Genomic DNA, 57,671 nt, shown 5'->3' with positions numbered 1-57,671 from the left:
ATCTGCACCCCGAGTCCCACGCAGCGTTTGATCACGTCGCAGACCGCGGCGATCACATCGAAGTCCAGCCCCGTTTTTTTGTTCCCCGCGAGCGCCTCGCCGCTGATCTTGAGCAGCACCCGCTTGTAAACCGGCGTATCCATCAGACACCACCTCCCGGCGCGCCGCAGCCCTCCAACGAAGCCGGGCCCGCCGTCTTTTTGTTTTTGTGGGCCGCTCCGCCGTCCGACGCGCCCCATCGCGTGGGCGCCTCCGTCGCCAGATGCGGCGCGTGTCGCTCGGAGGCGCTCTTTGTATATTGTAATACATTTGAAGGCCGAAAGGAAGAGGGAGAAGGCCGGAATTTTCTCAGAGGAAGATCTCCGCCTCGTATGTAAACGCCGCGCCCGCCGCGCGGCCGGGTCGGGGCCGGTCGAAGGTCCATGTCATTTTGTTCGGAGAAACACCGATTTCACTGGCGACCTCCATCTGTGTCTTGCCGTCGAAGAAGCGGAGCGCCAAGATGTGGCGTTCCCGTTCGCTCAGCCGGCCGACGGCCTCCCGGAGGGCGATGCGGTCAAGCCAGTGCTCATCCGTGTTTTTCTTGTCGCGGACCTGGTCCATGACGCAGATGGTGTCGCCGCCGTCCGAGTAGACGGGCTCAAACAGGGAGATGGGCTCCATGATGGCCTCCAGCGCGAACACCACATCCTCCCGCGGCAGGCCGAGGTCCTTGGCGATCTCTTCAACAGTGGGCTCCCGCTGGCCGGCGCCGGTCAGCCGTTCTTTGGCCTGGAGCACCTTGTAGGCCGTGTCGCGCGTGGAGCGGCTGACCCGTACGGAGCTGCTGTCCCGCAGGTAGCGGCGGATCTCGCCGATGATCATCGGCACAGCATAAGTGGAAAATTTTACCATATGAGAGAGGTCGAAGTTGTCGATGGCCTTGATGAGTCCGATGCAGCCCACCTGAAACAGGTCGTCAAGCATCTCCCCGCGGCCGGCGAAGCGCTGGATGACACTGAGCACAAGACGCAAATTCCCGGAAATCAGCGTCTCGCGCGCCGCCCGGTCTCCTTCTTTGGTCCTGGCCAGCAGGGCGTTCATCTCCTGATTGGGCAGCACCTTGAGCTTGGCGGTGTTCACACCGCAGATCTCTACTTTGCCGTACATAGTATGTTCCCTCCCTGTCCACATCTCTTCTTCCACAGTATGCCTCGACCGAGAAAAGAACATACCACAATATCGGCGGCGCCCAATCGAACATCGCATCATGGGTAGCATGTGGACAGGGGTTTTTGGCATATCCTGTAAAGACACCGCTGTTATATAACGTGGGTTGCACCTGCAACCCACAACCCAAATTCTTGTTTTTTGTTGCCGCTTCGCGGCAACAAGGTACTAATGGCCGTTTGGAGGATGTTAAGATGGAGATTCTTCGCATGGAGGAACTGCGCTGCAAGGAGGTGATCAACATCTGCGACGGCGCCCGGCTGGGATTTCCCGGCGATATGGAATTTGACCGAGCCACCGGGCGGGTGACTGCGCTCGTGGTACCGGGACCGGCGCGGTTTTTCGGTCTGTTCGGGCATGGAGACGACGTGGTGGTTCCCTGGGAGCACATCCGCCGTATCGGCGACGACGTCGTCCTGATCGAGTCTGAAATCCGTGCCCCCGAAAAGGGATTCAAACGCTACCGCTTCTGGTGCGGGTGAACGGCGGAATGAATCACAGGCCCCGTGGTCCATTCGCCGCCGCCGGCGCGGCAGGCGGGGTTTGGGTAACCCAGCGCAAACAGATCGGTCACACGGACCTCCTGGGCAAAGCAGCGCACCGCGCCGGGGTCGAGTGTCCGCGCGGAGGCCGGCTTTACCAGAATGGGCTGCGAAGCGGTCTGCTTCATGCGGCGCAGCAGGGCGAGACCACGCGGGCCGGCGGCCAATACGCGCAGATAGGGCGGGATGTCCGACCCCGGCGTGAGACCTAGGAAGGCGCACAGCGCGACGCGGCGCACGCGCGCCAGCGTGTAACGCCGCGTCGCCACCAGCCGATAAAACGCTTCCATCGTGGCGGCCCGCCGGGCCGCCGACGCCAGACGGAACTCAAGACCTTCCGTGACGTCGGGCAGCCGTGCGAAGTCCGCGGCGTCCAACCGGCGCAGGTGCGACAGACACATGTCCGCCCAGGCCGCCTCCCGCATGGGCGCGCGTCCCGCCGCGCACTCCGCCTCCCAGACGGCCTGCGCACTGGGCGGGAACAGACCCGCGGCCGACAGCCCGCCGGACAGCCGGTTGCGCAGGAGCGAGGCGGACGCAAACGGTGCCCGGGGCCGGGGGTCGTCGTGGTCCGCTCCCAGGCGGGGTACGGTCAGAGGGATGAACGGATCGCCGAGGGCGTGCAGCGCTTTTAAATATTCGAGCCCCAGGATGTTGTTCGGGGCGCGCAAAAAGGGCGCAGGCCGGCCGATGTGCGCCTCGTACGCCTGCTGACAGGCCGCGGCGTGGGACAAGCCGCGGCGCAGCTGCGCCTTGACCTGTGTCAGGAAATCCGGGTCCGCCATTGCACGCGCCGCCTCGCGCAGCGGCGCCAGCGTGCCGGCCTCGCTGCCGAAGGAGAGATGGGTTACGACCCCGGTGGCCGCGAGCAGCGCCACACCGGCGCGCGCGAAGCGCTCCGCCGACGCGCAGGCGCAGACAGCGGGGAGTTCCAACACGAGGTCGGCGCCGCCGGCGACGGCCATGCGCGCGCGCGCATGTTTTTCACACAGGGCGAATTGCCCCCGCTGGGTGACGTGTCCGCTCATCGCGCAGACGACCGCCGCGCCGGGAAGCGCCTCGCGCGTACGCGCGAGGTGGTGCGCGTGTCCGCAATGAAACGGGTTGTATTCGGCGACGACGCCGGCGACCGGTTCCATCTGATCGCTCCTTTGAACCCTCGCGGCGCACGGGGCGCCGGACGCAATTTTCCCCATTATCTCACATCACAGTTGTTTTTTCCACCGGTTTTTAGTATAGTGAAAGGGAACCCCGCGCGCTTTGCAGGGGCGGCAAACATAAGAAAACAGCCCGCGCCGCGCCCGGCTGGGGCCGCGGCGGCGGAGCAGAGGAGGACGCGGACCATGAAAAACATCCTTGTCATCAATGCCGGCAGTTCGTCACTCAAATACCAGCTGTTCGACATGGACCGGCGTGCCGTGCGCGCGCGCGGACAGTGCGAGCGGATTGGACTGGACGGCCGGATCAAACATACGGTGGAGGGCCGTGCGCCCTATGTGGCCGACCGGCCCCTGCCGGATCACGCCGCCGCGATCCGGGCGGTCACGGCGGTCCTCACCGGCCCGGAGACGGGCGTCATGGCCGGTATGGAGGAGATCTTTGCCGTGGGGCACCGCGTGGTGCACGGCGGGGAATTCTTCTCCGGTTCGGTGCGCGTGACGGACGAAGTGATCGCCGCGCTTGAGGCTTGCGTGCCGCTGGCGCCGCTGCACAACCCGCCGAATCTGGTGGGCATCCGCGCCTGCTTTGAGGTCATGCCGGGTGTGCCGCAGGCGGCGGTGTTTGACACCGCGTTCCACCAGACGATGCCGCCGGTCGCCTATCTGTACGCCATCCCGTACGAATATTACGAGAAATATAAGATCCGCCGCTATGGTTTCCACGGCACCTCGCACCGCTATGTGGCGCAACGCGCGGCCGAGATCATCGGAAAGCCGCTCGAAAGCCTGCGGATCATCACGTGCCACCTGGGCAACGGTTCGTCGATCACCGCCGTACAAAACGGGTGTTCAGTGGACACCTCCATGGGCTTTACGCCGCTGGAGGGTGTTCCGATGGGCACGCGCTCCGGGACGATCGACCCGGCGATACTGGGTTTCTTGGGCGAGCGGGAGGGGCGCGCCGCCGCCGAACTCGTCACGATGCTAAACCAGAAGTCCGGGATGCTCGGCCTCTCCGGCGTTTCGTCCGACTTCCGCGATCTGGCCGAGGCCGCGGGGCAGGGCAACCGGCGGGCCGCGCTGGCGTTGGACATTTTTATCTACACGGTAAAAAAATACATTGGGTCCTACGCCGCCGCCATGGGTGGGGTGGACGCGTTGGTCTTCACGGCCGGCATCGGGGAAAACAACGCTGAGATGCGCGAGAAGATCTCGTCCGGTCTCTCATTCATGGGGCTCACGATCGACAGGGCGAAGAACGAGGGGCCGGACGGCGAGGGGATCATCTCGGCCGCCGGCGCGCCCGGGTACATCCTGCGCGTGCCCACGAACGAGGAACTCGTCATCGCGTTGGACACGCAGTCCTTGGTGGACTGATCAGTGAGCGCCCAAAGGCCGTCGTGTGCAGAGGAGGGGGGTGCCTGGCCGTGAGCCGGTATTGCGTCATCGACTTTGAGACGACCGGGCTGGACCCGGCCGCCGGTGAGGTGATTGAATACGCCGCCGTGCAGGTGCACGACGGAGAGATCGGGCTGCATCTTGCCGCGCTGTGTCGCCCGGAGTCGCCCATCCCGTACGAGGCCACGCGCGTCCACGGGATCACCGACCGCATGGTGCGTTTTGCCGAGCCATTTTCGGAGCACCTGCCGGGGCTCGTCGACTTCATCGGGTCGGACACGGTGGTGGCGCACAACGTGCCCTTTGATATGGGATTTTTATCCTGGTACTGTGCCCGCGCGGAGATCGAATGCAAGCCCCGGACGCTCTGCACGCTCCAGATGGCGCGCCGGTTGTTCCCGAAGCTCCCCAGCCGGGCGCTGACCGACCTGGCCCGTCACCTGGGCGTAACCGGCGGCGGCGCCGCCCACCGTGCACTGGGCGACGCCATGGTCACCGCCCGCGTGCTCCTCAAAATGCTGGCCCTATCGCCCGAAACGGCTGAGAGCTGCGAAGACGCCCCTTCGGAGGCGTAACACATAGTACCTTGTTGCCGCGAAGCGGCAACAAAAAACAAGAATTTGGGTTGTGGGTTGCAGGTGCAACCCACGTTAGTTCAGGCGTCATGGCGAAACTGCTGCGCCGGACTTGGGATTTTAACCGTGTCGAATTCGACACGGTTAAAATTTTGGATTGAGTGGCACAGGCCCCATGTGCGCCGCATAAATGGCCCGCCGGACTGCCATACTGGCTGTGGAGACGGAGGGATTTGGATGTCCGAAATACGCCTGGGGGCGCAGACCATCCGGTTCGACAGGCCGCCGCGTGTGTTGGGCTGCGCCAGTGTCGTCGGGAAGAAGGAAGGCGCGGGACCGCTCGGCGGCAGTTTTGATGTCGTCGAGACGGACGCTTTTTGCGGGGAGAAGACATGGGAAAAGGCCGAGAGCCGCCTGCTGCGGACGGCGCTGGCCCGCGCGGCGGAAAAGGCCGGCCAGCCGCTGGAAGAACTCGATATCTTGTTTGCCGGGGACCTGTTGGATCAGTGCATCGGTACCTCCTTCGGGCTGCGCGGCACAAAGCGGCCGCTGCTCGGCCTGTACGCCGCCTGCGCGACGATGGCCGAGGGGCTGATATTGGCGGCGGCGGCGGTGTCGGCGGGGTATGCCCGCACGGCGGCGGCCATGAGTTCCTCCCACTTCTGCGCCGCCGAGCGGCAGTACCGCCTGCCGCTGGAGTACGGCGGCCAGCGCACGCCCACCGCCCAGTGGACGGTGACGGGGGCGGGTGCCCTGGTGCTGGGGACGGACTCGTCAGGGCCGAGTCTCACACATGCGGCCGTGGGCCGGATTGTGGACGCCGGTGTCAAAGACCCGGCTCACATGGGCGCGGCCATGGCTCCGGCGGCCTACGACACGCTCCGCGCTTTCTTTGCGGAGAGCGGCACGGCGCCCGAGGCGTACGACCTGATTGCCACGGGAGACTTGGGCGCGCCAGGATCGGAGCTGCTGCTTGACCTGTTTGCGCGGGACGGCGTGGCGCTCGCCGGCCGCCATGTGGACTGTGGGACGCTCATCTATGACGCGAACCAAGATACCCACGCGGGCGGGTCCGGCGCCGGCTGCGGCGCCGTCGTGCTCTGCGGACATCTGATGCGGGGGCTGCAAGAGAGGAGATGGCGCCGACTCCTCTTCTGCGGCACCGGCGCCCTCCTTTCCCCAGTCTCCGCCGCACAGGGGGAGTCTATCCCGGCCATCTGCCATGTGGCGGCGTTTTCGGGCTGAACTATAAAACAAATGACGGTTGAATGCAAATGACATTCAACCGCCGCACAGGGGGAGTCTATCCCAGCCATCAGCCATGTGGCGGCGTTTTTGGGCAATTCAAAGCTTCCATAATTTGTAAAATCATGGAAGCTTGTGCAACGGGTGAATATATGGAATATGTAAAGGCATTTTTGGTGGGCGGCGCGTTTTGTGCCGTGGGGCAGGTGCTCATCGACAGGACGCGGCTGACGCCGGCACGGGTATTGGTGGCCTTTGTCACAGCCGGTGTGGTGCTGACCGCCGTCGGCCTGTATGAGCCGCTGCTCCGATGGGCCGGCGCCGGCGCCCAGGTCCCGCTCACGGGGTTCGGCTGCACACTGGCGCGCGGCGTGCGTGCGGCGGTGGCGGAGAAGGGGCTGCTCGGCGCCCTCACCGGCGGTCTCACGGCCGCCGCCGCCGGGCTCGCGGCGGCCATCTTCTTTGGGTTTCTGGTCGCGTTGCTCTGTCGGCCGAAGGCCAAAGAATGAGCCTATGGCGTCGGCGTGGCGGCGTCGGGATTTTCAGGGATCTCACTGAAGCGCTTTAAGTGCTCCGGGCGGAAGATATCGCCCTCCGAGGTGGTGAGACCCGCGACGGAGGGAGCGGGGTACCAGGGCGAGAGCTGCGGGTCGTCCGGATTTTTCAAGATCTGAATGTCCTGGGCCGGAATCTTGGCTCCGGCCAAGATGCACACGATTTCCCCGGTGCCCGCGCGCTGCGCCATATCCACCACCATCACGCCGCCGAACTCGGTGGAGATGAACACATCGCCGATGCGCATCTCGTCGGCGGTGGACAGCTCCGCCGCCAGCGAGCGCGTGTTGGCGTACACAAACAGCGTGTTCAAGTAGCGGCGGAAGATCTCGTAATCCTGCGAGGGATCGGCCTTTTTCTCCCAGGTCACATTCCTCCCGCTCACGCTGACCCGATACCCCTCGGCCCAGCGGATAAAGGGGAATAGAAAGCCGGAGAGAAAATGGTAGGAGATCCGGTCGTAGTCGCCTTGCGCGTAAAGGTACTCGGCCCGCAGGCGGATCAGTGCGTCGGACCCCTGCTGGACGTCTGTCGAACCGATGTCCATGTCGATCACCGCCTCGTGCGTCCGCGTCAGCTTCTCTTTGCCGTCGAAGAGCAACGCCGGCGCGCCGTCCTCCTTGAGCGGGAGCGCCCGCAGATACGCGGCAAAACTGTCGTCCTCGGCGGGCACGCGGGTGTAGCCGGTCGGCGCGCGAAATCGGGTGGACAGCGTCGGTCCCTCCGGCGCCTTGATGGGCGGCGGAGACGGGGTGGGCGGCGGCGTGGCGCTTTCGGGCGGCGGGGATGAGATATCCTCGCCGCCGTCCCCACAGGCGGACAGTCCCCCCAGACATAGCAGCAGTGCCAGAAGCAGACAGAGAGATTTCCTCACAGCAAGCACCTCTCTCCGGCGGCGGACCGCCGTAGCGTTGACGCGCCGAGTATGAAATTGTCGGAGGCGTCCGGTTGGCGCGGGTCAGGGCAAAGGCGGCGGACCGCCGGCCGCCGCGTCCTCGGCGAACTGGAGGGTATACAGGTCGAAATAGCGGCCGCCGGCGCGCATCAGCGCGTCGTGCGTGCCCTGTTCGACCACACGCCCGTCCGCGATCACGAGGATCAGATCCGCCTCCCGAACGGTGGACAGGCGGTGCGCGATGACAAAGGAAGTGCGCCCCCGCAGCAGGCGGCGCGTCGCCTGTTGGATGAGCGCCTCCGTCTCGGCGTCGACGCTGGAAGTGGCCTCGTCCAATACAAAAATGCGCGGGTCGGCGAGCACGGCGCGGGCCAGGGCGATGAGCTGTTTTTCTCCGGTGCTCAGTTGGTCGCCGCCCTCCCCGACCTCCGCGTCCAGCCCGCCGGGGCGCCGTGCGATCATCGGGGCGGCGTACGCGACACGCGCGGCCTCCTCGATCTCCGCATCCTTGGCGTCCGGCCGGCCGTAACGGATGTTTTCCCGGATGGTGCCGGAAAATAGGTGCGGATCCTGCAGGACATAGCCGAGACGGCTGTGCAGCCAGAGCTGGCTGCGGTCCCGCGCGTCCCGCCCGTCGATCAGGATCCGGCCCTGTGTGGGTTCGAAGAAGCGGGAGGCGAGGTTCACCAGCGTGGATTTTCCGGCGCCCGTCTCCCCCACCAGCGCGACGAAGCTGCCGGCGGGGATCTTGAGGCGGAAGTGTTCCAGTATGTTCTCCGTGCCGTCCGGATAACGGAATGTGACGTCGTCAAATTCGATGTCCCCGTGCAGCGGTTCCCAATTGTCCCGCTTGGGGTGAAGGGCGTCCCCGTACCGCTCGATCACGTCCGGCCGGTCGGTGATATCCGGCCGCAGGGAAAGCAGCTTGTCCACGCGCTCGATGTTCACCTGGGCGGAGACATAGCCGGAGAGCGAACGGGCGATCTGTTGGATCGGTTCAAAGATGCCGATCGTGTAGTTTACGAAAGCCGCCAGCGTCCCCACCGGAATGGACAGCGCCATCACCATGTGCCCGCCGCGCGCCAGCACCCACGCGGTGACGGCCGAACCGACGGCCACCACGAGCGGCAGAAATACGGCGTTGTAAGCGGCCAGCCGGGTGGCGCGCTGTTTCATCCGGCCCGTGAGGGCGGAAAACGCGGCCAGGTTTTGATCCTCGATGGCGAGGGTTTTTGTCGTGCGGGCGCCGGTGATGCCTTCGTTCATGGCGCCGGTGATCGTGGCGTTGACACGCCGTACCTGCCGGCTGAGCCGCAGGATGCGGGACTGGAACCACGCGGTGATGCACGCGAGGACCGGCACGGCGGCCAGTACAATGAGCGCCAAACGCCAGCTCAGAAAAAACAAGGTGACGAGCACGCCAAGAATGTAAGTGAGCGCCCAGGAGAGATCCACGACGAGACCCCAGGCCACCACGTCGCCGATCAGCGCCGTGTCGCTCATCAGACGAGCCATCAGGTAGCCCACCGGCGTGCGGTTGAAAAACGAGAAAGAGAGGGTCTGCAGGTGTTTGAACGTGGCGGCGCGCAAGCCGCGGCCGATGCCCACCTCGACGCGGTAGGCCACGCGAATGAAAAAGACGACCGCGACGCCCGAAGCCGACACCAGCAGGAAGGAGAGCGCCGCGAACAGTGGAAGACCCTGGGTGGTGCGCTGCCCGATGAAGTGGTCAATGGCGTAGCGCAGCAACAGCGGGATGGCGACGTCGACGGCGGACGCGAACGTCATCAGCAGCGCGGTGATGAGCAGCTCCCGCCGAAAGGGGCGGATAAAAGGCCACATCCGAGCCCATGTTTTGAGCGAAAAGGAGCCGTTTGTGTCAAATTCCTCGTGTTCGTGCATCAGATCCTCCGCGTATGCTGTTCTTCTGTTTCGTTTTCTGTTTCAACGGCGTTCCGCCGCCTGATTTTGCAGGTCATATAAACGGCGGTAGACGCCGCGCCGCGCCAGCAGCTCGTCGTGGGTGCCCAGTTCCTCCACGCGCCCGTCTCGCAGCACCAGGATTTCATCCGCCTGCTGCAGCGTGCTGAGCCGGTGGGAGATGAGGATCGCAGCGGCGTGCGCCGTGTGCGCGCGCAGCGCGCGGCGGATGCGGTCGTCCGTCTCGGTGTCCACCGCGGAGAGACTGTCGTCGAAGATCATGATAGGGGGATCTTGCATCAGCATCCGGGCGATGGCCACGCGCTGGCGCTGTCCGCCCGACAATGTGACGCCGCGTTCGCCGACGACGGTGTCGTACCCCGCGCCGAAACGCTCGATCGCGTCGTGCACGGCGGCGATGCGGGCCTTGCCGCGCACGGTTTCGAGGTCGGCGTCCGGGCGGGCGGCGCTGATGTTCTCACGGAGCGTCCGAGAGAACAAAAACGGCTCCTGCAGCACGAGACCGACATGGCGGCGCAGCCACTTCCGCCGGATCGTACGAATGTCGCGCCCGTCGATGGTGACGCGCCCGCCGCCGTCCGGCAGGTCGTACAGACGGCACAGCAGGTGGACGAGAGAGGACTTGCCGCTGCCCGTACCGCCCAAAATCGCCAGCGTCCGGCCCGGCCTCAGCGTGAATGAGATGTCACGGAGCACCGGCGGCCGATCCCCGTATGAGAAGGTCACATGGTCAAAGGCGATAGCGCCGCGGATCTCCGGCGTTTCATCGTCCGGTCCGTCCGTCTCCGGCGCCTCGGCGAGGATAGCCCGCAGACGGCCCAGGGACACGCCGGTCTTGCTCAGTTCGGTGAGCAGCCGGGCCAGGTTTCGCACCGGCCAGATCAGCATGTTGACATAGGCATAAAAGGTGATGAACGTGCCGACGCTGAGCTGCCCCTCCAGGCAGCGCAGCACGCCGGTCAGCGTCACGAGGGCGATCTGGATCCCCGTGATGCCGTCGCCAACCCCCCAAAAATTTCCTTGTGCGTTGCCAAGCCGCGTCATGAGCCGGGCCCAGGTCTGATTTTTCTCTTCAAAGCGGTCGATCTCGAAGCGCTCGCGCCCGAAGGCGCGCACCACCCGCACACCGGTCAGATTCTCCTGCGCAACGGCCTGCAGCGCGCCCTCCGCCTCATCGCAGGCGAGAAACTGCTTCGACATGCGCAGAGAGAAGCGCCAGGAGAACAGAAAGATCACCGGCAGCAGACTCACCGAGACGAGGGTCATAAAAGGATCCATCGAGAGCATCAGAGCGACCGCGGCCACGGACAGAAACACCGTGCGCACCATCTCGCCCATCTGATTGGACAAGAAGGTCTTCACCATGTCCACGTCCGAGGTGCAGCGCTGGATGATATCGCCGGTTTGGATCTGCACATGCCATGCGTACGGGAGCGCCTGGATGTGCCCGTAAAGGGTGTCACGCAGCCGCTTGGCGACGTATTCGGCGTGCTCTTGCGTGCAATAGCGCCGGATCCAGTTGGCGACAGCGCCGGCCAGCGCCAGCACGGCGGCGGCCAAAGCCAGGACCCAGAGTCGGGTGCGCAACGCCGCCGGCCCGCCCAGCCACAGCAGAAACCGCGCGGCGAGAGGCGGCGCCGGGTCCGCGCCGATGACGGAGTCCACCGTCACGCGGATCACCTGCGGAAACAAAAACCCAAACAGTACGGTTGCCGCGGACGCCAGCAGCATAAGAGTCAGACGCAGATAGCGCCCGCGGGACAGCGCCGCCAGCAGGGTCCACTGGCCCCGCGTCCAGGGAAGCGTCATACGGTACCTCCAAAGACCCGTCCGGTCCGTCAAAGTCTGTCATAAACGGTATCAAACAGGTGTATTATACCGCCAAAGCGCCGTTTTGGCAATGGAAATCGCAGAAGAGAGCAGAAGAAAAGGGAAAAGAGCAAAAATTCTGTCGACTCTGTGGGCGCGCGGAACCCGCCGGGGGAGATGACAGAAGTGCCCGGGCATGATATAATAACACAGAATACACAAAATATACGGATGACCTTGGCGCGAAAAGCCGGCGGACAGGGGGTTTGACGGGCGCATATGGTGTCGATCGAAGAGGCGGGCACGATGCTCGATGAGATTGCCGAGACGCTGCCGGAGATGTTTTACCGGGAACTGAACGGTGGTGTCTGTCTGCTGCCGGAGATCAAACGGGAGGCGGCGGACGATCTGTACATTTTGGGGGAATACCACGTCCATCCGGCCATGGGGCGTTACATCGTCATCTATTACGGCTCGTTCGCGGCACTGTACGCCCATCTCTCCCCGGCGGCGTGGCGGGAGGAGCTGAAACGGACGTTGGTGCACGAGTTCACGCACCACGTGGAGTCTCTGGCCGGCGCGCGGGATCTGGAGATCAAAGACGAGCAGGATCGGGCGCGCTACCGCCGGACACGGCGCCGGCCAGATGTGCCCGAATCGCCGCCGTAAAGGCCGCCGTATAGCGCGCTGCCTTGGCCTGGCCGACGCCTGAGATCTGCAAAAACGCCTCCGGGGTCGTGGGCAGGCTGCGGCACATGTCCCGCAGCGTCGCGTTGGAGAAGATGAGAAAGGCCGGCACCTTCTCCGCGCGTGCGAGGTCCGCCCGCACGGCCTTCAGCGCTTCGAACAGTGCTGTCTGTTCCGCTTCTGGGGCCGTCGGCTTTTTCTCCGACTGTTTTCCTTTCGGTCGCTTCAGAGGCAGCGGGTTCGGGACTGTCAGCGACGCGGCGGGTCCGACCGGCGCGACGACGGGGTATTCGTCGTCCGTGACCGCGAGCAGCCCGATGTCGATCAGGAGATCCACCGTGCGGCGGATGTCGGCGGCGGAGGTGTCCGCGAGCAGGCCGTGGTCCGGCGACCGATCCAGTCCCAGCCGGAGGAGTTTCTCGCTTCGGCCGCCGTGCAGCGTCTCGGTCAGCAAAATCCGTCCGATCCGCCGGCCCTGCCCGGCCAGCCGCTCTACGGCGGCGAGGATATGCATCGCCTGTGCGCGGACGTCGACGGTCTCAAAATGGGTACGACAATTGCCGCAGTGGCCGCAGAAGTCCCGCGTCCGCTCGCCGAAGTAGCGCAGTATGTAGGCGCGCAGGCAGTCCGTTGTGGTGCAGTACCAGGTCATCTGTTTGAGTCTTTCCCGGTCCTTGTCCCGGACTTCCTCCCGCACCTCGGCGGGGAGCTTTTCGTTGGCCTCCGCGCCGTTGTCGATCAAAAACTGGTTGGTGCGTACGTCCTGGCCACTGTAAAACAGCAGGCAGTCGGCCGGTTCTCCGTCGCGGCCGGCGCGTCCCGCCTCCTGGTAGTAGCTCTCGATGTTTTTCGGCATGTTGTAGTGGACGACAAAGGAGACGTTGGACTTGTCGATGCCCATGCCGAAGGCGTTCGTCGCCACCATGATGGGTTTGCGGTCGTAGAGAAAGTCGTCCTGGTTGCGCCGCCGCTCCGCCTCGTCGAGCCCCGCGTGGTAGCGCGTGGCCTGAAAGCCGCCCGCGGTCAGCGTCTCACACACCGACTCCACCGTCTTGCGGGTGAGACAGTAGATGATCCCGCTCCGGCCGCCGTTTGTGTGCAAGTAGGCGATCAGTTCCCGCGATTTCTCCCGGGGCCGGCGCACCTCGAAGTACAGATTCTGACGGTCAAACCCGGTTGTGATTGAGTATGGGTCGCGCAGGCGCAGCAGCCGCACGATGTCGGTTTTCACCTCGTTTGTGGCTGTTGCGGTGAACGCGCCGACGACGGGCCGCGCCGGCAGGCCCTCCAAAAAGTCGGGGATGTTCAGGTAGCTGGGGCGAAAGTCTTGCCCCCACTGGGACACGCAGTGCGCCTCGTCCACCGTGACCATCGAGATCCGTGCCGAGGAGGCGAACGCAAAAAACGCGCCGGTGAGCAGACGCTCGGGTGCTACGTAGATGATCTTATACAGCCCGCGGGCCGCGCGCCGCAGCGCCTCGGCGTTCTGGGCGCTTGTGAGAGAGCTGTTGATATAGGCCGCCCGGACGCCCGAGCGGATCAACGCCCCCACCTGGTCCTTCATCAGCGAGATGAGCGGGGAGACCACCAGCGTGATCCCGTCCGTCACCAGGGCGGGTACCTGGTAGCAGATCGACTTCCCGGCGCCCGTCGGCATGATCCCCAAAACGTCCCGGCCCGCGAGGAGCTGGGAGATCAACACCTCCTGCCCCTCGCGAAAGCTTCGGTGTCCGAAGTACTGCCGCAAAACATCGTGTGGTTCCATCATATGTTCCCAGACGCCCCCTCTTTGGTGTAGATTTTTGTCCGCGCGCGGTGCGCGGATGGAGGTGATTGGAAATGAGGAAGAACGCCGCCGTGGCGCTGCCGGTGGTTTTGGTGGTGATCATCGCCGCCGTCCTGCCGAGCTTGCAGGGGGGCGCGCCGTCTCTGAGCGAGGTGGAGAGCATCTCGGTCCTGGCAGGCGAGACAGAGGTCACGATCTCCGACCCGCAGGATATCCGCGCGCTGACGGCTGTCTTCAGCAAAATCCCCACCGCGGATACGCCCGCCTGCCCCTTCGGGGCGGTGGACATCCTGCTACGGGCGAAGGGCGGGGACGTCCATGTCTTCCCCGCTACGGACGGCTGCCATATCTTTAAGCTAAATAGCAAGTACATCCTCGCGTCGGCGGAGGAGTGGGCGCAGGTGATGGACAAATTAGAAAAGTATTGTCCAAAAATGAACCCGCAAAGCATGGCTTTGCGGGTTCGCGGCGTATAGTGGCATGGTCAGCGCTTGGAGAACTGAGGCGCGCGGCGGGCGGCTTTGAGGCCGTACTTTTTACGCTCTTTCATGCGCGGGTCGCGCGTCAGGAAGCCCGCCTGCTTGAGGATGGGACGGTATTCGTCATTTACCAGCAGCAACGCCCGGGCGATGCCGTGGCGGATGGCGCCGGCCTGACCGGTACAGCCACCGCCTACGACGGTGGCCTCGATGTCCACTTTGCCGATCGTATTGGTGGAGACGAGCGGCTGGCGGATGATCAGCTTTAGGGTCTCAAGCCCAAAGTAGCTGTCGATGTCGCGGTGGTTGACTGTGATCTGGCCGCTGCCGCCGGGGAAGAGATGCACGCGGGCCACGGAAGATTTCCGGCGGCCTGTGCCATAGAAATAAGTTTTTTTGCTTTTATACATCACGCATTACTCCCTTCCCTGTGCCCACAATGAGGGCTTTTGGGCCGCGTGCGGGTGCTCGGCGCCCCGGTATACTTTGAGCCGCTTCAGAGCGCCGCGGCCCAGGGTGTTCTTGGGGAGCATACCCCGAACGGCCAGTTCCACGGCGAACTCGGGCCTCTGCTGCATCAGCAGGCGGTATTTTGTCTCCTTGAGCCCGCCGATGTAGCGGGAGTGCGTGCGGTAGACTTTCTGCTCGAGTTTCCGGCCCGTCAGCACCGCTTTCTCGGCGTTGATGACGACGACAAAATCGCCGGTGTCCACATGGGGGGTAAATTCCGGCTTGTGTTTCCCGCGCAGCAACACGGCGGCCTGCGTCGCGGTCTGCCCCAGCGGGTGCCCCGCCGCGTCGAGGACAAACCATGCGCGCGTCACGGTCTCCGGTCTTGCCATAAATGTTTTCACACGGGCGCCTCCTTCATGTTCAGTCGCATAACTCTACATGGGCGCCGAACGCCCAAACCATTTATAACACATTTGTCACGGGCCTGTCAAGCGCAAAAGGCCAATATGTGTTTTCTTTTTTTTCAATCTCTCGATTTCGGCCCCATACGGGCAAAAGCTCACAGTATCTTGTGGTCGTACGCAAAATGTGCGAAGCGCCCGCTTGTCAAGGCGGCAAAAAAGGGATAGAATGGTGGTGAATTTGTGTGAAAATGCGGGGGAAATGAGAAAAGAGGGACTATGTATGGCAAAAAATGCGAAAGGTGGGGGACGAAACACAGCGCTCCGGCGGGGGATTGCCGCCGGAGCGCTGTGGCTGACCGCCGCCGTGGAGCTGCTTTGGGCGCGAAACGACCCGGTGGGTGTGGCGCGGGTGTTTGTTCCCTGGTCCCGTCTGGCCCAGCGGGCGCTGTCTCACATCGCAGCCGCGCCGTTTCCGCTCACTGAGTGTCTGGCATACGCGCTGGCCGCCGCCGCGCTGGCGGCGCTGGCGGTTGGTTCGGTGCACACCGTGCGCCGCCGCTCCGGCCGACCGGTGCTGCACCTTCTCTCTCACGCCGCCTTGCTCACCGGTGTGCTCGCGTGTCTGTTTCTCTCGCTGTGGGGGCTCGGCGCCTTTGCGCCGCCGCTGGCAGGGGAGCTCGCCCTGGACACGGCGCCCGCCTCTGCCCAGACCCTCTACGACACGGCCGTGTGGCTGCGCGACGAGATGAACGCGCTGGCCGGCCGAGTGCCCCGGGGGGCGGATGGCGCCTGCACGGGCGGCTTCGGCGCGTTGGCCGGCCGGGCCGCCGACGGATACAGTCGCCTGGCCGCGCGGGTGCCCGGCGCCTTTGAGGGCGCTCCCGCCGCGCCCAAACGGGTCGTCGGCGCGGGACTGCTGTCCCGACTTGGGCTCTCCGGTATCTACAGCCCCTTTCTCGGCGAGGCCATGGTGAATCCGAATACGATTCCGGCGCACCTGCCATTTACGATGTGTCACGAGATGGCCCACGGTATGGGGTACGTCTCGGAGGACGAGGCGAACTACATCGCCTTTTTGGCCTGTACGGCCAATCCGGATCCGCTGTTCGCCTACTCCGGCTACCACCTGGCCTTCATCTACTGTTCCAACGCCCTCGGCGCGGCCGACGCCGCGCTGAGCGAACGTTTATGGAAGGGGGTTGACCCTCTGGTGTACGCGGATTTCGAGGCCCAGCGGGCCTACGTCAAACGCTACGAGGGCCCGGCGCGGGCAGTGGGAGAGGCGGTGAACGACGCCTATCTACGGACCATGAACCAACCGGAGGGCACCCAAAGCTACGGCCGTGTGGTGGACCTACTCATCGCCGACTACCGCGCGCGTACGCGGGAGTAGGGAGATGATTTTGTCATCAGCATCTATCAGCGTGCCCTTGTTGCCGTAAAATTTTGTATATAAAACATAAGTGCAAATGAAGAGATGTTCATGGTCTGCGTTTAGGGTGGCGCGCCCCTAAACTTTTCCGCCCCATCGTACGAAACATAATATGGACCCGCGCGGGCGTGTCCGGGGCGCCGCACGGCGTGAGAGACGGGGCGCAGACAGTTGCGCCGGGGCGCTGTCAGGCGGAGCACACAATGGGGCGGTGGAAGCATGAGCATGGATTCCATGCTGGAGATGTTCATCTTTGAGAACATGCAGCTCACGGAACGGCTGGAGGAAATCCTGATCGAAGGGGAACAGCTCGGCGGGCTGACGGGGGAGCATATCAACGAGATCTTCCGTGTCATGCACACCATCAAGGGCTCGGCCGCCATGATGGAGTACACCCATATCTCCACGCTGGCGCACGCGGTCGAGGACATGTTTTTCTTCATCCGGGAACACGGCGACGCGAACCCGGACTGGCCCGTCATCGCGGATCTGTGCCTCGAGTCGGCTGACTTCTTCAAGGCGGAGGTGGCGAAGATCCAAAACGGCCTCCCGTCGGACGGAGACGAGGGGCCTCTGCTCACGCGCATCCGGGCGTATATGGCGGTGCTGACCGCCGCGCCGTCGGACAGCGCAGACGGGGCGGAGACGCCGGCAAAGGCGCCTGCGCAGCAGGAAACGCCCGCGCCGGCAAAGGCGGAGACGGCGGAAACCGCCGATGGGACCGGCGACGCGCCGGCTCCCCCCCTGCCGGCGGGCGGAAAGCGATACCGCGTCCACGTCTTCTTCCAAGAGGGCTGCAAGATGGAGAACATCCGGGCCTACCAGCTTGTCAACGCCCTGCAGGACATGGCCCGGCACATCGAGACCGTGCCGGAGGAGCTGCTGGAAGACTGCAGCGACTGCATCATTGCAAACGGTGCGACTTTGTATGTGGAGACAGAGCAGCCGGCCGACGCCATCCGGAGTGTCATATCGGCTGCCCTGTTTGTCCGGAGTTTCGAGGTAACGGAGGAGGCGCCGAGCGCCGTGCCCGAGACCGTCGCGCCGGCGGACGAACCGCGTGCGCCGGGAGACGCCGCGCCGGCTCCGGTCTTGGAGGCGGCGCCAAAGCCGCCGTCCGAGACGGAGAAACCGGCGCCGGCCGAGGCGACCGCCGCGCCACCGCCGGCGCCGGCAAAGGTGTCGTCGGCGCCCGTGACTGAGGCCAAGCAGAGTTTCATCAGCGTCAATGTGAACAAACTGGACCGCCTGATGGATCTCGTCGGCGAATTGGTGATCTCGGTCTCTATGGTGGTGAGCAGCCCGGATTTAGAGGGTCTGCAGCTCGACAACTTCGAGAAGGCCGCTGCGCTGCTCACGAAGAACACCGGAGAGTTGCAGGACGTCATCATGTCCGTACGCATGATCCCGGTGTCGTCCACCTTCCACAAGATGCACCGTATCATCCGCGACCTCTCGCGCAAGCTGGGCAAGGAGGTTGAGCTCACCATACTCGGTGAAGAGACGGAAGTGGACAAAAACATCATAGACAATTTGTCCGATCCGCTGATGCACATCATTCGAAACTCGATGGATCACGGGCTTGAGGACACCCGCGAGGACCGCGCCGCGGCCGGCAAGCCGCCGGTGGGGCGGATTGTTCTGGAGGCCCGCAACTCGGGGTCGGATGTCATCATCTCCTGCACCGACGACGGGCGCGGACTCGATCGCGATAAGATTTTCGCCAAGGCGCACCGTCAGGGCCTGATCGCAAAGCCGGATTGGGAGTACACGGACAAGGAGATCTACAACTTCATCATGCTGCCTGGGTTTTCTACCAACGAGCAGGTCACGGAGCTCTCCGGCCGCGGCGTGGGCATGGATGTGGTGAAGAAAAACATAGAAAAAGTGGGCGGCAACGTGCTGCTCGACTCCGTGCCGGGTCAGGGCATGACGGTTACAATCCGCATTCCGCTCACACTGGCCATTTTGGCGGGGATCGAGATTCAGGTTGGACGGAATTTTTACATCGTGCCGACGCTCAACATCCGGGAGTCCTTCAAGCCGTGGAGCAAGGATATCATCATCGACCCGGACGGCAACGAGATGATTCTATTCCGCGGCGAGTGCTACTCCATCGTGCGTCTGCACCGGCTGTTCCAGGTGAAGACGGATGCGGCGCGTTTTGAGGACGGGGTCATCATTATGGTGGAAGATGAGGGGCACATGGTGGGCCTGTTTGCGGACAAACTGGTGGGCGAACAGCAGATTGTCGTGAAGCCCATCCCCTCCTTCATCCTGCGGCGTATCGGAAAGATCCGCGGTGTATCCGGCTGCACAATCCTCGGAGACGGCAGCATCAGCCTCATCATCGACGTCAAGGCGCTGACCCAGGCCCAATAGCCGGACACCACCCAAATCCCCCGGGAGAGTGAGAAAATGGATCAGGACAATTTGACTTTAATAGACGAAGAGGACGGTACCAGAGACAGGTACCTGACTTTTGCCGTCGGCGATGAGGACTACGGCGTAGAGATCGCCTATGTGACGGAGATCATCAATGTACAGACCATCACCGAACTGCCGGAACTGCCGCCGTATATCCGGGGCATCATCAACCTGCGCGGCAAGATTGTGCCCGTCATGGACGTGCGCATCCGGTTCAATAAGGAGCCGAAAGAGTACACCGACCGCACCTGCATCATCGTCGTGGACATCGGCGATTCCGGAATCGGCCTGATCGTCGACCAGGTGCGCGAGGTGCTGGAGATCTCTGCCGAACAGATCGTGCCGCCGTCCGAATCGAGGAGTTCCGGCGGCAACCGCTACATCTCCGGCATCGCCAAGACCGGCGAGGACATCAAGCTATTGATCGACATCGAGCGCCTGGTCTCAGACGAACTAGCGCCCGGGACGGAAAACTGATGGAACAGAAAGAAAAACCCCTGTTCAGCCAAGTGATCAAATCAGAAACACTCCGCAATTAATTGCTGCAAGTTAAACGTATGTTGAAATCTGGGTGGAGATTGAGCAATATACGCTGAAATAACGGTTCGGTACGCAGGCGTGCCGAACCGTTATTTGCGTTTTTTAGAGGATTTTTACGCACTGCCCCATTGATTTTCAACATAATAGGTAGTATAATATTGAGCGGCTAGAGTCCGTTTCTTGAAATCGCTAGCAAAATCCGCTGCAATATGGTATACAATGTGCCGAAAGCTGTTGGGGTGAAAGTATGAAAAAATTATCCGAGATATCCCATTATTTGGTATACGTTTGTGTTGCAATCATCTTATCTTTTTTGACAATAATTAACACGATATTTTCTTTTGAAATGAGTTTGTATAAATATATATGCGTAACGGTACTCTTGATAGTTATTCTGATTTATATATTCAGATATATAAAAATATCAGAAAAACTTTTTATTTTTGGTTTCGCCGCTATTGCTATCGTAAGTAAGGTTGCAATAGCCCTCATTATTAACGCCAATCCGGTTTCCGATTTTCTGTTAATGTTCAATGCGGCAAAACAAGTTACGGCGGGGGATTTTACGTTTCAAAACAGTCCGTACTTCTTCTATTGGGCATATCAAACAGGGTTTGTCTTATATGAGGCGCTCATTGTTAAACTATTTGGCGATAGTACAACAGCCTTGCTAATCATAAATGGATTGGTTATGGCCGCCATTAACATCTTGATGTATTTTTTTATTAAACAAATGACCAAAGACGTTCGCAGTGCAATGTTTGGTGCGGTTCTCTATTTTATCTATCCAGCTCCCTATTTTTTGATCTCGGTATTGACCAATCAACATCTGTCATTGCTCTTGATTTTATTTGGATTATATATGATTATAAAGTCTGAGAAAAATCGCGATTTTTCTCAGACTGGAACAAGGATACTGCGCAGGAGAAACGAATCCGCCTGCGTGGCGAGTGGATTTACAAGGGCTTTTAAAGACACCTTTGTTGCGGAAAATTCAGACTACAGGAGTTCAATTGTCGGCGGAATTCTCATTGCTTTTGGTAACATTTTTCGCCCCATTGGCATAGTCCCTGTCGTCTCGATCGTTAGTTACTATATTGTTCTATCGCTCGAAGTGGCGGATCGCAAAGAATGTTTCAAAAAATTTGGCCATTTGATGAGTTTTATAATTTCATATGCTCTCATTGGGATGATTGCGTCAAGTGTTGTTGCCGCGACAGGTATCAATATGCATGGCCTGAAGAACAATGACCCGTACTGGAAATTTATGGTCGGCTTGAATGTAGATTCTTATGGCGGTTATTCGGAGGAGTTGATTTCAGCAGTTTCTCAGGCGAAAACACTTGAAGAAAGATATCAAATAGAAAACATTTTAATTTCCGAGTCTCTTTCGAAAATCAAAATGAATCCCATATCATTCTTTGGTGAAAAGTCTTACAGAATGTGGGCGATGTATGAGAGCCGTAGTTTGTCTTTTGGTAAAGAGGCATCAAAAGGCAGAAGTGAAAGAGAAAATGCATGGTGGCAAAACACAGTCGACAGAGTTGTAAAACTTGACAAATGTTACTATTTATTTTTATTTCTAATTGCCTTGATAGTTGTCGTGTTTACGATGGTTCAGAAAAATATAAACCCGCATTTTTTGCTCTGCGCGTTGATTTTTCTCTTGTATTATGGCATTCACCTTATTATCGAGACACAACCGCGCTATCGTGATTTTGCCATGCCCTTTGTTTGCATACTTGCGTCTGGTGTTGTCTCTGTCTTGCCAAACTTAGGGTCTGTCGAAAAATAAAATTTACAAGATGCGGCGCAGATGAAAAGATGATTCGTAAGCGACATCTCAAATCAAATGGTTGCGGGTGTGGATGTCCTCCAACAGCTTGAGGCAGCCGCGGTAGCCGGCGTAGCCTTTGTCGAAGATCAGTTTCTCCGAACAGGGGAAGGTGTGGTTCACATATTTACACCGCAGTTCCAGGGCGATTTCGCGCTCCAAGGCGCTTCCGTAAATCTGGGTGATCTCGTCCCGGTGCGCCCGAAGGATCTCTTTGATGCGCCACTGGTCGCTTTCGAAGAAAACAGCCGGTTTACGGGGAAACTCCAGTGTGCCCAAAGCGGCCTCGACGGCCGCCCGCGCGTCCGCGTCCTCGATCTGGTCCGTCACCACGGCCAGCACCGGGATCTGGCCGAAGTCGTTCACAAGGAACCGAAGGCTTGCGGTCACGGTGCCGGCGTCGCCGACCAGCGCGATGCGGTGCTGCTCCATGTAGCCTGCCAGCGTGGAAAAGAAGCTGTAGACATACGACTCCTCCGCCGCGACGACCGCCTCCACGCGCGCCGGGTCGAGCCCGAGCGCCGCCCCCACGGTGCGGACAAATGAGGTGGTTTCGGTGGGGCCCATCGGGCAGCAGTCGAAGCGCAGACTTTCGATCCCGTGCCGGTCGCGGAAGAGCTGCTCGGTCCCCCGCGCAAGCCAGGGCGAGAAGATCAAATTATAGGAGGCCTCGGCTGCGTGCCGGAAGGCGTCGATGGTCTCCTCCACGCCAAAGAAGGTGTTTGCCCTGACACCGAGCCGGCCCAGAATACGCCGGATCTCGTTCAGATTCCCCTGCCAGTAGAGGTCCTGGTACGGTACAATGCCGAAGAGGTTCACCGTGCGGCGGTCCGGTTCGCCGACGCGCGGGCGGACAAGGGACTCGCTCAGCACGCTCAGCACCGTCTCGTAGCCCGCGTAGGTGTCGCCTTTGAACCCCGCCGTGTCCGCAAACACGAGCGGGACGTTCGGAAACTCCGCGATCACGCTGCTCACGTCGTCGCCGATGATCCCGGCGGTACAGCCCGTCAGGACACAGTACAGATCGCCGTCAAAGACTTCCAAGGTCCCTTCGATCGTCTCGCGCAGCCGGTCAAGCCCCCCAAAGACAATCTCTTTCTCCAGCATGACCGTGCAGGGCGGCGTCACCATGTAGGATTCGGCCTTCAGGCCGCCCTGGTGGATCTGTCCCAGGTGGGTCATTTGGCTGCAGCCGGGTCCCGTGTGCAAAATTGGCACCACGCGGGGGATCGCGAGCAATGTGCCGAGCGCGCCGCCCAGCATGCAGGAGGCGCGCGGGTTTTCCAAAATCTCAGGCATGGTCGTCCCTCTCTCCGCTGCTGGTTTGTGCTGACACCTAAACCATGTATTTGAAAGCGTTTTCGGCGTACCAGGCGTCCCGATAAGGGAGCTTTTTGTGCGCCGCCAGCTTTTTGACAAAATTTGGATTTTCCAGCGCGTCGGCCAGTTTGACGGCCAGTGACGCGAGGCCCCGGTAGCCGAAGGTCACGCTTTTGCGGTCCACCTGAAACACGGCGGGGACCCCTTGACGGCGCGCCTGATCGACGCCCATGCCGAGGAAGAGGTCCGCATCCAGCTTTTGGATGAGATTGGCCTGCTCATAGGCCTGCGCGCCGTTCAGCGTGAGCAGGGCCCCGGCGCCGAGGGTGTCCGACAGTTTGGCGAGCTCGTCGCTCAAAAAATCATCGTAGAGGGCCGTTTGCACCGCGGCCACCTCAAACCCGAAGTCGCGGGCCAGCGCCATGTTGGAGAGGCTGCGCATCAGATTGGTCGTGATCACGACCCGTTTCCCTTGGATGCGCTGACGGATCTCCCGGACCTTCGGCATATACCGGGCTCGCTCCCGCGCGAGGTACGCCTCGGCCTCAGTCTCCCGGCCCACCTCCCGGGCGATGCCACGCAGCCACTCGTCCGTCTCCTCTGAGCCGATGGGCAGCACGAAACGGGTGTAGGGGATGTCGTAGGTCTGCCACAGGTAGGCGAGCAGGTCGTCCGCGAACGCCGAGCAGACGGAAGTGGAGACCCGGGCGGACGTCATACGCCGAAAGTCCGCCAGCGAGCCGGCAAAGGGCAGAAAATTCGCCTCCAGCCCCAAAGCTGCCAACATCTCGGTCAGGTAGGCCCGGTCCAGGGCGCCGCAGGTGGGCAGGATGAACACATTGACCAGATTGTCCTGCCGCGCCGGATGGATGTCCCGGAAGAGATATTTTTGGATGCCGTGGAAGGCCACATCGCTGCCCGTGATCGGGATCTTGGAACGGAATCCCTCGCAAAAGACCGGGACCAGCACGGCCTTTAGGTCCGGTTGCATCTCTTCGATCACCGCCTCCACATCGTCCCCAATGATGCCGGAGGCACAGGACATCATGATTGAGATGACCTCCGGGTCGTAGCGCCGGACCGCCTCTTCGACGGCTCGCCGGAGTTTATTTTCCCCACCCATGATGACGTCGCGCTCGTCCAGGTTGGTCGAGAGGACCCGGCTGTTTTCGTACGGCGCCCCCGTCATTGTGCGGTAAAGTTTGACGTTGCTGTTCTCCATCGCCATGCCGCCGGAACAGCCGAGCGGCGAGTGGGCGATGATCACGGAGTTGCTGATGGACTGCATGACGCGCACGGCCGTCACGAGCGGACACTGCTGCGCCTGCATGAACGTGCGGTTGACGTTTTGCATACACCCGGCCCGAAATTTGCTGTCCATCTCACAAAAAACGCCGGCGTCCCCGTAGTATGTGTTGCGCCGGCCCTCCCGATTGAGACCTCGACCCGCCATATACGAAAACCTCCTCTTGGGTACTTTTCGCCGCCTCGTGCCCGGTACGGCATCCGGCAGCAGGGGCGGCATGCCGCCGCCCGAAGAGACAAATTGCATAGTAAGCATATATGTTTAAATTATCATGTTCTTCCAGCATAACGCAAACCGGGCCGTTTGTCAAGTAGAGAGATTCGCTCGTTAAATTTGGCTAAAAAATATTTCATTTATCGCTTGACTTTGTACAGTACATGCAGTACAATAAGAATGTCTACGTTTATACTACGCTTTTGAAAAATATACCTTTTTGTGTGGCTCTACTGGCGCAGTTCCGGTGCGTTTGTGCAGGGTAGGACGTGCCGTAAAGGAGATATGGGGAGAACGCAGACGTGCAAATTTGTGTGCAGGAGGAGGGGAATAGGGCGGACAGAGGGCCTTTGTGGACGCATTTCCGTATGGCATCCCGGCGTCTCACGCCGAGATGTCACGAAGTATGATTGGGAGGATTGAGGATCAATATGAAAAAAATCATAGCGCGCGCGCTGATGGTTATCGCGACCAAAAAGAAGTACATATCGCTTTGTATGAGCGCCGTTCTTCTTCTGTCATGCCTGCCGGTGTGGGAAACGGCCTTTGCCGCTCCGGAACCGGGTGAATTGTATGTGTCCGGCCAGATGACAATGAAGACGGGGACGGTCAATCTCACAGAAGAAGGCTCTCTTGACTGGGTGCAGTTCAACAGCGGCAGTGTGAGCAGTTACGCGAGAAAAAATATATCCAAACGGGTTATACAGGATATTAAAGCGAACAAAACGACAAGCGGCCCGGTTACCGATTGTCCGTTCTTGTTCAGCTTCTCGGACGCCGCGCCGGGTTCGAACCCGACAAGCAGAACCGGTGTCGAAATACGGGGCCTTGACAGCGAGTACTCGTTCACGATCCCTTACCTCAGCAATAAACCGCAGAACCTAAAGGTTTACTCATCCGTATGGGCCGGGGACATCACGCTGGAATTCATTGTGAACGGAACAGTGATGTACACCGGCACGTACGGCAAGGACACATCCTCGGGACAGACCGGCCAATGCTTTGACATCGACTTTCAGTTGTCCGGCCCGTCTGACGAGGTCAGCGTCAGGATCTACTGCTCGCTAAACCGTGACACCCAATGGGGTGGGGCGAGCCATTGTCTACAGGCAATAACCCTGTCCGGTGAGATTACGGAGTCTCCGACTTTTATGGATTACCCATTCTTTCTGACGGCGGCTTCCGCCTGTACGGAAGAGACCGTAAACGAGTCCGCACCCGCGTCGAACGTCGTTGACGGGGAGACAAATACATTCTGGCACACCTCGTGGCGGACCGGCGCCAACGACAACACGCTGCACGCGAACGGAACCGGAACGTCCCATGGGAAAGAGAACGTCGAGAACGGCCACTGGCTCCAGATCGATCTCGGAGCCGTCACAAAAGTCGCCGGCCTTCGCTACCTCCCCAGGCAAAACGGCGCCAATGGGCGCGTAACCACCGCCAGAGTGTACGTGAGCACTGACGGCTCCAGTTTTACGCAAACGGCCGGACCGCTGACGTGGACGACTACCACTGACGAGAAGAGGGTAATATTTGATTCCACCGTGGACGCGCGGTATGTGCTGCTGCTGTCCCAGGCCCCCGCGGCTTACTGCACGGCGGCGCTGATCCATATCGAAGTTCCTTTTGACGAGGCCTCCTCGTTAAAGTGGGATTATGCCAAGGCGGCCCTGGATAAGCTAAACACCGTGTTAATAGGCGACGCGCCGAATCAGTACCCCCAATCCACTTGGGACGCCGCCGAAATCGCGATAAAGAGCGCCGTGAACGCGGAGAGCTTTGAGTCGGCGAAGCTTGACATTGACAACGCCATGGAGGTGTTTTTGAACAGCTATATACGCCATTCAAAAAGCCAGCTCGAAAGCCTGATCGCCACAGCGCACGGCTTGTTGGAGAGCGCCGACGGGAACGAGAATGTTTCTCAGGGAGATATAGACACTTTTTCTGCCGAGATCGATTCTGCCGAAAGTACGTTGGGCGGAAGCGCCGATGAGATACACGCGGCATACAAGACGCTTAACGCCGCCGTCATTCAATTCAGAGGCATTCTTAACGGCCCGCCTACAAAGAGGGTAACGCCGCTCATGGGCTGGGCGTCGTGGAACCTGTACAGGGCCAAAATCAACGAGGCGGAACTGATAAAACAAATGAACGCGCTGGTGAGTACGGGGCTGGCGGACGCGGGGTATACGTTCTTTAACATTGACGACGGCTTCTTCGGAGGGCGTGGACCTGACGGCATGGTACGCACACATCCCACCAAATTCCCCAACGGAATGCGGATCTTCGCGGACATGGCCCACGAGAAGGGCTTGAGCGCCGGCATTTATACGGACGCCGGGGTCGTTACCTGCGCTTCGATATGGGACCGCGGCGACGTAGGGACGTACGGGGACGACGTCGGCCTGTACGGCTACGAAGAGCAAGACCTGAGGATGTACCTGATTGATTGGGGTTACGATTTCATTAAGGTGGACTGGTGCGGCGGACAGCGGATGGGCCTCAGTGAGCAGATGCAGTACACGAAAATCGGGAACATCATTGAGGATATCAGGAACGAAACCGGAAAATACAAGGTGTATAACGTCTGCCGGTGGCAGTTCCCGGGGGAGTGGGTTGTGGACATTGCCGATTCATGGCGGGTCGGCAGTGATCTTTCCGCGAGCTTTTCCTCGGTGATGTATCAGGTCGATCAGGTTACGAACCTCGCCAAATATCACGGGCCGGGTCATGTGAACGACTTGGATATGATGCAGGTGGGCAACGGCATGACATATGAAGAGGATAAAGCCCATTTCACCATGTGGTGCATGATGTCTACCCCTCTTATGTTGGGCAACGACCTGACGAAGATTTCTCAGCAGACCCTCGACATCGTTACCAACAGAGAGCTGATCGCCCTGAATCAGGACCCGGCGTGCTTGCAGGCGACCCTCGTGAAAACCACGGGGAATGCCCAGATTTGGGTAAAAGACCTCGGTTACGCCGGCTCGCTGACCAAGGCCGTGACGCTTTTAAATAGAGGGACATCGCCGCTTGATATCACGGTCAATTTTGACGAGATCGGTTTCCCCGGCGATGTTACCGCCAGGGATTTGTGGGCGCATCAGGATCTGGATGTTGGCATGTCTTACACGGTGAATGTCCCCGCCCACGGCGTCGTCGTGTTGAAAGTAAGCGACGCCAATGTTGTTGACGGCAATGTGATCACAAGCTTTACGCTGGACGGCGTGGCCGGGAAGATCGACAGCAGAGCCGGGACGATCTCCGTCACATTGCCCTCCGGAACGGACGTCACCAGCCTCGCTCCGGTCGTCGGGTACACGGGTGAGTCCATCGATCCGCCTTCCGGCGCGGCCCGGGATTTTACCGACCCGGTGGATTACAAGGTTGCGGCGGCGGACGGATCGACCAGAACCTATACGGTCACTGTGACCGTCAGGCGGGGTTTAGCGAAGGTATCCGGTAAAATGACAGTCACGTCTGGAAGCGTAAATCTCACGGAAGAGGGAAGCGTTGACTGGGCGCAGTTTAACAGCAATAGCATCAGCAACTACGCCAGAAAAGACATTCTGGCGCCGATAATACAAAATATTCAGGCGGTTGGAGCCACCAGCGGCCCGATTACCGACGCGCCGTTCTCGTTCGCCTACTCGGATGCCGCCCCCGGCTCGGTCCCCAGAAACAGATACGGCATACAAGTGCGCGGGCTTGGTACCGGGTACACGTTTACGCTGCCATACCGCAGCTGCAAGCCGCACAACCTGAAAGTATATTCCTCCGTCTGGGGCGGCGACGTCACGCTTGAATTTTTGGTGAACGGAATCGTGATGTATACCGGGACATACGGCAAAGACATTTCCGGAGGTCAGCGTGGCCAGTGCTTCGACATTGATTATCAGATATTCGATCCGGACGACCAGGTCAGTGTAAGGCTTTACTGTTCCACGAATCTGGATACGCAGTGGGGTGGCGCCAGCCATCTTCTGCAGGCGATAACCCTGTCTTGCGACGAAGCGGCGAACAATACAGTCCTTCCGCCGAAGGCGGCGATTGCCGACGGTGTGATAACCGTAACCACGCAGATGACGCGGTGTGACGCCGACGGTTTTGACAAAGCGGCCGTCATCGCTGCTCTGTATGACGGCGACGGCGTATTGAAAGGATTGGACAGAAAAGAAGCGAATATTTCGAGAACAGGTGATTTTGTCACCGTGAACAATATAATCGCTAAACCGGCCGATGTGCAAGACTTCAAGCTGAAAGTGTTTATCTGGGACATTGAGAGCAATGTGCCGTTGCTTGAGTCGCTTGACCTGGAGGAACCCACGGTCATAGAGAGCGCGGGCTATATCAATCCTGCCACAGCGAAAGATAAAGTATTGAACGGCGCGGTTCTCATAGACGTCCGTTCCAAAGAGGAGTACGACGAGAGGCACATTGACGGCGCGATCAATATCGAATACACTGATATTTTCACGAAGGCGGAAGAAATTGTGACTGACAAAAACGCTGAAATCATTGTCTACTGCTCCGCCGGAAAGAGAAGCGCGCAAGCCCTGCAAACGCTCAATTACCTCGCTTATGTGAATGTGTACAATTTAGGCAGCATGAGCAATTGGTAGTGGTAGGCTAGTTTACCAAGCGCCGGTCTTTTTTCCGCCAGACGGCGTTGGCGGGTTCCGTTGATACATTCCAGTATCAGCGGAACCCGCCACTTTGTTTGTAAAAAATTCTCACCGCTTTTTGTGTAAAAACTCCGTCAAACCGGAGAAATCCTGCCAATGTATACCTTTTAGAAAAGATCGGATTGTAAGATATAACACTTACATTTTACCACACATTGCATTCAAAGTCAATAGCGCTTTTTCTAGTTTTTGTGTATTTACACAAATCGCAGAACCCGAAAATCGCCCTAAAAGACGCATTAAAAAGGTATACCTTTTCGCAATGGCTTGTGTAGGCGCAGTTCCGGTGCGTTTGTGCAGGATAGAACGCACCGCAAAGGAGATATGAGGGAACACAGGTGTGCAAGTTCATTCATGTGCAGAGGGAGGGGATAGGGTAGGCGGAGGGCTTTTGTGGGACGCATTTTAGGATGGGCAATCGGCGTCTTGCGCCGATATGTCACGAAATATTGAGAGGATTGATGTTCGATATGAAAAAGCTCATAGCGCTCGCGCTGGCGGTTATCATGGCCGTGCCGTACGGGTTCAGCATGACGGCGACTGCCGCATCAGGGGAAGTATACCAAAAAATCGACCAGGCTGATGTCCACGAGGCGCCTGGTTATCTGTACGCGCGTGCCTTGGCCAATGCCCAAAGATTGGAAACTGGCACATACGCGAACGTGGACTGGGTTTTCAACAACGACCACGGCAACTGGGCGGGCGACATGCAGGGCCGCCTCATATTGGGGGCTGTACGCCAGGCCGCCATTTTGCACGACAGGCAATCGACCTGGCTCAGTACGCTCATGAACAAAATGATGGAGTACCGCGTGGATGGCGCGTATATGAACTATGCCTACACCCCGGGCCATCCCATAGAGCAGTACTTCTCCGGCCACAGTTGGTTTCTGCGCGCTATGTGCGAAGTGTACAAGTACAACAAAGACCCAAGGGCGCTTGAGACGCTGCTCAATCTTGTCGATGGGATGCTTATCGGCGGCAGAGAGGATATCGCCGCCTACCCGACGCGGCAGCTGACCGATTCCAGTTCGGACACGGGCGACGGCAGATGGTCGCTGTCGGGCGGCGACACCGCCTGCTTCTTCATGATGGTGGACGGCGCCACAGATGCGTACCATGTGCTCAAAGGCATCGACGGGCAGGAGGCGCGCGCGGCGCAGCTGAAGGAAGTCATCGATATATATGTAAATAAATACCAATTGGCGGAGCCGGTGGCGAAACGGTTCCAGACGCACGCGACGCTGACCGCAGTACGCGGTTTGATCCGCTATTATGGCGACACGGGGGAACAACTGGCGCTTGAGCTGGCCATCAAACGCATGAACGAATACAGAAAATTCGCCATGACCGAGGACTACCAAAACTACAACTGGTGGCAGCGGCCGCAATGGACGGAAGGCTGCGCCGTCATCGATTCGTATGAGGCCTCGATCGATCTGTTCCGGGTCACGGGCGACGTCGAATGGCTTGAATACAGCCAGTGGATCCTTTACACGGGGTTGGGTTTCAACCAGTTCCCGAACGGCGGCTTCGGTACGGACAACTGTCTTGGGACCGGCGGCCAGACCACTCTCTCGCGCGGCGGCGAGGCGCCGCAATGCTGTGTCATGCGCGGCGGTGAAGGCATGGCTGACGCGATTTTGTACCAATACCTGATTGATCCCAGTGGGGCGCTACTGGCCCTGCAGTACACAAACAGCACATACACCTACCGCTCGCCGACCGGCGACGTCACAATCAAGCAGGAGAGCAATTATCCCGACGAGAGCACTGTCAAGTTCACGATCACGGACCCCGGTTCATCCACCGGCGTCCGGCTGAAATTGTTCGTGCCGTCGTTTGTCACCGCGTTCAGTCTGTCGGTCGACGGCGTTCCGGTACAAAACCCTGCGACGGACGGCAGTTTCCTCACCGTAGACCTCAACCCGCAGACGGATACAACAGTCGATTTTTCGTTCAACCAACCGATCACATTCCGTTCGACGCGTGAATCGGCGGGGCATGTGGCCGGCTTGGTCTATGCGAGAGGTTTTGCCGAGCTTGGCTGGTTCAACACGGCCGGGGAGGCCGACCTGCCGTTTGCGCAGCGGACGCTCGAACCCTTGTACAAAGCGTTTACCAACGGCAAAAACAGCGCCCAAGTGATCGCCAGCCGTCTGAACGCGGCTGTGGGTCTCCCCGCTGCGGCCACCAGCGGCGACGCGTCGCCTGTGACCGACGGATCGAAAGCAAGCGGCTGGACGTCGGAGAGACAAACGTCTAAGACCGCGGAACAATCTGTTACGGTTGACTTCGGTGTCCCGACGCCGATAGACGTCGTCACGGTCTATCCGCTGGGCAGCGGCGCGAAAGCCCCGCGCACATATGCCGTCGAAATGTCCGCCGACGGTGATGTCTGGAAGACGATCAATGCGATCACCGAGGCCGACGTCAACAGCTATGCAAACCCGTTTGAGACGGACGTCAAGCCGCAGCAAACGGCCCGCTATGTCCGTGTGAGGGCGACAGAACTCGCACCGGACGGCGCGGAGGGCTATGTGGCGGAGATCGGCGAGATTGAGATCTACAGCGCATCCGCAAAGACGCTGCGCATCCAATCGGACAATCTCACGCACGACCGCGTTTCCGTCAATGGAAGCGCGCCGCGAAAACTGCCCTTCGTCGTCAGCGCCATTGCGGGCACCGCGATGGACATTGCGCTCATCCCCGCGGACGACCCTGCCCCGGAGAACGTTTTTGTGGGTTGGTCCGGCGCGGCTTCGGGCATCGACAGGCGCCTGGGCATCACATTGGAAGACGACGCCACCCTGACGGCCCACTACGGCCCGTCGTCATTCGAGAATCTCGCGCTGGGCCGGAGCGTCACCTCAAACAGTCTGGGCGCAGACAACGCCAACTGGGCGCTTAAAAATCTGACCGACGGTTACATCATACACCCGAACGCCGCCAACAGCGTCGGCTACACAAGCACGGGGACTGCGTCGCCGGACGTCTCCGTAAGCCCTGTGACGATACAGGTGGACTTGGGTGAGAACAAAGATTTCAACATTGTCAAACTGTTCCCGCGCGACGACGGTTATTACGCGGTCGACGGCGACTATGCCAACTTCCCGAAAGATTTTACGATCTCTGTGAAGGCCGAGGGCGAAAACGACTTCACCGTCATAAAAACAGTGACCGGCGCCGCTCCGCCGACGTTTGGCGTGGCGGTTTATGATGTGGGACCCCAGACCGCGCGGTATATCTTGCTCACCGTGACCCGAAAAGGCGATTATGCCGCCGCCGACCCGCAATATCGCGTGCAACTGGCCGAACTGACCGTGTACGACACGGGTGAGATGAAAGCGCGTGACCGGCTCACCATCACCGGCGACAAAGGGCTGAAGGCCGTCGTCAACGGCCGTACGCTTGTGCTGCCAAGCACGACGACATTCCCAGCCGGAACGATTGTCGCCGTCTCCACGAGTGAACCGGATTTTTGGGGCTGGAGCGGTTTTGTGTCGAGCAGCCACCGAGAGATCAGGTTCATCATTGAAAAGGATGTGACGCTGGACTTAAATCTGCGTCGGACCTCTGAAATCAGCCTGGTCCCGCACGCCGATATGACGGCCGCAGCCACCAGTCAGATGGCCGACGACGGATCCGCAGACGCCAGGGCCGGCAATGGCCCGGCATCCTGGGCGATCGACGGCAACCTGAACACGTGGTGGAACGTAAAATACACCGCCCCCGCGGCGGACCCGCAGCTGCCGCAGAGCATCACGCTCACATTCAACGGGGCGGCCAGAAACGTTTGCAGGCTGGAATACCGCAACCGCGCCGGGTCCGGGACCATTTACGGAAACATCACGCAGTACGTTCTGGAGGGACGCCTGCCGGACGGCGAATGGCGGCAGCTGGACGCCGGGACATGGGACGGCGCGAGCGATCTGCTCAATGCCGCGGCGTTTGACCCGGTCGCGGTCACCGCCGTCCGTTTGACCGCTCTCGCGTGTACTGGCAGCACGGGCCGGTATTATGTGGCCGCCAGGGAGATCAACGTCTACGAGATGACCTACACGGACGATCTGGTCTCGCATGATGAGATGACCGCGACGGCGACAAGCGAGATGGATACAATGGCGTATACGGCTGACGCCGCCGCCGGCAACGGAGGCGCCTCGTGGGCGATCGACGGCAGGTTGAATACATGGTGGCATATTGACTATAAAAACCCGCCGAACCCACTGTTGCCGCAGAGTATCACGCTCGCCTTCGACCGCACGATCAATGCGGATAAGCTCGTGTATTTCAGGCGCAGCGGCGGCGGGGATCAGCTCAATGGGAACATCACGCAGTACAAGCTGGAAGGATTGACGCCGGCCGGCGATTGGTTGACGTTGGCGGCCGGTCAGTGGGCCGATACAAGCGGCGGGAGCAATGCTGTGATTTTTTCTGCCACTCGTGTTGACGCCTTGCGTCTGACGGCGGAACGAGGGCACGGCGGATGGGCTTGCGCCGCCGAGATCGATGTTTATGAGCGCAGGGAACTGACGCCGATCACGCCGGAGCCGTTCCAATCGTTCCAAACCGTTACCGAACTTGGCGACAATACAATCAAGATTTCTTCCGCAGCCGTCAACAACAGGGACAGTGCCCAGCCGATGTACGGGATTTTTGCCTTATATGATGAGAACGGACGTCTGCTCGGAATCGAAAAGCAGGAAACCGTCTTGCAGCCCGGTCAAGAGCGGACACTGCCGTATCATTTCGATTCGCTTCTCCCCGACGTACGCTACACGGCCAAACTGTTCTATTTTGGCCCCGACCCCGCCTATACCCCGCTGGCCGAGAACTGTCAGTTCCTTTTGTAAACGCGTTTCTCGCCATGTATATCATTCTCCTCCGGGAACACCTAGGCGATAAAGAAGAGGAAGAAAAAGTAAAAATTGACAAACATCAGAGCTCGCAAGTATAACACAATGGGGAGGGCAAACCGCCCTCCCCATTGCCCTGCTAAAACTGTTTCAGGATATCATGGTGGCCGACGTCAACCAGTATGATCATCCGGCTGCCCTCGTAGTACCAGATGATGCGGATATCCATGTTGACGCTGCACTCAAACAGATCCGCCGTCCCCTGTATTCGCTTTGTGCGAAGCGACGGGTGCAACGGGTTCTCGGCAAGCAACGCCAGCTTTCGCCGAAGCTGCCGCTTTTCCTGTTCGGTCAGGGTCTTGAAATGTTTCTGAAATCGGTCGGTAAATGTGAACTGGCAGGACATCAATTGCCCTCCAGTTTAGTAAACAGGGCTTCCACACTGTCAAACGCGGGGCGTTCCCCCGCTGCGATCTTTGCTTTCGTGTTCTGGATTTCTCCGCGGAGCTCGTCAAGGTACTTTTTGGGGTACACAACAACGGGCATTAGATAAATCGCGCCGTCCTTCTCGGTCACCTCCAGCTTATCGCCCTCAGCGATTCCGAGCTTGTCAACGATTTCTTTTGGGATGGTAATCTGCGACTTCGCGCGCAGTTCCGCCAGCATAAGCGCATCTCCTTGTTTTCCGATATTCCAACTTTCCCACTTCATAGTATATGCCGAATGTAGGAAAAAATCGAGAACATCCTATATAGCATATATGATAGCACTATCGGGCACAGAAAGCAATATCGGCACGAAAAACCGTCCAATATTGCGCGGATATGAGGCTTGGCTCCTACAGTATCCGGAAATACAACGCCATGGGCGGCAGGGGCGTTCGTTACCACCCGGCGTATGAAGGGATTCGACCGGTTCGACGAGGACAACCTGCCTTTGTACAAGGAAGAGACCGGGGCAGAAAAAGTAAAAAAGGGATAGAATCGTTACAATTTAGCGGATGGCGTAAGCGTCGTGCCGCTGTCAACGCTGACCCCGTCAGCGGCGCAGGATCAGCGGTCGGAGGAGGCGCCGCCAGGGGCGGCGGGCGGCGGTTTGGGCGTCCAGACGGAGGAGGAGCGCGAGCAGCGCGGCTTGGTCCGCCGCCGCCGGTCCGTCGGGGCCGAAGCGGAGGCGGCCGGCAATCTGCGCGGCGGCGGTGAAGACAGGTTCCTCGTGCTGCGCCGCGCGGTCCGCCCGCAGGCCCCACGCAAGGACTGTCTCGTCGAACGCCGGCGGATCGATGCCGGTCAGCCGCGCCAGCGCCACGATCTGCTCAAAGAGCCGCAGAGAGACGCGGCGGTCCGGACCCTGCCGCGCCTGCCGGAACAGGGCGCGGCGGCGCAGCACGTACAGCAGCGGCCAGGCAGAGAGCAGCAGCGCGCCCAGCGGGACCAGCCACCACCACGGGCCGCCGCCGGACGGCAGGTCGGCGTCAGGTCCGCCGCCGGTCGGTGTCGGGGCCGGCGCGGCGGGGGAGGACGGCGACGGACTCGGCGTGTCGGGGGACGGCGTGGGCGTGGCTCCTGTCCCCTCCGGGGAGGCGTCGTCCCAGGAATCCGAGAAAGAGGCGGTGGGCTCGAAGGGGATCCAACCAAAACCCTCAAAGAAGATCTCGACCCAGGCGTGCGCCTGTTTGCCGGTGGCGTAGTAGTATTCCCCTATCTTGTCGGACGACGGCGCAAACCCCTCCACATAGCGGGCCGGCAGGCCGATGCTGCGCGCCATGACCGCGAGGGCGCTCGCGTAATAGGTGCAGTACCCGCGCTGCAAGTCAAACAAAAAATAGTCGACAAAATCCTGCGACGGCGGCGTGGGCGGCGTGTTCAAGTCATAGGGGAAGGTCTCGCGCAGATAAGCCTCCAGCGCCCGCGCCTTGTCGTAGCTTGTCTCTTCGGTTTTTGTCAGTTCCTCGGCCAGCGTCCGCACCCGGTCGGGCAGTTCGGGGGGCAGGGAGAGGTAATATGCGTGCGCCTCCGCCTGCTCCGCCCGCATGGCCGTCAAAAAGCGGCCGTCCGGATCGGTACGAGACGGCCGGTCGGAGTGAGGCGTCTCACGCAGGTCCTCCAGCAGGCCGGGGTAACTGAGCCGTAAGATGGCTGCGCGCTGTGCATCCGTCAGATTGAGCGTGACGCTGTCCACCGTATACCGAAACTCTCGGCCCCGCGTCGCCGTCATCGTCACATCCCCGGACAAAGTGAGCCGCAGGGTGTCTCGGGGGGCCTCGAACGCCGAGAGGGAGATGGCGTCCGACGGCAGAAACAGTGTGCGGGTGCGCATGTCCCAGTAGATGATTGTTTGGCTGCGGCGGTGCACCGTGTCCGGGTTGAGACGCAGAAAGGACAGCTCAGACGAGGCGTCCAGCAGCGGAGACAGCGCGCGCGTCCGATTCCAGGAAAGCGATTCTCCGCCGGTGAGGAGCAGCTGCTCGGACTGTTCGAACAGGGCGGCGGCGCCGTACAAAAAGCGCACGCCGCCGCCTTCCAAGGCGCCGCGTAAGAATCGGCCGTACCTCATCAAGGGCGTCTCGCGCGAAGAGAACGGCTCAGGCAGCGGGTAGGGCTCCAGTGTATACGGCAGAAAAGGCCAGTCGTAGTCGGACGAAAACAGCTGCGGGGTACTGTTCGGAGCATCCAGACTCTCCCAGCGCTGCCCCGTGTACGCGGCGTAGGTGTGGCCTTTCAGATACGCGGGCGGCGCGTCGGCGGCGATATAGAGCACCAGATTGCTGCTCCGCTGGGCCGGGCCGCCCAGTACGCCGCCGTTCCACTGCCCGTCCTCCAGTCCGTTATAAGTGAAGATGTTCATCTCAGAAAAGCGGCTGTCCACACCGTCAAACAGGGCCCATTGGGGCAGAAAATCGCCCGCCCACCGAAGAAAACGATCGCCCCAGTCCATATCGGCGGCCGGCGACAGCAACGCGGCTGTCAGCCCCAGCGCGCATAGCGGGAGCGCCGCTGCCAGATGGGGCAGGGTCTTGGGCGGCTGCCCGGTGCGCCGGGCCTGCCCCCGGTAGGCGAACAGGACGATGTACAGCGCCAGAAACAGCGCAAACAGCGCAAACGCGGGTGTGGAGAAGTCCCAGTCCGAGCGTTCCAGAAGTGTGAGCGCCCCGCCGCCCAGCACGAGGAGGACAGCGGGGTGCGTCCGGCAGCATACCAGTGCGCTCATGACCAGGCTGCTCCCCACAGAGGCCAGCAGCAGCGCCTGGTTTGCGTATGCCGCGGGCGCCTCGATACCGGCTGTGGGGTAGGAGAGGATGTCCCACACCCACTGGACAAAGGGCGAGAAATTTTCCCACAGGACGTCGAAGTGCGTCAGACCCTTGGCGGGACCCGTGAGGAGAAGGACGGCCGCGCCCGCGGCGGCGAGCACAAAAAATGAGATCCCGGCCGCCGGCACCCGCAAGATGAGAACCCAAAACAGCGCGCTTCCCATGAGAAGACACAGCACGGATACGGGATTCGGCGGCTGTGCCAGCGTGGGAGAGACCGCGCAAAACAAACTGAAAACCAGCCCCACCGTCAGCAGCCAGTCGGAGGCGACGAGCTGCCACGAGATCTTCTTCATAAGCTCCTTCGATCCTCTTTCGGGTCTGTCCGCGCGGGTCATTGCCACGCGGACAGGTTGTAAAACAGGTTGTCAAACAGCGGCGCCGGGTTTGTCACAAGGCCGCGCTGGGTGAGCAGTGCCTGCCGTTTGCATAGCACGGGCACGATGGGCGCCTCCGCAAGCCAGCGCCGCCAGAAGGCTGTCTGCGCGGCGGCGGCCTCGCCGGGCGCCGCCGCGCAGACAGCCTCCCAGAGCGCGATGGTCTCCGCGTCGCGGTAGAAACCGTAGCCCAGCGCGCCGTCGGCGCCGAACACCAGGGGATTGAAATCGGGGGTCAGCGTCGTCTCGGCGTAGTAGAGGTCGAACGCACCTTCTTTCATCGCGGTCAGGAAGGCGTTGAACGGGAGCGCGGAGACCTCCACCGCGACGCCCATGTCGCCCAGCGTCTGCGCGATGTGCCGGGCGGCGGCGGTGCGCTCCGCGTTTTCGGCGCTGACGATCAGCGTGAAGACGAGAGGCTGGCGGCGGTAACGGGAGATGGGATACTCCAGCACGCCGTCTTCGTCGCGGTCCTCAAGAGAGAGGTCCGCAAACAACGCCGACAGGCGTTCGAGATCGCAGCCGTTTTGGCCGGCCAGCGTCTCGTTGTACAGGGGGCTTGCCGGCGGCAGCGGCAGCACGGCGGGCGCGGCCCAGCGGCCGCTGTAGAACTCCCGGCAGATTGTCTCTCGGTCGACGGCCAACGACAGCGCGTACCGGAGCGCCGGGTCCCGCAGCAGCGCGTGCTTGGTGTTGAAGCCCAAGTACTGGAGGATGGGCGTGTCAAATTCCCAGGTCTCGTAGTCCCCGCCGTAATGGATCGCGGTGGTGTCGGTGGGGTTCTGCTCCACCAGACTGACCGCGCGGGTCCCAAAGGCGTAGATGAGCTGGTCGGAGGTCTCGATGGGGATCAGCTCAATGCGGGAGATGGACCGCGTCTCTCGCCGCCACCAGTCGGCGGCCGCCAGCAGGTGTGGATGGTCGTCGTCGATTTGCGGTACATAGGGGCCCGTACCGGGCGGCACCGCAAAGTCCTTCGCGTTTTGCGGGAGGATCGGCACGGTGAGCAGCGCGGGCAGACGGGGGTTTGGCGCCGCCAGTGTCACCTCCACCGTCATGGGCTCCACCGCCCGCACCGAAACCACCCCGGACAGCGCCGCGGCGTAAGTGGAATCCTGACCACAGGCCGCCGTGAGAGAAACCGCCGCGTCCGAAGCGGTCAGTGCCGTGCCGTCGTGGAACCGGACGTCGTCCCGCAGGCGGAACAGATAGACGCGATTGTCCTGGGTCTCATAGGAGGCGCACAGCACCGGCGTCGGCTCGAAAGCGGCGTCCAGTGCAAACAGCCCCTCGTAGACCAGGCGGTGCCACCGCGCGTTGAAGCGGTTGCGGTCGGTGAACGGCCGCACTGTGTCCTCCGGCAGCCACGGGATGCCGAAGAGGTCGTTGCGAGGCGGACCCGAGGGCGGCTGCGGCGGCTGGAGGGGCGTCGGACTCACGGTCGGAGACGCGGTATCGGGGTCCAGCAGCCAGTCACTCAGCCCCTGACAGCTTGACAGCGACAACAGCAGCGCCGGCAGCAACGCCCCCAAGAACAAACGGTATTTCTTCATCGCGGACTCCCTTCAAACGGCGGATTCAGCTGGATGAACGCCGCCATGCTGCCGCGCCGCGCGCCGTCGCGGCGGTGAGAGAAAAAGTCCTCTATACGGCAGCGGGTACAGGCCTCCGAGAGCTCAATCTGTGCCCGCGGCACGCCGGCTTGCGTCAGCCAGAAGATGTTGATCTCCCTGAGATCAATGTGAAAACGATCGCCGCCGTCGTAACGGATGTAGGGGGCTACGGACGCCCCCAGTACGCCCGCCAGTGCCTTGGCCACGTCGGCGCGGGTCTCGAAGCAGCAGGGGCCGATGCACGGGCCGACGGCCGCCCGCAGATGGGCCGTCCGGCAGCCATAGCGGTCCCCCAGGGCCTCCACAGTCTTGCGGACGATGCCGAGCGCCGTGCCGCGCCAGCCGGCGTGGACGGCGCCGACGGCCTGTTTCTCCGGGTCGTAAAGGAGGACCGGTACGCAGTCGGCCGAAAATACGGTGAGGCACACGTCCGGGTCGTTTGTCACCAATGCGTCGCAGTCCGCCGCCGCCGGCCGATACAGTCCCTCGCCGGCATTCTCGGCCGTCACGCGGCGGACCGTGTCGCCGTGCACCTGCCGGGCGAACACCAGGCGGCGCATGTCGACTTTGATCGCGCCGCACAGGCGCTCGAAGTTTTGGAGGATGTTTTCACGGGAGTCCTCCCCCGCGCGGCCCAGGTTCAGTGTGTCAAACGGGGGCAGGCTCACACCGCCCTGCCGGGTGGAGAAGGCGTGGCGCACGCCGTCGAAGTGCGACGCCGTATAATATTTGAGAGTGCCGTGCAGATGACACGCCAGCATACGAGCCTCCCGATGTCCCGCCCGTCGCCGACGTACGGGAATTTACAAAAATTTCCATATAAGCTCACATCAAAACAGACCGGTCAAGACAGACCGGCCCGGCGCGCGGCGCCGGTCCGGCGGCATACGAGGGCGCAGCTGTGCGCTATGACTTCGCCCAGTCGCCGGTGGCGAGCGCCTTCAGATAGGCGTTGATGAAGAGGTCGATCTCTCCGTCCATGACGGCTTGGATGTTGCCGGACTCGCAGCCGGTGCGATGGTCCTTGACCAGCGTATACGGCATGAACACGTAAGAGCGGATCTGGCTGCCCCACTCGATGGCCTTTTGGTCGCCCTTGATGTCTTCGATGCGCTCTAGGTGCTCCCGCTCTTTGATCTCAAGCAGTTTGGAGCGGAGCATGCGCATCGCGACGGCCCGGTTTTGCATCTGACTGCGCTCGTTTTGGCAGGCCACCACGATACCGGTGGGGATATGGGTGATGCGGATGGCGCTCTCGGTCTTGTTGACGTGCTGCCCGCCGGCGCCGCCCGAGCGGTAGGTGTCCACGCGCAAGTCCTCCTCACGGATGTCGATGGTCACGTCGTCCGGCACCTCGGGCATCACCTCCACGGCGGCAAAGGATGTGTGCCGCCGGCCCGAGGCGTCAAACGGAGAGATGCGCACGAGCCTGTGCACGCCCATCTCGCCCTTCAGGTAGCCAAAGGCGTTTTCTCCCTCGATCAAAATGACGGCGCTCTTGAGACCGGCCTCGTCTCCGTCGAGGTAGTCGAGCGTGCTCACGGCAAAACCGTGCCGTTCGCCCCAGCGGTTGTACATGCGAAAGAGCATCTCTGCCCAGTCCTGCGCCTCCGTGCCGCCCGCACCCGCGTGGAAGGAGATGATGGCGTTTGATTTGTCGTAGAGCCCGGAGAGCAGTGTGGCGAGACGAGCGGCGTCGAGGTCCCGCTCAAACGCAGTAAATCCTTCGCGCACCTCCGGCAGGAGGCTCTCGTCGCCCGCCTCCAGCGCCATCTCGCAGAGCGTGCTGACGTCGTCCCAGCAATTCTTCAGGCGGTCGTATCCGGCGCACTTGTCCCGCAATTGCTTGAGGCGCTGCAGCACCTTCTGCGAATTCTCCAGGTCGTTCCAGAAACCGTCCTGGCCCGTCTCCGCTTCCAGCCGGTCGATCTCCGCCCGGGCCGCCCCGAGATCTAGCGCCGACTCCAGGCCCCTGAGGTCGCTCTCCCGGGCCAGCAAACGGCCTTTGTATTCCTCAAATTCTATCATGGCGCGATTCCTTTCCATGGGGGTGCTATCGGTCCCCCGGGACTGTTCATATTCTATCATACCCATCTGCCTCCCGGTTGTCAATTCGAATCGACGCACTGGGAAACTTCTCTTTTGGACAAACCGGTCCCTTTGGACAAACCGGCCAGCCTGTGGTACAATGAGATACATCGTCAAAACAGCAGTAAAAAATCGCATTCTCAACCATCCATTGTCATCAGGGGGTCATATGTATACGATTTTGATTGTCGACGACGAAGCGGACATCCGCGCTGTGATTCGGGAGTACGCGGCGTTTGAAGGCCACGAAGCGTTTGAAGCCGAGGATGGACGGGAAGCCGTCCGACTCTGCCGCGAGCGGGATTTCGACATTGTCATCATGGACGCGATGATGCCGAAACTGGACGGTTTTTCCGCCTGCAAGGAGATCAAAAAGAGCCGGGACATCCCAATGCTCATGTTGTCCGCCCGCGGAGAAGAATATGACAAACTCTTTGGGTTCGAGATGGGCGTCGACGACTATGTCGTAAAACCCTTCTCCCCGAAGGAATTGATGGCGCGCATCCGCGTCATTGTGAACCGGCACAGGGGTCGGGCGGCGGTCCGGGAAGGGGAGAGCCTTGTCTTCGGCGGGCTGGAGATCGATACGGCGGGGCGCACGGTCCGCCTCGACGGACGGAAGGCGGATCTGACGCCGAAAGAGTACGAGCTGCTGGTTTACCTGGCGGCGAACCGGGGCATTGCCCTGACGCGGGACAAACTCCTGAATGCGGTGTGGGGCTACGACTTCTTCGGCGACGACCGCACGGTGGACGCGCAGATCAAACTCCTGCGCGGGCGCCTCGGACCGTACCGCGACCACATCGTCACGCTCAGAGGGGTGGGATACAAATTTGAAGCGTAAACGGCAGTCCATCGGCGTCAAGCTGTGGCTGTATTTTATTTTGTTCGCCGCCGCGATCCTGACGGCGCTCTGGCTTATGCAGATCGTCTTTCTGCAGAGCTTCTACGAACGCATGAAGACCGCCGACGTGAAAGCCATCGCGGACGCGATCCTCAGCGAATACGGGCAAGACGGGTTTGAGGACGCCGTCGACCGGCTGACATTCCGCAACGCCATCCTTGTCTTCCTCACAGATCCCCAGGGGCAGATCCTTTATACATCCGATGAGCACGGCTCGGGGCGGCGCGGTCCCGGCGCGGCGCCGCCCGGCGGTCAGGGCCGCCAAGAGGCCGTGTGGCTCCGCCCGCTGCCGGCCGACTTCGCGGGGTTTGTGGCCCGGCTGTCCCAAAGCGCGGACGGCCGGGTCAGCTACACGGAGAGCAGCGGCCGGTTTCAGGGCCGGATGCTCATCTACGGCGCGCGCCTGCCGGACGCGCTCCTCTACATCAGCACGCCGCTCGACCCGGTCAACGCGACGACGGAGATCTTGCGGACGCAGCTTCTCTATGTCACGGCGGCGGCGCTGCTGCTCAGCCTCGTCGTCGCGTTTTTCATCGCCCGCAAGTTCTCGCAGCCCGTGTCGGAGATCTCCGCGCAGGCCACGAAGCTGTCGAAGGGCGACTTTGGCCTGCGCTTTGGCCGGGGGTTTTGCGCGGAGCTCGACGCGCTCTCCGCCACGCTAGGCGAGGCGGCGCTGGAGCTGTCCAAGGCCGAGAGATTGCGCCGGGAGCTGCTTGCCAACATCTCCCACGATCTGCGGACCCCGCTCACGATGATCAAGGCCTTCGCGGAGATGATCCGCGACATCTCGGGAGACGACAGGGAGCGGCGGGAGGCGCATCTGGCCGTGATAGCGCGGGAGGCGGATCGTCTGACGCTGCTCGTCAGCGACATCATGGACATCTCGGTGCTGCAGTCGGGCAGCGAACCGTTAAAAATTTCCAATTTTTCCCTGAGCGACACGGTCAGATCAGTGTGCGCGCAATTTGAACCTCTGTGCGACCGCGAGGACTGCGAGATGCGGCTTTTTGTGGAACCTGACCAGTATGTTTCTGGCGACGGGAAAAAGCTCACGCAAGTGCTCTACAACCTGATTGGAAACGCCATCAACCACATGGGGGAGGACAAGGTGATTGCGATCACGCTGTCGGACCTGGGCGGCCGCGTCCGCTGTACGGTGGAGGACCACGGCGCGGGGATCGCCGAAACGGAGAGAGCGCTGATCTGGGACAGGTATCACCGCGTCGTTTCCGAGAAACACAGGCGCGAAAAGGTCGGCACGGGCCTGGGTCTTGCCATTGTGAAGGAGATTTTGGAGTCCCACGGAGCCCGGTACGGCGTGGAGAGCCGCGCGGGGGCGGGGAGTATCTTTTGGTTTGAGATGGCAAAGTGAGCTGTTTGGATGAAAACCATCGGGGGGCCGCCGGCCGGGCGGTCCCCCGTTTTTCACGAAAATTCCCCCTGTTTTTCACACGCGCGTCACATTCGGAGGATAGAGTGAAGGCAGTTGCGAAGAGAGGGTGATCCGCATGGCCGTCGAGGTCTTCAACCGTTACGAGAACAAATACCTGTTGGATAGCCAGACGGCCCTGTGGCTGCAGGACCGTTTGGCCGGGTCCATGGAGCCGGACGCGTACAACGGACGGCGCGCGCTGTACACGATAGCGAACCTCTACTACGACACGGACGACAGCAGTCTGATCCGCACGTCGCTGGCCAAGCCGCGGTACAAGGAGAAGCTGCGGCTCCGGGCCTACGGCGTGCCCGCGGGGGCGGACGAGATCTATGTGGAGATCAAGAAAAAAGTACGCGGTCTCGTCAACAAGCGCCGCAGCGCCCTGCCGCTCGGCGAGGCGTACGCCTTTTTGCGCGGCGAACCTCTCACGTACCGGCCCCCGATGAACCGGCAGGTGCTGCGGGAGGCGGCGTATCTGATAAAACGCTGCGCGCTGCGGCCTATGCTCTGCCTCGCCTACGAGCGGCGAGCCTACTTCGGGATCGGCCGGCACGATCTGCGGGTCTCGTTCGACACGAACCTTCGGGCGCGGCGCACCGCGCTGCGGCTTGAGGCGGGCACGCACGGCGCGCCGCTCCTGGACGGCGGCATGTGGGTTATGGAGATCAAAGTGGCCCAGAGCATCCCGGTTTGGCTCTGCCGTCTTCTCTCGGAGGCCCGGATCTATCCCGTCAGTTTCTCCAAGTACGGAACAGAGTATAAGGAGAGACTGCGCGCCGGGCAGCATGACCGTGGGCATTGTGACCTGTTGCCGGGTATCTTGTCCATGGAGAAAGCGGGTGGTTTGTATGTTTGACACGATCTTTTCCGGAACGGCCAACGAGACGGTCGCCACGCTCCCGGGGCTTCTGGCGGCGCTGGGGACGGCCTTCGCGGTGGGACTGCTGATCAGCGTGGTGTATAGGAAGACGCACCGGGCTCGGACGCCCTCACCCAGTTTCGCGCTGACGCTGGTGTTGCTTCCGGCGGTGATCACCGTCATCATCCTGCTGGTGGGCAACAATGTGGCGCGAGCCTTCTCGCTGGCGGGCGCGTTTTCGATCATCCGCTTTCGCAGTGCGCCCGGCGATCCGAAGGACATCACCTATGTTCTGTTTGCCATGGCCGTCGGTCTCGCGGCCGGTATGGGCTTTTTGCTGTACGCGGGGCTCGTGGGTGCTGTGCTTTGCACCGTCATGGTGCTGCTGGAGATCTGCCGGTATGGGCGGCCGCGGGGGACGGAAAAACTTTTGAAGATCACGATCCCCGAGGACTTGGACTATGAAAACGCCTTCGACGGCGTCCTGCGGCGATATACGCAGTCGGCGCAGCTCAAAAAGGTGCGGACCGCCGACCTCGGGAGCTTGTACGAACTCCACTACGCGGTGGTGACGAAGGAGGAGCACGGCGAGAAAGCGTTCATCGACGAGCTCCGCTGCCGCAACGGAAACTTGAACATCACGCTGGTGCTGAATGCGCCGACGGAGGCGGATTTTTGAAGAGGCGGACTTTGAGACTTTGAAAAAGGAGTGACAGGATGAACCGGATAGGGCCGAGAGTCTGTTGGAAGATCGGAGGATGGACGCTGGCGGCGGCGGTGCTGGCGGCCGCCTTGGCGGGCTGCGGCGGACAGGCAACCGACGGGATCGACAAAACCGACCCGGCGGCGGGGGCGCCCGCGTCGATGGAGGTGACGCCGGCCGTAACGGCGCCGCCGCTCGCGGCGGAGGATGCGGAGACCGGGTGGGACGAGACCGCCACGCAGGTTCGCTTTGACGGGGAGACAATCTCGGTAGACGGTGCCGGCGCGTCGGCCGACGGGCACGTCCTCACGGTCAGTGCCGGCGGCGTGTATGTGCTGAGCGGAACGCTGACAAACGGGCAGGTTTTTGTGGCGGCGGCGGAGACGGATACGGTGCGCCTGGTGTTTGACGGCGTGCAGATCGAGAACAAGACGGGCGCGCCGCTTTACGCGGTGTCCGCCGATAAGCTGATCGTGACGCTGGCGGCGGAGACGGAGAACACCCTGACAGACGGCGGCGCGCAGTTTGTTTATGCGGATACGGTGGCCGAGGAACCGGATGCCGCTCTCTTCAGCAAATGCGACCTGACGCTGAACGGCGAGGGGACGCTGACCGTGAACGCCGGGTTTGGCAACGGCATTGGCACCAAGGACGATCTCGTGGTGGCGGGCGGCGCCTTCGTTGTCCGGGCTGCCCGCCACGGCCTGCGCGGCCGCGACTCCGTCGCCGTCCATGGCGGTTCGCTCCAAATCACGGCCGGCGGCGACGGCGTTCAGACAAACAACGACGAGGACGCCGCCAAGGGCTGGATGGCGCTGCTCGACGGCCGCTTTGTGATCGAGTCGGCGCACGACGCCGTTCAGGCCGAGACGGCTCTCCACATTGCGAACGGACAGTTTGAGATTGTCGCGGGCGGCGGGCACAGTGCCGAACCGGCAGCCGACGGATCCGACAGCTATAAGGGGATCAAAGCGGCGGGAGATCTTACCATCGCGGGCGGGACATTTCAGGTGGACAGCGCCGACGACTGCCTGCACACAAACGGCAGCGCGGTGATCGGAGGCGGCACATTCTTCCTGCGCACAGGGGACGACGGCGTCCACGCCGACGGCGGCCTGACAATAGGCGGCGGTCAGATCGAGGTGGGTGCCTCGTACGAGGGGCTGGAGGGCGCGACAGTGGACATCACGGGTGGAACCGTCGCCCTGGAAGCCTCCGACGACGGCATCAACGCCGCGGGGGGCAGCAGCCGGGGAACCGACGCGGCGGGCCGGTTTGGGCGCGACGTCTTCGGTGCGGGCGGCGGCGCGTACGCGATCCGCATCAGCGGCGGCGCCGTCACACTCCACGCGGGCGGCGACGGCCTGGATTCCAACGGGACGATCCACATCAGCGGCGGACAGGTCGTCAGTATCGTCGACTCCACCGCAGACAACAGCGCGCTGGACTGCGAGGGCGCACCCACCGTGACGGGCGGCACCATTGTCTATGGCGGCACGGGGACAGGCGCCGGATTTGGCGAGGATTCGACGCAGAGCTACGTGTACCTCGCAGCGTCGATCCCGGCGGGCGCCACGGTGGAGGTGTTGAAAGACGGGACCTCGCTGCTGACCCATCGGGCGGCGTACGCGCTGGCCGTGTTGGCCGTCTCGACCCCGGAGATTGTGAGCGGCGAGAGCTATGAGATTGCGGTGGACGGGACAAAGACCACGGTGACCGCAGGTTCGGGCGGGACCGGATTTGGTCCGGGCGGCGGCCGCGGCGGCTTTGGCGCCGGACGTCCGCCCGGCGGAGAAGCCGGCGAGAGGCCCGGCGGCGGCGAATTTGGCGGTTTGCCGGAGGGGATGGACCGAGAGACGCTCCGACAGGCGAGAGAGATCATCGGTGAGGCGCAAGACGGCGTGCTGACCGACGAACAGCGCGCGCAGCTCTATGCGCTGGGGCTGACTGACGAGCAGATTGACCGGCTGCTGGCCATGCCCGGCCAGGGCGGCGATTTCCCGGGCGGCGGCGGCCGGCCGCCCGACGGGAACCGCCCCGCGCCCGACGGCGAGAGGCCCAGCGACCGGCCGCCCTCATCGGCGCCGCCGGCCGGCGCGGCATAAAACAAGGGCGTCTCTGGGGGCGGCATCGCAGCCCCCAGAGACGCCCTTGTTTCTCATATCATCTGTGCGTTTCGCTTCTCGCGAACATAAACGTACCCACCGTCAAAAACACAGCCGTCAGACCCACGATCGCCGCGGACGTCACCGCCGGGTTGAACAGCACCACGCTGCCGTATTCGGTCGTGCCCGCGTATACCACCGCTCTCACGAGGTCGAGGCAATACGTCATCGGCATGAGGCGGTTCAGCACAAGCAGCAGACCGCTTGCATTGTGAATCGGAATGATCACGCCGGAGAGAAACATCTGTGACATGGGGATGAGCATGATCGCCATATTCACAGCTTTCTTGTTCTTGATCGTGCCAATGAGGAGCATGGTGAACGCGCCCGCCGCGAGGCACATCAGCGGCGACAGCGCGAGTATGGCGAGCAGCCCGCCCGCGCCGAGCCGGATCCCCATGAACAGGCCGACAATCAATGTCCCGATACTTGAGAGGATTGCCATAAACGCCGAACCGAGTATCGTACCGACGACGATGGAATACCGTGAAACTGGTGCAATCATCATCTCCTGTGTGAAGTTGATTTCACGGTCCTCGACGAGCGAACTCAGCCCCTGTGAGGTCATCATAAACAACATGTTAACGAGCATACCGATGAGCATAAACGGCCCATAGGAAAAGTCCAGACCGCCCGCCATATTTTGCGACAGATTTCCGCCCACCATCACCATCATCACCATGGGCATCGCCAGGCTCATGATGAGAGTGCCGGGCGATTTCAGCGTCAGCAGCATGCCGCGCGCCACGATCGTGGCCACCGCGTTCAGTTCACGGGAAAAGCCTGACTTGCGGCGCATGGGCGTGGTTTCACAGATCGGATTTTCTTGTTTCAGTATAACTTCATTCATGAGGCGGTGCTCCTTTCCGCTTTACTCAGATATTCGACATAGGCGTCCTCCAACGTCGGCAGGCAGACTCTGGGCGTCGGGTCGAAGGACAACGTCCGCTTTAAGTCCTCCGGCGAACAGCAGGCGGCCACTTTGCCGCGATTGATGATGCAGACTTTGTCGACATTCTCCGCTTCGTCGATGTAGTGTGTCGTGAGAAACACCGTCGTGCCGTTCTCGCGCCGCGAGTTGTTGATATACTCCCACAGGCTCCGGCGGGAAACCGCGTCGAGCCCCTGCGTCGGCTCGTCCAGAAACAGGATTTTTGGCGTATGGATCAGGCTGCGGATGATCTCCAGCTTGCGCTGCATACCGCCCGAGAGCTTCTTGATCGGTTTGAAAATCGCGTCCGCGATGCCGACGATTTCCGCGAGTTCCATGACGTGCTCGCGGTAGGCTTTCGGCATCAGCTTAAACGTGGGGCGATAGCCGTAAACGCCGTACAGACAGGCGTGAAAACGGATGTTTTCTTCTGCGGAGAGCTGCGGATCCAGACTCGGCTGTTGAAAAATAATCCCGACGTTCTCTCGCACCTCTTTTGCCTGCTTTTCTACGTCGTAACCCGCAATCTGAACATCGCCCGACGTCTTGGAGAGCGTCGTTGTGAGAATCGAGATGGTCGTCGTCTTGCCCGCGCCGTTTGGGCCGAGGAAGGCGAAAAATTCACCCTCTCCCACCGAAAAGCTGATGTCGTCCACCGCGTTGGTCCGCGCCTTGTCGTAACGCTTGACGAGGTTATTGACGGTGAGGATTTTAGTGTTGTCAATCATCGTTGTGTCCTCCTTTTTTTGTGTCGTCGCCATGCTCGCCGGGGCTGCGGCCGCCGGGCCCGTGACCGAAACCGCCAAAACGGCGGTCAAAACCTCCGTGTCCAAATTTGTCAAAACCGCAGAAACCTCTGCCAAACGATCTCTCGTGTTCCTGAAGCATCGCTTTGAACCGCTCAAATATCGCATCGTCGAAGCCGAGTTTGTCTTCGAGCGCGGCAATGACGCGGTCAAGATAGGCGCCGAACGTCTTTTGTTCCTCTTCCGATAGGCAGTCGAAGATGTCGCCGAAGTCCGCCGCCAGTTCGGGCTGCGTCTCGTCTTTGCCTTTGGCGGTCAGTTTGACGAGTATGATGCGTCTGTCTTTTTCGGACGGTTCGCGGGTGATGTAACCGCCTTTTTCCAATTTTCCAAGAAACTCGTTCATCGACGACACCGCGAGTCCGAGTAAATAGGACAAATCTTTGGTGCTGATGCCGTCTTTCATTTGGAGAGCGGCGAGAATCCGCCCCTGTCCGCGCGTGGCGTCGGCCAGAACACGACCGCCATGGTGGTCACGGATTTGTTGCTTGTGAAGCAGCCATTGGATTCGCGTCAATTTCTCGTAGAGCGCGCTTTTCATCATTGTCATCCTCCTGACTGTCGCCTCCCCGTGAGGCGCCGCCTGTATGAACGGTACCGTTTGAAAACAGTATACACGGTACCGTTTGGTTTGTCAACAGGTTTTCTGACGGTACGGTAAGATTTTTCACAAGAGGTCTTTGGAGAATACTAACGTGGGTTGCACCTGCAACCCACAACCCCAATTCTTGTTTTTTGTTGTCGCTTCGCGGCAACAAGGCACTAAAATAAGTCTTGACTAAGTGGGTGAGGCCGGGTATAATAGTTGTTGGATGATTCAATCGTTCAACTGTGGAGGTGTAGTAGATGACGGCCCAAGCGGTGGAGCTCGATCGCTGCGACTGCAACGCCATTCACGAAGAGGTGATTGCGGACGTGCGGGAGAAAATGCCTGACGAAGACATACTGATGGACTTGGCGGACTTGTTTAAGGTGTTCAGCGATTCCACCCGCGTCAGGATTCTCTGCGCCCTGCAACACTCCGAGATGTGCGTCTGCGACATAGCCGTGTTGCTTGGCATGACGAAATCGGCCGTTTCACACCAGTTGCGCCAGCTTCGGCAGACACGGCTTGTCAGGAACCGGAAAGACGGCAAAGTGGTCTACTACGCGCTGGATGACGAACACGTAGGCAACGTCTTTGCGCAGGGACTGCTGCACGTCTGTGAAACGTAGGGAAATCACAAAAATTTTACACAAACAATTGAATAAACTCTCAATCGTTCAACAGTAAAAAGGGGGTCCGCTATGACAAGGACATATCTGCTCGACGGGCTGTGCTGCCCAAACTGTGCGGCCAAGATTGAGCGCTGTGCCGCCAAACTGGAGGGCGTACAGTCCGCGGCCGTCGATGTGATGGCACAAAAGCTGACGCTCACCGCCGACGACAAATCGCATCTGCCCGTACTTTTGGAGAAGATCACCCAAATCGCGGCACAGGTGGAGCCGGACATCAAGGTTTCGCTGTTCGGGGAGGGCGAACCGGCGCGAAACGCGGAGACCGAAACACACGCGTCGGCGCTGCCTAGGATACGGATGGCCGTCGGCGCGGCGCTGTTCGCCGTCGGTGTGCTCTTTGCGCTGGATGGGTGGCTTGCACTCGCGCTATTTCTTGTCAGCTATCTGCTCGTCGGCGGCGAGGTCGTCCTCAGCGCCGTGAAGAACATCGCGCGGGGGCAGGTTTTTAACGAAAACTTTTTAATGAGTCTGGCCACCGTCGGCGCGTTCGCGATCGGGGAATACCCGGAGGGCGTGGCTGTCATGCTGTTCTACCAGGTCGGCGAGGCGTTTCAAGCGTATGCCGTGGGCAAAAGCCGCCGGTCGATCGTCGCCCTGATGGACATTCGCCCCGATTTTGCCAACCTCAAAACCGACGGCGTGGTGCGGCGCGTTTCGCCGGATGAAGTCCGCGTCGGCGATTGTATTGTCGTCAAACCCGGCGAGAAGATCCCACTCGACGGCGTGGTGACAGAGGGGCGTTCCGCGCTGGACATGTCCGCGCTGACGGGCGAATCGCTTCCCCGCGACGTCGAACCCGGCGCGGAGGTGCTGTCCGGTTCGATCAACAAAAGCGGCCTGCTCACGGTGGAGGTGAGAAAACGGTTCGGCGAATCTACGGTTTCCAAAATCCTCGCCCTCGTGCAGAGCGCCAGCGGCGCGAAAGCGCCCGTTGAGAACTTTATCACCAAGTTTGCGCGCCGTTACACCCCCGCCGTTGTGTGCGCGGCGGCGGCGCTGGCGGTCATCCCTCCGCTCGCGCTGGGCGGGGGCTTTGCGGAGTGGATTCACCGCGCCTTGGTATTTCTCGTTGTATCCTGCCCGTGCGCGCTGGTGATCTCCATTCCGCTCAGTTTCTTCGGCGGCATCGGCGGCGCGTCGCGCAACGGGATCCTCGTCAAAGGAAGTCATTATCTCGACGCGCTCCATGACGTCGATACGGTTGTGTTTGACAAAACAGGTACGCTGACAAAAGGCGTGTTCGCGGTCACGGAAATCATACCCGCAAACGGCTTTGCGGCGGGCGAACTGCTGGCTCTCGCGGCGGCCGCGGAGGCGGGTTCCAACCATCCGATCGCGCAGTCGATTGTGAAGGCGTACGGAGCGCCGGCCGGCCCCGCCGACGCGTATGAGGAGATCGCGGGGCACGGTGTGCGTGTAAAAATCGGCGGCAGGGATGTGCTCGCGGGCAACGAAAAACTGCTGAAAGGCGTGGCATATAAAACACCCGAAGCGGTCGGCACGGTGGTCTATCTGGCTGTCGACGGCGTGTACGCCGGCTGCCTCGTCATCGCGGACGAGGTGAAACCCGACAGCAAAAAGGCGATCGCGGCGCTGAAAGCCGTCGGCGTGAAAAAAACGGCCATGCTGACGGGCGACAGCCGCGCCGTCGGGGAGCGGGTAGGGCGTGAACTGGAGATCGATACAGTCTGCACGGAACTGCTGCCGCAGCACAAGGTGGAGCAGCTTGAAAAGCTGTTTGAGGCGAGATCTAGCAAGGGCAAGCTGCTGTTCGTCGGCGACGGCATCAATGACGCGCCCGTGCTGGCGCGGGCGGACGTCGGCATAGCGATGGGCGGCGTGGGCTCCGACGCGGCGATTGAAGCCGCCGACGTGGTGCTGATGACCGACGAGCCGTCGAAGATCGCGGACGCCATCCAAATCGCGAAGAAGACGCGGACGATCGTGTGGCAGAACATCGGGTTTGCGCTGGCCGTGAAGGCCGTCATCCTCGCACTCGGCGCGCTTGGCTACGCCACGATGTGGGAAGCCGTATTTGGAGACGTCGGCGTGGCCGTCATCGCCATTTTGAACGCCATGCGCGCCATGCGGACCGTGCGGACACAGTGACAGCATGCACGCTTTTGCCCACAGGCTGAATGTTCAGCCTGTGCCGAAATCGATTGTCTCGAAGATAGATACTTTGTAGTGACCCCCGAAAAAACCGAACCCTGTATTTGCAGTGCTTTGCGGGTTTTCCCCGAAACTTGGGTTGATGCTCACAAATATAACTTGAGCCCGGGCCGCGCTGATGATATAATATCTATGTAAATGCACACGCGGAGGGCACGGATATGACATGGGACGCTGCATTGCACAGTGAGTTAAACAGGATAGCGGAAGCCATCACCGCCATCTTGCCAAAATCCAAAGTCGTTTTGTTCGGCTCATACGCCCGAGGGCAACAGGGGCCATGGAGTGACCTTGATCTTGCTGTGATTGCGTCGGAACTCCCTGAGCGCAAGCTGATTATGATGGACATCATTCGGATAGCAATCATCGACAAGACGGATAAGCCGGTGGACATTCTCGTCTATCGGGAAGACGAATTTGAACAAAAATCACAAAAGCGGTCCATGCTTGCCTACACCATCAAAAACGAGGGGGTAGTCTTGAATGCCTGATCTGCAGACAGCCGATAAGTGGCACGCGTATGCCGCCGCCGATTTGGCGTTTGCCAAACATGGCTTGAGCATGAATCCCGTGCAGTTGGAGATCATCTGCTATTATTGCCAGCAGGCTGGTGAGAAGGCTCTGAAAGCGATTTTGGCTTACCATGAAGACGTGATTCCAAAAATCCATGACATGAATCGGCTTGTTTCTCTCTGCGCCGCTTATGAACCACAGATCCTGTCGATATCGGCAGAGGCAACGCGACTCGCCAAATATGCGGTGGCAACGCGATATCCGGAAGAGCTCGAAGTTGTTGAGTTGGATATGAGGATGGCCTTGACTGACGCTGAGGCCATCTTGAGCCTGGTTCAACCGTTTTGGAGGACATAAGGAAACAGCAAGACGCTTTTGCCATGGAAGAGCGTCGGAGGGTGGGGGTTTCCCCGTGCCCTCCGACGCTCGTTATGAGTTATACATTTTCAAGATGATCCGTTTTGCCTCACCTGCGCCAATCATTGTGCTGAGAACTGGATGGAATTCACAAAAATATTCATTTTGACCTATTGACTTTGATAGGAAATTATAGTATTCTAAAAAAGAAGACTTTTGTTTTTGACGTGTCAGAAACGTATACATTTTCATTTGAAATGCGACCTATGCGGCGCCGAATCGGCACGTATTTACAAACAACAAACGCTCACAAAACAGTCAGCGCGCCTCGCGGCAGGGCTGTTTTGCGAGCGTTTTTGCAGAGAAAAATCAGCGCTTGACAGTTGGGGCGGGCAGATATAAAATATACTCATGAGTATAATACTCATGAGTATACACAGAACCGCGCAGAAAGCGAGGTGCACCATGTTTGTTGGACGGGAAGCGGAACTGAGCGTACTGGAGAGATTGTATGGCGAAGTGGGATTTCAGATGGTGATCTTGTACGGGCGGCGGCGGATAGGGAAGACCGTGTTGATCTCGGAGTTTGCCAAGGGGAAACCGGCGCTCCTATTTACCGCGCAGGAGGCCAACGATGCGATGAATCTCGCTCGGTTTTCTAAAAAAATCTATCAATTCTTCGACATTCCGGACAGCGCAGGCGCGTTTGGGACATGGCAAGACGCGTTCGCGTTTTTGGGGGAAAAGGCCAGGGAACGGCGCTTTGTGTTTGCGTTCGATGAGTTCCCCTACGCCGCGGCCGCCAACCGCGCGCTGAAATCCGTGCTGCAGATTGCCATCGATCACGTGTTCAAAGATACGGGGTTGTTTTTGATCCTCTGCGGCAGCCATATGGGGTTCATGGAGACGGAGGTGCTGGGGTACAAGAGTCCGTTGTTTGGCCGGCGCACAGCGCAGATCAAGCTGGAGGGCTTTGACTATTACGACGCGGGTCGGATGCTCGGCGGATTCAGCTATGAAGACAAACTCCGATTGTATGCCTGTGTGGGCGGGACGCCGCATTATCTGGCGCAGATCAGAGCCTCTGAGAGTTTTGAAACAAACATCAAACGACTGTATTTCGACTCCGCCGGGTATTTGTACAACGAACCGGTGCTGTTGTTGCATCAGGAACTGCGGGAACCGGCCCTGTACAACGCCATCGTGTCCGCTATCGCCGGCGGCGCCTCCAAACTGAACGAGATTGCCACGAAGATCGGCGAGGAAACCGCCAAAGTGAATAAATACTTGCAAACGCTGGTGCAGCTCAAAATCCTGTGTAAGGAGTACCCCTTCGGCGAAAATCCGCGCAACAGCCGGAAAGGGCTCTACCGTGTGGCTGACAACTGTTACCATTTCTGGTATCGCTTTGTCTTCTTCGCCCGTCCGGAGATCGAGAGCGGACAGGGAGACATCGTGGCGGACGCCGAGGTCTTTGGGGAGCGTCTTTCCACCTATATCGGAAAGCCGCCTTTTGAGCAAATCTGTCTGCAATATGTGCGCCGGATGAACCGCGCCGGCCGCCTGCCCTTCACGGCGACTGCCTTCGGCGCGTGGTGGGGGCGTGACCCGCAGACGCGGGCACAGACCGACATCGACGTAGTCGCGGCGACCCGTACCGAGGGGAAAATCCTCCTCGGCGAGTGTAAATGGCGCAACAGCCCCGTCCGTGCGGAGGAAATTGAGACGCTGATGGCGAAAGAACACCTGCTCGACGCGTACACCGACCGCTACAGCTATGTCTTTTCAAAGGTCTCGTTTTCTCGCGAGGTGCGCAAACGGGAAGGTTCGCGTCTTACCTTGGTCACAACGGACATGCTGTTTGCCTGAGCGCCTTCACCCGAAATCCGCTCTTCACGCTCAGTACGGGTAGGCGGCCCAGGGGTCGGAGACGACGGGCAAGTCGTTTGGCGGCGTCACCAGTCTGTCCGCGCCGGGTTCCGTCGGTGCCGTGGGAGAATCGGTGTCGTCCGATGTGGTCGGAGGGTCGGCCGGGTTGCTTGGCAGACCGGTACCGGGGTTGTCCGGGGTGCCCGATGGATTCGGCGTGCCGGCCGAAGTGTCCGGCGGTGGCGTGTTTGGGGTACTAGGCGTGGTCGTGCCGGTCGGCTCGTCGGCCGGCGGGGTGGGGTTGTCCGACGCCGTCGCGGCAGCATCCGGGCCCACCTCAATGACCTGATCGACCTTGTTGTAAACGCTCTTCGCCTCCAGTGTGCGGCTGCTTTCCCGGCCGTTCGCGTCCTGGATCACCCGATACGTCTCCACCGTGTAGCCGGTGTGGCCGGTCACGGTCACCTTGCGGGCGCCCGGCGCGAGGGCCGGATTGACCGTCGTTTGGGACGTGAAGGGCCGGGTGGAAAGAAATTTTTGGTCCAGAGACACTGTATGATCGTCGACTTTGGTTCCCATGATCGTCACTTTAACGGAGCTGCCGCTCTGTTCGGCCAGTATCTTGATGGGGTAGTTCCTGTCATTTTGGAAGCGAAGGTCCAACGTGCCCCAATTGACGGTGGCGTCGTGCCCCACCGGCACATAGTCCACCGTCATGGAGTGGTTCGTCCGTTCCGTGATCTTCAGGTTGGCCCGGACCGCCGCAACGTACATCGTGGTGGACATCTGACAGATCCCGCCGCCCACCTCGTCCACCAGCTTACCCTGCACATAGGCGCCGGCCTGCTTGAAGCCGCGGTCGGTCGTCCGCTGCCCCACGGTTTTGTTGTAGGAGAACTCATCGCCCGGCATCAGGATACTGCCGTTGATCATCGAGGCGGCCAGTCGAATGTTGGTCACGCGCGGTGTGTTGCCCGCGTTCAGATAGGTGGTGAAGGTGGCCAGCTCGTCGGCGAACAGACGGGCCTCCAATGTGGCGGCGTCTATCGACGGCTGTGTGCGGATGAGCGGGAGGCGCACCTGCGTGCCCGGCGCGGCGTCCGCCAGCAGCGTCCGCGCGGCGGCCAGATCAAAGGAGACGCCCGCCACGGCGTCCAGTACTTTGATGTCTTTCGGGTCGCTGGAAGCGAGCCGGGCGTCTTGCGCCTCGACATGGACTTCCTCGTACAGCGCGGCGAGGTCCACGGGCAGGGGGGGGGCGGGCTCCGCGCGCGCATTGGCCGGCGAGAAATCGCCGGCGATAAAGCGTCCGCAGATGAGTTCAGTCAGCGCCGTTTGGTCGATCCGGCGGCCGGGCGTGCCCACCGTGATCGTGACGGCGTCCTGCGACATAGTCCAGTCACTGTCCATCGGTGTGATATCAGCCAGTTGTGCAACCCGAGAAACGGTGGCCTCCACCGCTGTCCGGTCTATGTAAAACTCTTCGCTGAGGGGGAGATCTTCCCGCCAAAAGAGCGAAGCGACGACGGTGCGTACCCGGGTGAAGATTCCCCCGGTCCGACCGTAGTCATGGGCACGGCGGGCCGATGCCTCGGCCTGAAACCGAAGCCCCACCTGTTCGCTCGACAGCGTAAGCGGCTGTTCCTCGACGGTCAGCGCCAGTTCTCGGTGCGCGTAGGCGTCCTGCATCCGCCGATCCAGCAGTCGGGCGGCTTCCGTCTGGGACTTCCCTCCCAGGGCCTGCCCGCCGACGTACACATTGGGGTAGATGTTGTCGTAAAAGGCGAGAGCGTAGGTCAGCGAGGCGACGACGGCCAGCAGGACAAACCCGGCCGCCAGCGCGGCTATCAGCCCGGCGCGGCTGCTCCGGCGGGCCATCTTTGCGGCCAGACGGGCGCCTCCCGTTCTCTTCGGCAGTGTCACTTGATTTGCCATGGCAACTCCTCTCGGTCCACTCCTCCCGACGGTCTCTCCCGGACAGACGGGAGAAAGGACAAGGACACATTCATCCGGTGCGCAGGATTCACTCACCGCAAACAGTCGGCTGCCGCACCGGTTATTTCTATTATAGCAAATCCCGGCTCAAAAATACAGTTGCAGTTTGATTACAAATTCTTGACAGAGCGTGACAAATTCTCGACAGAATGCGAAGGAAGCGGCGAAATCGTGAGAAAAAGACGCCGCAGGATGCGCGGCGCCGGCCCAACCGTTACCCAGCATCCCAAGACATCCCAGCGCAGGCGGTGATGTCAGGCGCGAAATATAGTTCCAGCGCGGCGTAAAACCTCTTGACATAATATTCTATTTGCGATAGAATAAGTGCGATGACAAATAGAACGGAGGTTGATCATGACTGATTATCGATTGGCGGAAGCGGAATCGCGTTTCACCGACCTAATATGGGAACATGCGCCGATTCACTCCCCAAAACTCGCGGAGCTTGCGGCGGAGGCGATGAAGTGGAAAAAAACCACCACGTACACCGTGCTGAAAAAGCTCTGCGGCAAGGGCATTTTCAAGAACGAGTA

General features: G+C 60.6%; 45 protein-coding genes (1 of these 45 running past the window's edge). 24 read left to right on the top strand and 21 right to left on the bottom strand.

Annotation, left to right across the window (positions count from 1 at the left end):
• Together pyrH and sigG are read right to left on the bottom strand one after the other, a co-directional pair.
• Positions 1-143 carry the beginning of a UMP kinase gene (gene pyrH, locus LBK75_02895; GenBank protein ID MDR1157241.1) on the bottom strand. The gene continues 586 nt to the left of window position 1, outside the view, so only the first 143 of its 729 coding nucleotides appear in the window; its start codon is at positions 141-143; its stop codon lies off the left edge, out of view.
• A 205-nt stretch (positions 144-348) separates the two neighbouring features.
• On the bottom strand, positions 349-1,149 hold the full coding sequence (sigG, locus tag LBK75_02890; GenBank protein MDR1157240.1) for an RNA polymerase sporulation sigma factor SigG: 801 nt from the start codon (positions 1,147-1,149) through the stop codon (positions 349-351).
• A gap of 254 nt (positions 1,150-1,403) precedes the next feature.
• Here sigG and LBK75_02885 point away from each other — a divergent pair, with 254 nt between their 5' ends.
• Positions 1,404-1,691, top strand: a complete 288-nt coding sequence (locus tag LBK75_02885) for a YlmC/YmxH family sporulation protein (GenBank protein ID MDR1157239.1) — start codon at positions 1,404-1,406, stop codon at positions 1,689-1,691.
• On the opposite strand, the gene LBK75_02880 is transcribed toward LBK75_02885, so the two are convergent.
• Entirely contained in the window at positions 1,670-2,890 is a 1,221-nt protein-coding gene (locus LBK75_02880; protein ID MDR1157238.1) for a nucleotidyltransferase family protein, read from the bottom strand. The two genes, LBK75_02885 and LBK75_02880, sit on opposite strands and share 22 nt — an antisense overlap.
• A gap of 204 nt (positions 2,891-3,094) precedes the next feature.
• On the opposite strand from LBK75_02880, the gene LBK75_02875 reads away from it, so the two are divergent.
• From LBK75_02875 to spoVAE, 4 genes are all read left to right on the top strand, one after another.
• The gene (locus tag LBK75_02875) at positions 3,095-4,288 is read left to right on the top strand and encodes an acetate kinase (protein ID MDR1157237.1); all 1,194 of its coding nucleotides are present in this window, start codon (positions 3,095-3,097) and stop codon (positions 4,286-4,288) included.
• A 50-nt stretch (positions 4,289-4,338) separates the two neighbouring features.
• On the top strand, positions 4,339-4,884 hold the full coding sequence (locus tag LBK75_02870; protein ID MDR1157236.1) for a 3'-5' exonuclease: 546 nt from the start codon (positions 4,339-4,341) through the stop codon (positions 4,882-4,884).
• A 237-nt stretch (positions 4,885-5,121) separates the two neighbouring features.
• Positions 5,122-6,129, top strand: a complete 1,008-nt coding sequence (locus LBK75_02865) for a stage V sporulation protein AD (protein MDR1157235.1) — start codon at positions 5,122-5,124, stop codon at positions 6,127-6,129.
• A gap of 152 nt (positions 6,130-6,281) precedes the next feature.
• The gene (gene spoVAE, locus LBK75_02860; GenBank protein MDR1157234.1) at positions 6,282-6,638 is read left to right on the top strand and encodes a stage V sporulation protein AE; all 357 of its coding nucleotides are present in this window, start codon (positions 6,282-6,284) and stop codon (positions 6,636-6,638) included.
• Between the two features lie 2 nt (positions 6,639-6,640).
• On the opposite strand, the gene LBK75_02855 is transcribed toward spoVAE, so the two are convergent.
• The 3 genes from LBK75_02855 to LBK75_02845 all read right to left on the bottom strand — a co-directional run bounded on the left by LBK75_02855 (position 6,641) and on the right by LBK75_02845 (position 11,329).
• On the bottom strand, positions 6,641-7,558 hold the full coding sequence (locus LBK75_02855) for a DUF4846 domain-containing protein (protein ID MDR1157233.1): 918 nt from the start codon (positions 7,556-7,558) through the stop codon (positions 6,641-6,643).
• Positions 7,559-7,642: 84 nt separating this feature from the next.
• Complete coding sequence (locus LBK75_02850; protein ID MDR1157232.1) at positions 7,643-9,481, bottom strand: ABC transporter ATP-binding protein/permease; 1,839 nt, start codon at positions 9,479-9,481, stop codon at positions 7,643-7,645.
• A gap of 42 nt (positions 9,482-9,523) precedes the next feature.
• Positions 9,524-11,329 carry an ABC transporter ATP-binding protein/permease gene (locus LBK75_02845; GenBank protein ID MDR1157231.1) on the bottom strand — a complete coding sequence of 602 codons (1,806 nt, stop codon included), beginning with the start codon at positions 11,327-11,329 and terminating at the stop codon, positions 9,524-9,526.
• A gap of 279 nt (positions 11,330-11,608) precedes the next feature.
• On the opposite strand from LBK75_02845, the gene LBK75_02840 reads away from it, so the two are divergent.
• Positions 11,609-11,998, top strand: coding sequence for a metallopeptidase family protein (locus LBK75_02840; protein MDR1157230.1), 390 nt, complete (start codon positions 11,609-11,611; stop codon positions 11,996-11,998).
• Here the strand turns inward: LBK75_02840 and recQ are convergent.
• Positions 11,925-13,784 (bottom strand): DNA helicase RecQ, encoded by a 1,860-nt coding sequence (recQ, locus tag LBK75_02835; GenBank protein MDR1157229.1) that lies wholly within the window; start codon positions 13,782-13,784, stop codon positions 11,925-11,927. The two genes, LBK75_02840 and recQ, sit on opposite strands and share 74 nt — an antisense overlap.
• A gap of 71 nt (positions 13,785-13,855) precedes the next feature.
• Here recQ and LBK75_02830 point away from each other — a divergent pair, with 71 nt between their 5' ends.
• Complete coding sequence (locus LBK75_02830; GenBank protein MDR1157228.1) at positions 13,856-14,278, top strand: hypothetical protein; 423 nt, start codon at positions 13,856-13,858, stop codon at positions 14,276-14,278.
• An 8-nt stretch (positions 14,279-14,286) separates the two neighbouring features.
• Here LBK75_02830 and rpsI read toward each other — a convergent pair whose 3' ends face one another.
• Positions 14,287-14,691 (bottom strand): 30S ribosomal protein S9, encoded by a 405-nt coding sequence (gene rpsI, locus LBK75_02825; GenBank protein MDR1157227.1) that lies wholly within the window; start codon positions 14,689-14,691, stop codon positions 14,287-14,289.
• A 6-nt stretch (positions 14,692-14,697) separates the two neighbouring features.
• Positions 14,698-15,135: a 50S ribosomal protein L13 gene (rplM, locus tag LBK75_02820; GenBank protein MDR1157226.1), complete on the bottom strand. Its 438-nt coding sequence runs from the start codon at positions 15,133-15,135 to the stop codon at positions 14,698-14,700.
• A gap of 283 nt (positions 15,136-15,418) precedes the next feature.
• On the opposite strand from rplM, the gene LBK75_02815 reads away from it, so the two are divergent.
• From LBK75_02815 to LBK75_02800, 4 genes are all read left to right on the top strand, one after another.
• Complete coding sequence (locus LBK75_02815) at positions 15,419-16,531, top strand: DUF3810 domain-containing protein (protein MDR1157225.1); 1,113 nt, start codon at positions 15,419-15,421, stop codon at positions 16,529-16,531.
• A 258-nt stretch (positions 16,532-16,789) separates the two neighbouring features.
• Positions 16,790-18,952 carry a chemotaxis protein CheA gene (locus LBK75_02810; protein ID MDR1157224.1) on the top strand — a complete coding sequence of 721 codons (2,163 nt, stop codon included), beginning with the start codon at positions 16,790-16,792 and terminating at the stop codon, positions 18,950-18,952.
• A 36-nt stretch (positions 18,953-18,988) separates the two neighbouring features.
• Positions 18,989-19,474, top strand: coding sequence for a chemotaxis protein CheW (locus LBK75_02805; protein MDR1157223.1), 486 nt, complete (start codon positions 18,989-18,991; stop codon positions 19,472-19,474).
• A 310-nt stretch (positions 19,475-19,784) separates the two neighbouring features.
• Positions 19,785-21,332: a hypothetical protein gene (locus LBK75_02800; protein MDR1157222.1), complete on the top strand. Its 1,548-nt coding sequence runs from the start codon at positions 19,785-19,787 to the stop codon at positions 21,330-21,332.
• Positions 21,333-21,380: 48 nt separating this feature from the next.
• On the opposite strand, the gene LBK75_02795 is transcribed toward LBK75_02800, so the two are convergent.
• Together LBK75_02795 and LBK75_02790 are read right to left on the bottom strand one after the other, a co-directional pair.
• Positions 21,381-22,670 (bottom strand): nitrogen fixation protein NifK, encoded by a 1,290-nt coding sequence (locus LBK75_02795; protein MDR1157221.1) that lies wholly within the window; start codon positions 22,668-22,670, stop codon positions 21,381-21,383.
• Between the two features lie 37 nt (positions 22,671-22,707).
• Entirely contained in the window at positions 22,708-24,144 is a 1,437-nt protein-coding gene (locus tag LBK75_02790; GenBank protein MDR1157220.1) for a hypothetical protein, read from the bottom strand.
• A gap of 497 nt (positions 24,145-24,641) precedes the next feature.
• Between LBK75_02790 and LBK75_02785 the strand changes: the two genes are divergently transcribed.
• Together LBK75_02785 and LBK75_02780 are read left to right on the top strand one after the other, a co-directional pair.
• Complete coding sequence (locus LBK75_02785) at positions 24,642-28,838, top strand: discoidin domain-containing protein (protein MDR1157219.1); 4,197 nt, start codon at positions 24,642-24,644, stop codon at positions 28,836-28,838.
• A 533-nt stretch (positions 28,839-29,371) separates the two neighbouring features.
• Positions 29,372-33,757 carry a discoidin domain-containing protein gene (locus tag LBK75_02780; GenBank protein MDR1157218.1) on the top strand — a complete coding sequence of 1,462 codons (4,386 nt, stop codon included), beginning with the start codon at positions 29,372-29,374 and terminating at the stop codon, positions 33,755-33,757.
• Between the two features lie 142 nt (positions 33,758-33,899).
• Here LBK75_02780 and LBK75_02775 read toward each other — a convergent pair whose 3' ends face one another.
• From LBK75_02775 to prfB, 6 genes are all read right to left on the bottom strand, one after another.
• Positions 33,900-34,166: a type II toxin-antitoxin system mRNA interferase toxin, RelE/StbE family gene (locus LBK75_02775; protein MDR1157217.1), complete on the bottom strand. Its 267-nt coding sequence runs from the start codon at positions 34,164-34,166 to the stop codon at positions 33,900-33,902.
• Positions 34,166-34,426, bottom strand: coding sequence for an AbrB/MazE/SpoVT family DNA-binding domain-containing protein (locus LBK75_02770; GenBank protein ID MDR1157216.1), 261 nt, complete (start codon positions 34,424-34,426; stop codon positions 34,166-34,168). Before LBK75_02770 ends, LBK75_02775 begins: the two co-directional genes overlap by 1 nt.
• Before the next feature lie 372 nt (positions 34,427-34,798).
• Positions 34,799-37,369 (bottom strand): transglutaminase-like domain-containing protein, encoded by a 2,571-nt coding sequence (locus LBK75_02765; GenBank protein ID MDR1157215.1) that lies wholly within the window; start codon positions 37,367-37,369, stop codon positions 34,799-34,801.
• Between the two features lie 38 nt (positions 37,370-37,407).
• Positions 37,408-39,003: an ABC transporter substrate-binding protein gene (locus LBK75_02760; GenBank protein ID MDR1157214.1), complete on the bottom strand. Its 1,596-nt coding sequence runs from the start codon at positions 39,001-39,003 to the stop codon at positions 37,408-37,410.
• Positions 39,000-39,824, bottom strand: a complete 825-nt coding sequence (pgeF, locus tag LBK75_02755) for a peptidoglycan editing factor PgeF (protein MDR1157213.1) — start codon at positions 39,822-39,824, stop codon at positions 39,000-39,002. Before pgeF ends, LBK75_02760 begins: the two co-directional genes overlap by 4 nt.
• Positions 39,825-39,969: 145 nt before the next feature.
• A complete protein-coding gene (gene prfB / locus LBK75_02750; GenBank protein MDR1157212.1) occupies positions 39,970-41,091 on the bottom strand; it encodes a peptide chain release factor 2 in 1,122 nt (373 codons plus the stop codon).
• A gap of 229 nt (positions 41,092-41,320) precedes the next feature.
• On the opposite strand from prfB, the gene LBK75_02745 reads away from it, so the two are divergent.
• The 5 genes from LBK75_02745 (at position 41,321) to LBK75_02725 (ending at position 47,157) form a co-directional block, all read left to right on the top strand.
• The gene (locus LBK75_02745; GenBank protein ID MDR1157211.1) at positions 41,321-41,995 is read left to right on the top strand and encodes a response regulator transcription factor; all 675 of its coding nucleotides are present in this window, start codon (positions 41,321-41,323) and stop codon (positions 41,993-41,995) included.
• The gene (locus LBK75_02740) at positions 41,985-43,427 is read left to right on the top strand and encodes a HAMP domain-containing histidine kinase (GenBank protein ID MDR1157210.1); all 1,443 of its coding nucleotides are present in this window, start codon (positions 41,985-41,987) and stop codon (positions 43,425-43,427) included. Before LBK75_02745 ends, LBK75_02740 begins: the two co-directional genes overlap by 11 nt.
• A gap of 136 nt (positions 43,428-43,563) precedes the next feature.
• Positions 43,564-44,346: a polyphosphate polymerase domain-containing protein gene (locus tag LBK75_02735; protein ID MDR1157209.1), complete on the top strand. Its 783-nt coding sequence runs from the start codon at positions 43,564-43,566 to the stop codon at positions 44,344-44,346.
• Positions 44,339-45,028, top strand: a complete 690-nt coding sequence (locus tag LBK75_02730) for a DUF4956 domain-containing protein (GenBank protein MDR1157208.1) — start codon at positions 44,339-44,341, stop codon at positions 45,026-45,028. The genes LBK75_02735 and LBK75_02730 overlap by 8 nt, the downstream gene beginning before the upstream one ends.
• Before the next feature lie 38 nt (positions 45,029-45,066).
• Complete coding sequence (locus LBK75_02725) at positions 45,067-47,157, top strand: carbohydrate-binding domain-containing protein (GenBank protein ID MDR1157207.1); 2,091 nt, start codon at positions 45,067-45,069, stop codon at positions 47,155-47,157.
• A gap of 58 nt (positions 47,158-47,215) precedes the next feature.
• Here LBK75_02725 and LBK75_02720 read toward each other — a convergent pair whose 3' ends face one another.
• Genes LBK75_02720 through LBK75_02710 form a run of 3 tightly spaced genes read right to left on the bottom strand, consistent with a single transcriptional unit; the run spans position 47,216 to position 49,498 of the window.
• A complete protein-coding gene (locus LBK75_02720; GenBank protein MDR1157206.1) occupies positions 47,216-48,067 on the bottom strand; it encodes an ABC transporter permease in 852 nt (283 codons plus the stop codon).
• Positions 48,064-48,876 carry an ATP-binding cassette domain-containing protein gene (locus LBK75_02715; protein MDR1157205.1) on the bottom strand — a complete coding sequence of 271 codons (813 nt, stop codon included), beginning with the start codon at positions 48,874-48,876 and terminating at the stop codon, positions 48,064-48,066. Before LBK75_02715 ends, LBK75_02720 begins: the two co-directional genes overlap by 4 nt.
• Positions 48,869-49,498 carry a MarR family transcriptional regulator gene (locus tag LBK75_02710; protein ID MDR1157204.1) on the bottom strand — a complete coding sequence of 210 codons (630 nt, stop codon included), beginning with the start codon at positions 49,496-49,498 and terminating at the stop codon, positions 48,869-48,871. The genes LBK75_02715 and LBK75_02710 overlap by 8 nt, the downstream gene beginning before the upstream one ends.
• 302 nt (positions 49,499-49,800) lie before the next feature.
• On the opposite strand from LBK75_02710, the gene LBK75_02705 reads away from it, so the two are divergent.
• The 5 genes from LBK75_02705 to LBK75_02685 all read left to right on the top strand — a co-directional run bounded on the left by LBK75_02705 (position 49,801) and on the right by LBK75_02685 (position 55,143).
• The gene (locus tag LBK75_02705) at positions 49,801-50,169 is read left to right on the top strand and encodes a metalloregulator ArsR/SmtB family transcription factor (GenBank protein MDR1157203.1); all 369 of its coding nucleotides are present in this window, start codon (positions 49,801-49,803) and stop codon (positions 50,167-50,169) included.
• 72 nt (positions 50,170-50,241) lie between these two features.
• A complete protein-coding gene (gene cadA, locus LBK75_02700; GenBank protein ID MDR1157202.1) occupies positions 50,242-52,341 on the top strand; it encodes a cadmium-translocating P-type ATPase in 2,100 nt (699 codons plus the stop codon).
• A 224-nt stretch (positions 52,342-52,565) separates the two neighbouring features.
• Complete coding sequence (locus LBK75_02695; protein ID MDR1157201.1) at positions 52,566-52,895, top strand: nucleotidyltransferase domain-containing protein; 330 nt, start codon at positions 52,566-52,568, stop codon at positions 52,893-52,895.
• Positions 52,888-53,274, top strand: coding sequence for a HEPN domain-containing protein (locus tag LBK75_02690; protein MDR1157200.1), 387 nt, complete (start codon positions 52,888-52,890; stop codon positions 53,272-53,274). Before LBK75_02695 ends, LBK75_02690 begins: the two co-directional genes overlap by 8 nt.
• 465 nt (positions 53,275-53,739) lie before the next feature.
• Positions 53,740-55,143, top strand: coding sequence for an ATP-binding protein (locus LBK75_02685; GenBank protein ID MDR1157199.1), 1,404 nt, complete (start codon positions 53,740-53,742; stop codon positions 55,141-55,143).
• A 30-nt stretch (positions 55,144-55,173) separates the two neighbouring features.
• Here the strand turns inward: LBK75_02685 and LBK75_02680 are convergent, their stop codons facing one another.
• On the bottom strand, positions 55,174-57,078 hold the full coding sequence (locus LBK75_02680; GenBank protein ID MDR1157198.1) for a VanW family protein: 1,905 nt from the start codon (positions 57,076-57,078) through the stop codon (positions 55,174-55,176).
• Positions 57,079-57,492: 414 nt separating this feature from the next.
• Here LBK75_02680 and LBK75_02675 point away from each other — a divergent pair.
• The coding region (locus LBK75_02675; GenBank protein MDR1157197.1) for a BlaI/MecI/CopY family transcriptional regulator at positions 57,493-57,671 on the top strand (179 nt) is incomplete at its 3' end.

The sequence above is a fragment of the Oscillospiraceae bacterium genome, from assembly GCA_031265355.1.
GTDB lineage: Bacteria > Bacillota > Clostridia > Oscillospirales > UBA929 > JAIRTA01.
This window is presented reverse-complemented; position numbering and strand designations above follow the sequence as displayed.

What these genes read in the sequence shown, in the direction of transcription:
- sigG (MDR1157240.1), bottom strand. Translation starts at nt 1,149, where the DNA reads ATGTACGGCAAAGTAGAGATCTGCGGTGTGAACACCGCCAAGCTCAAG.
- LBK75_02885 (MDR1157239.1), top strand. Translation starts at nt 1,404, where the DNA reads ATGGAGATTCTTCGCATGGAGGAACTGCGCTGCAAGGAGGTGATCAAC.
- LBK75_02880 (MDR1157238.1), bottom strand. Translation starts at nt 2,890, where the DNA reads ATGGAACCGGTCGCCGGCGTCGTCGCCGAATACAACCCGTTTCATTGC.
- LBK75_02875 (MDR1157237.1), top strand. Translation starts at nt 3,095, where the DNA reads ATGAAAAACATCCTTGTCATCAATGCCGGCAGTTCGTCACTCAAATAC.
- LBK75_02865 (MDR1157235.1), top strand. Translation starts at nt 5,122, where the DNA reads ATGTCCGAAATACGCCTGGGGGCGCAGACCATCCGGTTCGACAGGCCG.
- spoVAE (MDR1157234.1), top strand. Translation starts at nt 6,282, where the DNA reads ATGGAATATGTAAAGGCATTTTTGGTGGGCGGCGCGTTTTGTGCCGTG.
- LBK75_02850 (MDR1157232.1), bottom strand. Translation starts at nt 9,481, where the DNA reads ATGCACGAACACGAGGAATTTGACACAAACGGCTCCTTTTCGCTCAAA.
- LBK75_02845 (MDR1157231.1), bottom strand. Translation starts at nt 11,329, where the DNA reads ATGACGCTTCCCTGGACGCGGGGCCAGTGGACCCTGCTGGCGGCGCTG.
- LBK75_02840 (MDR1157230.1), top strand. Translation starts at nt 11,609, where the DNA reads ATGGTGTCGATCGAAGAGGCGGGCACGATGCTCGATGAGATTGCCGAG.
- recQ (MDR1157229.1), bottom strand. Translation starts at nt 13,784, where the DNA reads ATGATGGAACCACACGATGTTTTGCGGCAGTACTTCGGACACCGAAGC.
- LBK75_02830 (MDR1157228.1), top strand. Translation starts at nt 13,856, where the DNA reads ATGAGGAAGAACGCCGCCGTGGCGCTGCCGGTGGTTTTGGTGGTGATC.
- rpsI (MDR1157227.1), bottom strand. Translation starts at nt 14,691, where the DNA reads ATGTATAAAAGCAAAAAAACTTATTTCTATGGCACAGGCCGCCGGAAA.
- LBK75_02815 (MDR1157225.1), top strand. Translation starts at nt 15,419, where the DNA reads ATGGCAAAAAATGCGAAAGGTGGGGGACGAAACACAGCGCTCCGGCGG.
- LBK75_02810 (MDR1157224.1), top strand. Translation starts at nt 16,790, where the DNA reads ATGAGCATGGATTCCATGCTGGAGATGTTCATCTTTGAGAACATGCAG.
- LBK75_02805 (MDR1157223.1), top strand. Translation starts at nt 18,989, where the DNA reads ATGGATCAGGACAATTTGACTTTAATAGACGAAGAGGACGGTACCAGA.
- LBK75_02800 (MDR1157222.1), top strand. Translation starts at nt 19,785, where the DNA reads ATGAAAAAATTATCCGAGATATCCCATTATTTGGTATACGTTTGTGTT.
- LBK75_02795 (MDR1157221.1), bottom strand. Translation starts at nt 22,670, where the DNA reads ATGCCTGAGATTTTGGAAAACCCGCGCGCCTCCTGCATGCTGGGCGGC.
- LBK75_02790 (MDR1157220.1), bottom strand. Translation starts at nt 24,144, where the DNA reads ATGGCGGGTCGAGGTCTCAATCGGGAGGGCCGGCGCAACACATACTAC.
- LBK75_02785 (MDR1157219.1), top strand. Translation starts at nt 24,642, where the DNA reads ATGAAAAAAATCATAGCGCGCGCGCTGATGGTTATCGCGACCAAAAAG.
- LBK75_02780 (MDR1157218.1), top strand. Translation starts at nt 29,372, where the DNA reads ATGAAAAAGCTCATAGCGCTCGCGCTGGCGGTTATCATGGCCGTGCCG.
- LBK75_02775 (MDR1157217.1), bottom strand. Translation starts at nt 34,166, where the DNA reads ATGTCCTGCCAGTTCACATTTACCGACCGATTTCAGAAACATTTCAAG.
- LBK75_02770 (MDR1157216.1), bottom strand. Translation starts at nt 34,426, where the DNA reads ATGCTGGCGGAACTGCGCGCGAAGTCGCAGATTACCATCCCAAAAGAA.
- LBK75_02765 (MDR1157215.1), bottom strand. Translation starts at nt 37,369, where the DNA reads ATGAAGAAGATCTCGTGGCAGCTCGTCGCCTCCGACTGGCTGCTGACG.
- LBK75_02760 (MDR1157214.1), bottom strand. Translation starts at nt 39,003, where the DNA reads ATGAAGAAATACCGTTTGTTCTTGGGGGCGTTGCTGCCGGCGCTGCTG.
- pgeF (MDR1157213.1), bottom strand. Translation starts at nt 39,824, where the DNA reads ATGCTGGCGTGTCATCTGCACGGCACTCTCAAATATTATACGGCGTCG.
- prfB (MDR1157212.1), bottom strand. Translation starts at nt 41,091, where the DNA reads ATGATAGAATTTGAGGAATACAAAGGCCGTTTGCTGGCCCGGGAGAGC.
- LBK75_02745 (MDR1157211.1), top strand. Translation starts at nt 41,321, where the DNA reads ATGTATACGATTTTGATTGTCGACGACGAAGCGGACATCCGCGCTGTG.
- LBK75_02735 (MDR1157209.1), top strand. Translation starts at nt 43,564, where the DNA reads ATGGCCGTCGAGGTCTTCAACCGTTACGAGAACAAATACCTGTTGGAT.
- LBK75_02730 (MDR1157208.1), top strand. Translation starts at nt 44,339, where the DNA reads ATGTTTGACACGATCTTTTCCGGAACGGCCAACGAGACGGTCGCCACG.
- LBK75_02725 (MDR1157207.1), top strand. Translation starts at nt 45,067, where the DNA reads ATGAACCGGATAGGGCCGAGAGTCTGTTGGAAGATCGGAGGATGGACG.
- LBK75_02720 (MDR1157206.1), bottom strand. Translation starts at nt 48,067, where the DNA reads ATGAATGAAGTTATACTGAAACAAGAAAATCCGATCTGTGAAACCACG.
- LBK75_02715 (MDR1157205.1), bottom strand. Translation starts at nt 48,876, where the DNA reads ATGATTGACAACACTAAAATCCTCACCGTCAATAACCTCGTCAAGCGT.
- LBK75_02710 (MDR1157204.1), bottom strand. Translation starts at nt 49,498, where the DNA reads ATGATGAAAAGCGCGCTCTACGAGAAATTGACGCGAATCCAATGGCTG.
- LBK75_02705 (MDR1157203.1), top strand. Translation starts at nt 49,801, where the DNA reads ATGACGGCCCAAGCGGTGGAGCTCGATCGCTGCGACTGCAACGCCATT.
- cadA (MDR1157202.1), top strand. Translation starts at nt 50,242, where the DNA reads ATGACAAGGACATATCTGCTCGACGGGCTGTGCTGCCCAAACTGTGCG.
- LBK75_02695 (MDR1157201.1), top strand. Translation starts at nt 52,566, where the DNA reads ATGACATGGGACGCTGCATTGCACAGTGAGTTAAACAGGATAGCGGAA.
- LBK75_02690 (MDR1157200.1), top strand. Translation starts at nt 52,888, where the DNA reads ATGCCTGATCTGCAGACAGCCGATAAGTGGCACGCGTATGCCGCCGCC.
- LBK75_02685 (MDR1157199.1), top strand. Translation starts at nt 53,740, where the DNA reads ATGTTTGTTGGACGGGAAGCGGAACTGAGCGTACTGGAGAGATTGTAT.
- LBK75_02680 (MDR1157198.1), bottom strand. Translation starts at nt 57,078, where the DNA reads ATGGCAAATCAAGTGACACTGCCGAAGAGAACGGGAGGCGCCCGTCTG.